Genomic DNA, 57,166 nt, shown 5'->3' on the forward strand with positions numbered 1-57,166 from the left:
CACCTCACCAGGCTATATTCTGAATTCCTTACCCAGCTAAGCGAAAATGTGACTTGTCTCACTAATTGATTATAACAAATATGCAACATTTTGGTTTTTGCATATCAGTGAGTTAAGGATGCTTACTCCGTACAACCTCACCACGTGCACATTTCATCAATAGCTCGGGCAGGAGTATCATCACAATGGCTGAAAGCAGTATGACAACACGTGAGTCGCTCACCAGTAGCGATACCCGGCGTCGGGTATGGGCGATCATTGGTGCCTCATCAGGTAACCTGGTGGAATGGTTTGACTTCTATGTTTATTCCTTTTGCTCTCTCTACTTCGCACATATTTTTTTCCCCGCCGGAAACACCACCACTCAATTACTGCAAACAGCAGGTGTATTCGCCGCAGGTTTTCTGATGCGGCCTATCGGTGGCTGGCTTTTTGGGCGTATTGCCGACAGACACGGTCGTAAAACATCAATGCTTATTTCAGTATGCATGATGTGCCTGGGATCGTTGGTGATCGCCTGCCTGCCGGGCTATGAAACCATTGGTACCTGGGCTCCGGCATTACTGTTGTTGGCACGCCTGTTTCAGGGATTGTCAGTGGGGGGAGAATACGGAACCAGTGCAACTTACATGAGCGAAGTGGCAGTTGAAGGACGGAAAGGCTTTTACGCCTCGTTTCAGTACGTCACTCTGATTGGCGGGCAGTTACTGGCATTGCTGGTTGTTGTGATATTGCAGCAGGTCCTGGAAGACGAAGCGCTTCGCGCCTGGGGTTGGCGTATTCCCTTTGCTCTCGGGGCTGCTCTGGCTATCGTCGCTCTGTGGTTGCGTCGGCAGTTGGATGAAACCTCGCAGCAGGAAGTGCGCGCGCTGAAAGAAGCGGGTTCGCTAAAAGGGCTATGGCGCAATCGTAAAGCCTTCATTATGGTGCTCGGTTTTACGGCTGGGGGCTCATTAACGTTCTATACCTTCACAACTTATATGCAGAAGTACCTGGTGAACACTGCCGGAATGCATGCCAATGTCGCCAGCGTGATTATGACGGTCGCGCTGTTTGTCTTTATGCTGATCCAGCCGCTTATTGGTGCCCTGTCTGATCGGATTGGTCGCCGCACCTCGATGCTGCTTTTTGGTGGTCTTGCCACGTTGTGCACGGTACCAATCCTCAGTGCACTGCACAGCGTAACGTCCCCGTATGCTGCATTCGCCCTGGTTATGCTGGCTCTGGTGATCGCCAGTTTCTATACCTCGATCAGCGGGATCCTGAAAGCCGAAATGTTCCCTGCACAGGTTCGCGCGCTGGGCGTCGGTTTATCCTATGCGGTGGCGAATGCGCTCTTTGGTGGTTCGGCAGAATATGTTGCGCTGTCACTGAAATCGATCGGTTTTGAAACGGCTTTCTTCTGGTATGTTACCGTGATGGGGGCGTTAGCATTTCTGGTCTCTTTGATGCTACACCGTAAAGGGAAAGGCATTCGTCTTTAATAGCTGGCCAGTTGCCACACGGTGTAACCCGCTGTGGCGCCGGCGACATCCCAGGCAAAATCTTTCCAGCTCCAGCCGCTTCCTGCCGGGCGGCTGTCCCACAACTCTTTTGATGCCCCCAGGCTAACAGAAAACATCAGCCCAAGCATTGCGCTTCGATCGCGGCTAATCCCCTGATGCTGTGCGACTTCATTCCCCGCAGCAGAGAGCATAGCGGAGCCGAGGAAATGCTGTGCTTTATCCTGCCCGCTCCAGTTGTCGTTCGCCATATGGCTACATCCTGTCAACAACAGCGCACCGATCAGCACAGTATATTTCATTCGCGAAGCCTGAAAAAAAGCCCCGTGCAATGACGGGGCCTCGGTTTAAAGAATACGACTGATTAACTTGTCGATACGGATACGGCGTAACCGGCGAATCAGCTTACGCACTTTTACCGGATAGTCGGCAATGCTTTGCAGATCGCGATAGTGGTTAACAACCGTGGTATGCGTGCGAATAAGCTCCAGCTCTTTATCACGCTGTGCTGCCAGCTCGTGTTTTGGATCGTGGATCAGCACCGCGTTTTCGAGATCGAGTCGCCATGCGCGCGGGTTCAGGTTATTACCCGTCAGCAGGATCCACTCATCATCAACCCACATGCCTTTCAGGTGGTAACTGTTATCGTCATCTTTCCACAGACGTACCACCAACTGCTCGGTATTCACATAGTACTGCAGTCGGCTCAGGAAACGGCGCAGGTTAATCTCATAAAGGTAGGGCAGCGCACCGATGATTTTAAACGGCTGATCTTCGGGGATGAAAAAGTCGTTGGCAGTTTTGTCGCCAACAATAATCTCGACTTTTTTGCCTTCACGCAGCAGTTGAATGATATTGCGCACCAGTACCGCAGGCAGATTGAAGTACGGCGTACAAATGGTCAGTTTGTGTTCTGCACACGGCATCAGGTGAAAGATCGTTTTATTCAGCAGGCTGGATTTTCCCAGCCCGACCAACGGTGTTACCGAGAGCTGCTCGTTATCGGCATCGCCCTGAAAATGAAACGTGGCATCCCGCAGTTCCTGGCGAAACTGGCGGATATCGTTTTTGATTTCCGGGCTTTTCGGGCGTTGAGGATTGTCCAGACGATTCACGCCGCGCCCCTGCACCAGGTTCTGAACTACCCAGTTTTGCATGACATCGGCCATCTGCGGATTGCGGATAAGCTGATAGCGATCGTAACGGTATTTATCGTGCTGATGCAGGTAAACATCATTGAGGCTGGCGCCACTGTAGAGCACGCAGTCATCAATAATAAACCCTTTAAAGTGGAGCACGCCTAGCGCTTCACGGGTATTTACCGGTACACCGTAAACGGGAATCGAAACGCCGGCGTTTTCTTGCGCCATGCGACAATACCAGTCGGCATTCGTGTTTGACGCTGCGGCACCGATGCGACCGCGTTGGGCGCGATGCCAGTCGACGAGCACGCACACATCCAGTTCCGGACGTTGGCGTTTTGCTTCATACAGTGCGTTCAGAATTCCTTTCCCACCATCATCCTGTTCAAGATACAGGGCAATGATATAGATTCGGTGCGTTGCGCTGGCTATCCTGGCAAGCAGCGTTTCTCTGAAATCCGCAGGTGAGTAGAAAAAGGCTACATCATCCGCTGACTGAGAAATCTTGGGTAATTGGGCAAGGTGTTGTTGATGTTTATTACGCTTAAATTTTGACAACATCACAGTGCGTTTCTTCTCTGTTTATTGAAGGGTCTTCTGTACCATGCAGACGACATAAGCGGACAATAATAACACCGAGCCCGCTAAAGTGGTCAACATTTCCAGTACCTTACTCAGGATTCTTCCGTCTGCGTCAGAGGGAGCGACAAGCCCACAATCCCATCTTCCAGCTGAACATCGACATCAAATCCCAGTTTTCGCGCCAGCGTTACCATGCCGCGATTATTCGGCATAGTAATACCATTCAAGCGCTTAAGTCCGTGATCTCGCGTATAACTGATCAGCTTTTCCAGCAGACGCCGCCCAAGACCCAGCCCCTTCAAATCAGAGCGTACCAGCACGGCGAATTCCGCATCGATGTTATCCGGATCGGAGATTGCACGCGTAACGCCAAGGATCTCTTCACCTTCATTCGTACGACGCACTGCAACAAATGCCATTTCCCGATCGTAGTCGATTTGCGTCATATTCGCTAAATCATCATGGGTAAATTCGTTTATCTCGCTGAAATAGCGGTAATAGAGATCCTCTTTGGTGACCTGCGCGATAAATTGCTGTAAGTGTGGCTCATCTTCAGGAAGAATCGGGCGGAACAGGCACTGTTCGCCGTTTTTCATTTCCACCTGCTCTTCCAGATGTTGCGGATAAGGGCGAATGGCAAGACGTGTTTCACCGTTGCCCTCAAAAGGGGCGACAGTCATGGTGACATCCAGCGCGATAAACTCGCTGCCGGATGCCAGCAAAGGATGGATATCAAGGCGCTCAATCTCCGGGCAATCAACAATCAGGTTCGAAACCTGCACTAAAAACTGGCTCAGACCCGCGATGTCGAGTGTGCGTAATGCGCTTCGCCCGCGGATCTTCTTGTTCTTGATTGCCTGAATCACCAGATACCGCGCCAGATTCATATTCAAAGGAGGCAGCGCGACAGCCGCCTGATCTTCCGCCCGCCATTCCACACCGCCTTCGCCCAACATGATTAACGGACCAAACACCGGATCCTGCTCAACCACCACGCGGAGCTCCTGCGCTCCCGCACGGTTTGCCATGCTCTGCACCTGCAAACCGTGAATGCGGGCCTGTGGCCAGCTCATTTTCACACGATCGATAATGGCATCGGCAGCCTGTTGCACCTCTTTGGCGGTACGCAAATAGAGCATCACCCCCTGAACTTCCGATTTATGCGGAATATCCGGAGAGCGGAGTTTTAAGGCCACCGGGTAACCGATTTTCTCGGCAATATGCACCGCTTCCGCGCTGTCACCTGCAATCCAGGTCGGTAAAGTCTGTAAACCCCAGGCGCGCAAAATAGGTTGTACTTCATGGGTGTCGAGCGTTGTGGCCCCATCAGCGATAGCCTGACGCAACAACTGATAGGCCTCGGCGGTATCGGCCGTCTGGCTGAGCGAGATGGCGGGCGTTTCACGTAACTGCTTCTGGTTCCGGCGGTACTCCACCATATGCATAAACGCCGTGATAGCGCCCTCTGGCGTGCGGTAGGTCGGCAGCCCGGCTTCGCTGAACAGACGCCGCGCATCCTGCGATGAGAACTCACCGCACCAGTTGGTCAGGACGGTGACATACTTCCCGCGTGGGTGCTTTTTCAGGGCGTCGATCAGCGCCTGCGCGCTTTCGCTGCCGGGCGCTGTCGCACTGGGTGAGTGGATCACCATCAGGGCATCGTAATCCTGGCTCTCCAGCAAAACCGTCAGCGCGGAGACATAGCGTTCGTTACTGGCGTCGTCACGCAAATCCAGCGGGTTGCCCACATTGACATATTCCGGCAATACCGCGCGAAGCTGCGCCAGTGTTTCCTCGCTCAGTGTTGCCAGCTTGCCGTTACGTGACCATAGCTCATCGAGCGCCAGCGCCGCCGGGGCCGCGCCATTACTGATAATCATCAAACGCTCACCACGCAGCGGGCGCATATGGCTGAGCGTCTCGACAGCGGAAAACAACTCATGCGTATCTTGTACCCGCAACAACCCCGCACGCTGGATAGCCGCATCCCAGGCCGGATCAAGCCCTGCATGTGCGTGCAGTAAGCGTTGTGCAGCCGGGCTGCGCCCGCTTTTAATCACCAGAATAGGCTTATTACGGGATGCGCTACGCGCAGCGGAGACAAAACGCCGGGCATCGCTAAGATGCTCCAGATAGAGCAGGATCGCACTGGTTTTACTGTCCCGTGCGAGGAAATCCAGCAGCTCATCGACATCGATATCCAGGCTATCGCCGAGGGCAATAAAGTAGGAGAACCCCATTTCCCGCTGCTGCGCCCAGTCCAGAATGGTATTAGAAACCGCGGCGGACTGGGAAATAAATGCCAGTTTGCCGCGCGTAATTGGCACCGGAGAAAAACTGGCGTTCAGCCCTTGCCATGGAGCCAGCAGACCCAGGCTATTTGGACCCAGTAGCCGCATCTGATAGCGGCTGGCGCAGGCGAGTAAGTCGGCATGCTGCTCAGGTGGCGCAGAAAGAATAATGCAGGTTTTACACCCTTTTTGCCCGAGCGCGTCGAGCAGATCGAGGTTACGCCGGGCATGAGTACACAGCACCGCGAGGTCAGGCGTAAAAGGCAGGCTGGCGACATCCGGCCAGGCCAGAACACCAAGCACCGCTTTATATGCAGGGGTAACCGGCAACACCGGCCCGGCAAAACCGCCGGCCAACAGATTGCGCATCATCAGAAAACCGGCGCGATCCGGTTTCATGGATGCGCCCACCACGGCGATCGATTTGGGACGCAATAACGCTTCCAGCCCTCGTTGGCTCATACCGGCCTCCTGAAAAGAGTGACCTGATGATATTAAACGCTTTCTGCTTCGTTTGCTGTGATGGCGGATGGATGATGCGGTTTACCCGCGAGGTAACGTTCGCGGAACAGGCTGAAATGGTCCCCCAGCGCTTGCGCGGCGACATTGTCATTCGCCAGATCCAATAACGCGATCGCCACTTCTGCGGTGCAATATTGATCGTCAGCATGTGCTTCACGCAAGCGATAGGCAGAAACCCGCGACAGATCCACTGAAATGACCGGTAGTGCATCCAGATAAGGGCTTTTGCGGAACATTTTACGCGCTTCTGTCCAGGTGCCGTCCAGCATAATAAACAGCGGAGGTTTACCTGCAGGCGGCGCGCTCAGCACCTGGCGTTCACTGCCTGCATAAGAGGAAGGAAAGACCACCATGGGCTGATATTCGTCGCTGGCGCAGAGATCGATCAGCGCTTGCGGCGGCTCGGTACGCGACCACTGAAACGCCAGGGTATCAGGCAGAATATCGGCAATCAGACGCCCGGTATTACTGGGTTTCATCGGTTCGGTATCAAACATTACCAGGCAAAAACGGCTACGGGCAGCCGCTGGTTTGAGGGTATCGCACAGGCATTGTCGCAGTGGCAACAGGCAGCGCTGACAGCGTCGGATGCGGTTACCACGCGCCAGAAATGGGCGAGTGGCGCGGGCAAGGCGCTCAGCGCGAAGTTGAAGAACGGCGTTATCAGTCATCAGGATTGCACAGGAAAAACGCCATTGTCGCAGAGGTCAAAACGGGGCACAAGATGCGCCCCGACAGGATCAGAGTGATTCGTTGAGCCAGTTATCAAACGGTGCTTTTGGCATTGCGCCGCTCAGCATGTCGACCACTTCACCTTTTTTGAACAACATGATGGTAGGAATACTACGAATGCGGAAACGTGCGCTCAGTTCACGTTCGGCTTCGGTATTCACTTTGACAAAACGCACTTTACCGCTGCGCTCTTCCGCGACATCTTCAAAAATAGGCGCAAAGTTACGGCACGGGCCGCACCAGGGCGCCCAGAAATCCACCACCACGGGCAGATCGTCTTTCAGCAGTTTATCCAGCGTTTCGCCAGTGGCATTAATGACATCGCCATCGAACAGCTCATGTCCACAGCGCCCGCATTTCGCGCCGTCGTTCATTCTGTCCTCAGGAATGCGGTTCAATGCCTGGCAGCTTGCACATACGGTATTCATAACTAACCTCAGGGAAGCGGTGGTACAAAGCGGCTTTTCGCCGGTATGTTTCTTCAATGTTACATATTATCAATAAGAAGGTTTCAAACGACAATGCGATTTATTCAATGAGTACAATAGTCGATAGCTTTTGTACGAAGTAATGGCTAAGCGCAAGGACATCAGGTAATCTGCGCGCTTCGCGCAGCGCTGGTGGAGAAAAGCATGAACGACGAAAGTAACAACAAAAGCGGCAAGGTCAAAGTGATGTATGTCCGCAGTGATGATGATTCCGATAAACGTGGCTATAACCCGCGCACCGGGAAAGGGCCAGCGCGTTCGGGATCGTCTCGTGCAGACGGAGGCCGTCGCCCCGCCCGTGATGACAGAAGCCGTTCTCAACGTGATGACCGTGGTGGTCGCCCACAGCGTGACGACAGAAGCCGTCCACCGCGCGAAGATTTTAGCCGTCAGAGTGATTCACCCTGGCGCACTGTTTCCCGCGCACCGGGTGATGAAACGCCGGAAAAACCGGATCACGGCGGGATCAGCGGTAAAAGCTTTATCGATCCGGAAGTACTGCGTCGCCAGCGTGCGGAAGAGACGCGCGTATATGGCGAGAATGCCTGCCAGGCGCTGTTCAGCAGTCGTCCGGATTCCATCGTTCGCGCCTGGTTTGTGCAGAGCGTAACGCCGCGCTTTAAAGAAGCGCTGCGCTGGATGGCGGCAAACCGCAAAGCTTATCACGTGGTTGATGATGCAGAGCTGGCGAAAGCCTCCGGTACTGAACACCATGGCGGCGTGTGCTTCCTGATCAAAAAACGCAATGGTTTGAGCGTAGAGAAATGGGTCGCCAGCGCAGGTGCAGAAGATTGCGTACTGGCGCTGGAAGATGTGGGTAACCCGCATAACCTCGGCGCGATTATGCGTAGCTGCGCGCACTTTGGTGTGAAAGGCGTGGTGCTGCAGGATGCGGCGGTGATCGAATCCGGCGCGGCTGTGCGTACGGCGGAAGGCGGTGCGGAGCACGTTCAGGCGATCACGGGCGACAGTTTTGTTGATGCGCTGGAAGCGTTCCGCCAGGCCGGTTATGCGCTGGTGACCACCTCCAGCCATAACGGTACGCCGCTGTTTAAGGCTGAACTGCCGAAGAAAATGGTGCTGGTGTTAGGGCAGGAGCGTGACGGGTTGTCTGATGCGACATTGTCCCGTGCCGATCTCAGCGTATCCATTGACGGTACTGGCAACGTTGAAAGCCTCAATGTTTCTGTGGCAACCGGTGTGTTGCTGGCCGAATGGTGGCGTCAGAACAAAGCGTAATCACGCAAACAGCAGTCCGGGTAAGCGTACCCGGCAAAAAGGCCCGGTGGCGTCTGCGCTTACCGGGCCTGCTACATTCTGGTTTACTCACTTTCTGCCGGGAGTTTAGGCATCCAGTCTATCTGCGCTTCCCCATGTTGTTCCAGCCACTGATTCGCCAGTACAAAATGATTGCAGCCAAAAAAGCCGCGATGCGCGGAGAGCGGTGAGGGATGCGGCGCTTTCAACACATGGTGACGCTTTGTGTCGATAATCGCGCCTTTCTTCTGCGCATGTGAACCCCAGAGTAAAAAGACGACGCCTTCACGATGTTCGTTAATCAGGCTGATGACTTTATCGGTAAAGGTTTCCCAGCCCAGGCTGGCGTGAGAGTGCGCTTGTCCCGCACGCACGGTTAGCACCGTGTTGAGTAGCAACACGCCCTGGCGCGCCCAGCTTTCAAGGTAGCCGTGTTCCGGGCGGACAAAACCCGGCAGCGTTTTTTCCAGTTCTTTATACATATTCAGCAGAGAGGGCGGGATCGCGATGCCAGGCAGTACCGAGAAGGCAAGTCCGTGTGCTTGTCCCGGGCCATGGTACGGGTCCTGGCCAAGGATCACCACTTTGACATCGCCAAGCTCGGTAAAGCGAAAAGCATTGAACACATCTTTTTGCGGTGGGTAGATGGTCATCCCGGAATGACGCTCAGTTGCGACGGTGCTCAGGGTATTAATAAAGTACGGCTGCTGTTTTTCATCGGCCAGCACGTCATGCCATGTTAAAGAAGTGGTCATCCCGCTCTCCTGCGAAGTTCGTTCCCTTTAGCTTAACTGCTTCTTTCCCCGGAACAAAATTCCCCGCCGCTTTCTGTGTCCTGTCTGTAAAATTTTTTTTAAAATTTACAAAAATTTTAAGATGGTGCGAATGGCGTAACTTGATATAAAACAAGAATATCCGGCTATCACCATTTTTACAGTGTGGTTTTTATTGATTTTAATCAAAGAATACGGGTTTACGGACTGGTATATAAACAATCAGACAACAATGGTTTTACCAATTGGCCGGAAAACGTTCCGGTGAAATCAAATATTGCGCCCATGGGAGGCTATTCATGATTACTGGTATCCAGATTACTAAAGCTGCAAATGACAACCTGCTGAACTCGTTCTGGCTGCTCGATAACGAAAAAGGTGAAGCTCGCTGCGTATGTGCAAAAGCTGGCTATGCTGAAGATGAAGTGGTTGCCGTTAGCAAGCTCGGCAATATCGAATACCGTGAAATTCCGATGGAAGTGAAACCTGAAGTTCGTGTGGAAGGTGGTCAGCACCTGAACGTGAACGTACTGCGTCGTGAAACGCTGCTCGACGCCGTTGAAAACCCGGATAAATACCCGCAGCTCACCATTCGTGTATCAGGTTACGCAGTGCGTTTTAACTCTTTGACTCCAGAACAGCAGCGCGACGTTATTGCTCGTACTTTTACTGAAAGCCTGTAATTTCAGGCAGTGATAAAAACGCCGGGAAACCCCGGCGTTTTTTTATTCTTCTGTATTCTTCTGTTCAGTCGCTGTGGCGCTTGGCTTGCGGCGCTTACCGATGTTTTTGGTATCGCGATGGCGTTGCTTCACGCGCGGCTTCTCTTTTTCTTTCTCTTTTTTCTTCTCTTCACGCTTCGCCAGCGCTTTTTTCGACGGCTTGCCTTTCAGCTTCTCGCTCGGCGTGCGGGTTTTCGCCCGCAGCTCATCAATCACACGCGCTTTCAGCGGCTCTTCAATGTAGCGGCCAATTTTACCCAGCAACAGGTGATCGTGCGCTTCTACCAGTGAAATCGCGGTACCCTTACGGCCCGCGCGACCGGTACGACCGATGCGGTGCAAATAGGTGTCGCCGCTGCGCGGCATATCGAAGTTAAAGACGTGGCTGACATCCGGAATATCAATCCCGCGTGCTGCAACATCGGTGGCAACCAGCACATTGACGCGACCATCGGTCAAACGCTTGATGGCTTCGTTACGCTTAACCTGAACCATCTCGCCTTCGAGATAACAGTTATTGATGCCTGCTTCACGCAGCCAGTTTGCCAGCTCATGCACTCGTTCACGTTTGCGGACAAACACAATAGAGCGACTTACTTCAGGCTGGTTTAACAGGTGTACCAGCAGTGCGGTTTTATGCGCCACATCGTCGGCGCGATAGTACCACTGGTGAATTTTCTTGCGCTCGCGGGTGGACGGCGTCGCGGAGACTTCCACCGGGTCTTCCAGCAAGCGTTCGGCGAAATCTTTGATCGCGTCGCCTTCCAGCGTGGCGGAGAACAGCATGGTTTGCTTACGCCAGCGCGTTTCGCCAGCGATATGTTCGATATCCTGCGCGAACCCCATGTCCAGCATGCGGTCTGCTTCATCAAGGATCAGCGTTTCGACTGCCCGACAGTCAAAGTTCTCTTCTTTAATGTATTGCAGCAGGCGACCGGTGGTGGCGACCACGATATCCTGGTTTTCGCTGAAGACTTCAGCGTGGTTCATATACGCCACGCCACCGGTGATGGTGGCGATATCCAGGTGCGTATTTGCCGCCAGCTCACGGGCGTGATCGGCAACCTGCATCGCCAGCTCACGGGTTGGCGTCAGGATCAGAATACGCGGCGGGCCGGATTTCTTACGCGGAAAGTCCAGAAGGTGCTGCAACGCAGGCAGCAGATATGCCGCCGTTTTACCGGTGCCGGTAGGCGCGGAACCGAGGACATCACGCCCTTCAAGCGCAGGCGGAATAGCGGCAGCCTGGATGGCGGTCGGGCGTGTAAAGCCTTTACTCTGGAGCGCGTCCAGCAGGCTGTCGTCAAGTTCGAGTTCGGAAAAAGTCGTTACAGTCATGATCTACCTCTGTGTGGGGCGCTGATTATAGACGTTACGGCTGCAATCTTCATCTGTTGTCTGCTTATCGCTTTTCCGGGGCTTCGCTTTCCCCTATGCTACACCTGTTTTCCGTATTGAGGTTGTAGAGATGTCCCAGCCAAAGGCTCAGTTTCGCCGTGATGGCTTCACGTTCAAAGAATTCTTTGTTGCACATGACCGTTGCGCCATGAAAGTCGGCACCGATGGCGTGATGTTAGGTGCATGGTCTCCGGTATCGAATGCCCGGCATATGCTGGATATCGGCACAGGCAGCGGCTTATTGGCGCTGATGTTGGCTCAGCGTACGCCACCGACTGTGATGATCGATGCGGTTGAGCTGGACGAGCCGGCGGCTGCGCAGGCGCAAGAAAACGTGCAAGCCTCGCCGTGGTCCGGACGTATAACTGTGCACACTGCCGACATTCGCCAGTGGAGCAACGAGAATACCGTTCGCTACGATCTGATCGTCAGCAATCCCCCCTATTTTGAGGAAGGCGTAAAATGCGCAACGCCTGAGCGCGATCGTGCACGCTACACCACCACGCTTGATCACCAGACTCTGCTGGAGATTGCCGCGACGCTGATTACCGAAGAGGGCTATTTCTGCGTAGTGTTGCCGGTGGACGCAGGCGATGCGTTCACCGGCAAAGCGCAGAGCATTGGCTGGCATCTGCGTTTGCGTACGGATGTCGCCGAGACGGAAGGGCGTCTGCCGCATCGCGTGTTACTGGCATTCTCTCCGCGTCCGGGGGAGTTTTTTGCCGACCGTCTGGTGATCCGCGGGCCGGATCAGCGCTACTCCGAGAGCTATACTGCGCTGACGCAGGCTTTCTACATGTTTATGTAACCGCGCGGCGAGAGTACCGTTGGGCCGGAATCGGGCAGTAAATCCGGGTAGTCCAGCGTGTAATGCAGTCCACGGCTCTCTTTGCGTTCCATTGCGCAGCGCACAATCAGCTCTGCCACCTGCACCAGATTGCGCAGTTCCAGCAGATTATTGGAAACGCGGAAATTGGCGTAGTACTCGTCAATTTCCTGTTGCAGTAATGTAATGCGGCGCAGAGCGCGTTCCAGGCGCTTGGTGGTACGGACGATGCCAACATAATCCCACATAAACAGGCGTAGCTCGTGCCAGTTATGTTGCAGGATCACGCGCTCGTCAGCGTCGTCAACGCGGCTCTCATCCCATGCCGGTAATTCAGGCGCAGCGTGAATATCCGGCATCCTGTGGGAAATATCTTCCGCTGCTGACCAGCCATAGACCAGACATTCAAGCAGTGAGTTTGATGCCATGCGGTTTGCACCGTGCAGCCCGGAATAACTCACTTCCCCGACGGCGTATAACCCGTCCACATCGGTACGCCCGCGATCGTCGATCATCACCCCGCCGCAGGTATAATGCGCCGCAGGGACGATCGGTATCGGCTCTTTCGTCAGGTCGAGACCCAGACCAAGCAGCTTTTCATAAATCATCGGAAAATGCTGACGGACAAACGCTTCCGGCTTATGACTGATATCGAGATACATGCAGTCCACACCAAGACGCTTCATTTCATGATCGATGGCGCGCGCTACGATATCACGCGGTGCCAGCTCGCCTCGCGCATCAAAATCCGGCATAAAGCGGGAGCCATCCGGGCGTTTCAGATACGCACCTTCGCCGCGCAGCGCTTCCGTTAGCAGGAAATTGCGCGCTTGCGGGTGGAACAGCGCCGTGGGGTGGAACTGGTTAAACTCCAGGTTCGCGACCCGGCAACCGGCGCGCCAGGCCATGGCGATGCCATCACCGGAAGCAATATCCGGATTGGTGGTGTACTGGTACACCTTGGATGCGCCGCCGGTCGCCAGTACGACGGCTTTAGCCTGACAGGTTTCGACTTGTTCTTTATTCCGGTTCCACACCCATGCCCCGGCGACGCGGCGGGCGCCAGGCAGACCGATTTTGTCCGAAATAATCAGGTCTACCGCGTTACAACGTTCCAGTATGCGAATATTGGGGTGATTGATGGCCTGACTGACCAGTGTGTTTTCGACTTCTTTTCCGGTGGCGTCGGCGGCGTGAAGGATCCTGCGGTGACTATGCCCGCCTTCGCGGGTCAGGTGATAACCCGGCTCGCCGTTGGCCGTCATCTCGGTATCAAATAACACACCCTGATCGATAAGCCACTGTACACACTGGCGCGCATTCCCGGCGACAAACTCTGCCGCATGGCGATCGACAATGCCGGCACCGGCAATCAACGTGTCTTCGACATGGGATTCAATGCTGTCCGTTTCATCGAAGACTGCGGCAATGCCCCCTTGCGCATAGAAGGTGGAGCCTTCGCTGATCGGTCCTTTGCTGAGGACGATAACGCGATGCTGCGCGGCAAGACGCAATGCCACAGAGAGACCTGCCGCACCGCTGCCAATGACCAGTACATCACAAGAGAATTCAGGCGTCGTTTTCATAGCTTGTGTTTAATTTACTAAACAATGTCCGGTCAGCATAGCACTATGAGAGGCGAGCAGGCACTGTTTTTTTGGTTTTTGTATTAAGCACTAAACAATGTATCACGAGGCACGATGAGAGGCTGGGAAGGGCAAACCTGGATCTGATTGTTAGTAAGCGCTTATTAGTGATGAAAAAAAAGCGATTTTGCGATACTCTCTGGCGATCTTAGGGTCTTTTCTTTGAGAAAATACAGTGTGCAGGGTTTGTAGACTTATAATGAGTGATAATGAAAAGTCTGTAGAACGATGCACAAAAACAAAGGCGTAACGGAACTTTATCACGAACCTGCTCTCTAATTGGCTGCTTGCTCATAGATTGCAGTATTGGAGTGGCGTTTCTGGATACGCGTGGAAATTGGTTTTGGGGAGATTTTACCTCGGATGAGCGAGCAGTTAACGGATCAGGTCCTTGTCGAAAGGGTACAGAAAGGAGATCAGAAAGCGTTCAACTTACTGGTGGTGCGCTACCAGCATAAAGTGGCGAGTCTGGTTTCCCGTTATGTTCCTTCCGGAGATGTGCCTGATGTCGTACAAGAGTCATTTATAAAAGCCTATCGCGCGCTTGATTCGTTCAGGGGAGATAGTGCTTTTTATACCTGGCTGTACCGTATTGCCGTTAACACGGCCAAAAACTACCTGGTTGCCCAAGGGCGCAGGCCGCCATCCAGCGACGTGGATGCCATTGATGCAGAAAACTTCGAAAGTGGCGGTGCACTGAAAGAAATTTCGAACCCTGAGAACTTAATGTTGTCAGAAGAACTGAGACAAATAGTTTTCCGTACTATTGAGTCGCTCCCGGAAGATTTACGCATGGCAATTACGTTGCGGGAGCTGGATGGCATGAGCTATGAAGAAATTGCGGCCATCATGGATTGCCCGGTAGGTACCGTTCGTTCACGTATCTTCCGTGCGCGGGAAGCTATTGATAATAAAGTTCAACCGCTTATCAGGCGTTGACGATAGCGGGATACTGAAAAAGGTATTAGGCATGCAGAAAGAAAAACTTTCCGCTTTAATGGATGGTGAAACGCTGGATAATGAGCTGCTCGCGGAGCTGTCTCAGGATCCGCAAATGCAGCAAACATGGGCAAGCTATCACCTTATCCGCGATGCAATGCGCGGTGATACCGCCGATGTCATCCATTTCGATATCTCAGCCCGAGTCATGGCCGCGATTGAGAATGACGCCGTTCAAGCGACTGCGCCATTGATTCCCGAAGCGCAACCCGCCCCGCACCAGTGGCAGAAAATGCCGTTCTGGCATAAGGTTCGCCCGTGGGCAAGCCAGCTTACCCAAATGGGCGTGGCTGCATGCGTATCGCTTGCTGTAATTGTTGGCGTTCAGCACTATAATGGTTCGGCTGAATCAACCCAGCAGCCCGAAGGCCCGGTGTTTAACACACTGCCGATGATGGGCAAAGCCAGTCCGGTCAGTCTGGGTGTTCCGTCTGATGCGACCGCAACCGCCGGTCAGCAACAGCAAGCGCAGGAGCAGCGCCGTCGTATCAATGCAATGCTGCAGGACTACGAACTGCAACGCCGCCTGCATGCAGAACAACTTCAGTTTGAGCAGGCGCAAACGCAGCAGGCTGCTGTGCAGGTGCCAGGAAATCAAACTTTAGGAACGCAATCGCAGTAATGAAGCAACTTTGGTGTGCCATGTCTTTTGTGGCTGCTGGTCTGTTCTTCTCTGCTAACGCCTCGGCTGATGTTTCGTCCGGGGCGTTGTTGCAGCAAATGAACGTGGCGAGTCAGTCGCTCAACTACGAACTGTCTTTTATCAGCATTAATAAGCAGGGAGTGGAGTCGTTACGCTACCGCCATGCGCGTCTGAACGACCAGCCTCTGGCTCAAATGCTGCAAATGGACGGCCCACGCCGCGAAGTGGTGCAGCGCGGTAATGAGATCAGCTACTTTGAGCCGGGTCTTGAGCCGTTTACGCTGAACGGCAACTACATTGTCGATTCACTACCCACGCTGGTTTATACCGATTTTAAACGTCTCTCTTCCTACTATGATTTCATTTCCGTAGGACGTACGCGCATTGCCGACAGACTGTGTGAGGTCATCCGCGTCGTGGCGCGTGATGGCACCCGCTACAGTTACATCGTCTGGATGGATTCGGAAACGCGCCTGCCAATGCGCGTCGACTTGCTCGATCGCGATGGCGAAACCCTCGAACAGTTCCGTGTGATCGCGTTTTCCGTGAATGCTCAGGTTGCAAACAACATGCAAACGCTGGCGAAAGCCAGTTTACCGCCTCTGCTTTCGGTCCCTGCGGGAGATAAAGTCGACTTTAACTGGGCGCCGTCCTGGTTACCAGAAGGGTTTAACGAGGTGGCCAGCAGCCGTCGTCAGTTACCAACGGTGGATGTTCCCGTTGAGTCGCGCCTTTATTCCGACGGCTTATTTAGCTTCTCGATTAACGTGAACCGCGCAAACCAGAACAGTACCGATCAGGTTCTACGCACCGGTCGCCGCACGGTTAGCACCACGGTTCGCGACAATGCCGAAATTACCATCGTAGGCGAACTCCCTCCACAAACCGCAAAACGTATTGCGGATAGCCTCAAATTCAAGGCTGCACAATGATCAAAGAGTGGGCCACCGTCGTTTCATGGCGTAACGGTGAAGCATTAGTCGAATGCGACGTCAAAGCCTCCTGCAGCAGCTGCGCCTCCCGCGCGGGCTGCGGTAGCCGCGTGTTGAATAAGTTAGGCCCACAGACCAGCCATACCATCGCCGTTCCCAGCGCAGAGCCGCTGGTGGCCGGGCAAAAAGTCGAACTTGGCATTGCTGAAGCCAGTTTGCTGGGATCGGCAGTGTTGGTGTATATGTCGCCGCTGGTTGGGTTGTTTGTCATGGGCGCTATTTTCCAGGCGCTGTTTGGCCACGATCTTGCGGCGCTGTGCGGCGCGGTGCTCGGCGGGGTGGGCGGCTTTTTACTGGCGCGAGGACTTTCACCCAAACTGGCTTCCCGCAGCGAATGGCAACCCATCATCATTAGCGTAGGTTTACCTCCGAACCTCGTTCGCGTCGACGATGCTTCCACGGAAAGTCGCCCGTAATTTCACTGTTGCAACGGTGAAAAAAGCGGCTTTTTTCTTGCTGGTATGAGCATTTCCCCGCATTGCGGTTGTAGTGTAGAATGCGGCGTTTAAGTACATTTGACGTCAGGCGCGAACAGGCCTCTTAGTTACTCGTAAGGCATAAAATCTCACTATATGAAGAATATTCGTAACTTTTCGATCATCGCTCACATCGACCACGGTAAGTCGACGCTGTCTGACCGTATTATCCAGATTTGCGGTGGTCTTTCCGATCGCGAAATGGAAGCCCAGGTACTGGACTCCATGGACCTTGAGCGCGAACGCGGTATTACCATCAAAGCCCAGAGCGTAACGCTGGACTACAAAGCCCTTAACGGCGAAACCTACCAACTGAACTTTATCGACACCCCTGGGCACGTTGACTTCTCCTATGAGGTCTCCCGCTCGCTGGCCGCGTGTGAAGGCGCGCTGCTGGTGGTGGATGCGGGTCAGGGCGTGGAAGCGCAGACGCTGGCGAACTGCTATACCGCCATCGAAATGGATCTGGAAGTGGTGCCGGTACTGAACAAAATCGACCTGCCAGCCGCCGATCCTGAGCGCGTCGCAGAAGAGATTGAAGATATCGTCGGCATCGACGCGACAGACGCAGTGCGCTGTTCGGCGAAAACCGGTGTTGGCGTGCCGGATGTGCTGGAGCGTCTGGTGCGGGACATTCCGCCGCCGGAAGGCGATCCGGACGCGCCGCTGCAGGCGCTGATCATCGACTCCTGGTTCGATAACTACCTGGGCGTGGTATCACTGGTGCGTATCAAAAACGGCACCATGCGCAAAGGCGACAAAATTAAGGTTATGAGCACCGGCCAGGTATACAACGCTGACCGTCTCGGCATCTTTACGCCGAAACAGGTTGATCGTACTGAGCTTAAGTGTGGCGAAGTGGGCTGGCTGGTCTGTGCGATTAAAGACATTCTCGGCGCACCGGTCGGGGATACGCTGACCTCTGCACGTAACCCGGCGGACAAAGCTCTGCCTGGGTTCAAAAAGGTGAAACCGCAGGTGTATGCGGGTCTGTTCCCGGTCAGCTCTGACGACTACGAAAACTTCCGTGATGCGCTCGGCAAACTGAGCCTGAACGATGCATCCCTGTTCTACGAACCGGAAAGCTCTACTGCGCTGGGCTTCGGCTTCCGCTGCGGCTTCCTCGGTCTGCTGCATATGGAGATCATTCAGGAACGCCTGGAGCGTGAATACGATCTGGATCTGATCACCACTGCGCCGACCGTCGTGTATGAAGTGCAAACCACGAACAAAGACGTGGTGTACGTCGACAGTCCGTCCAAGCTGCCGCCGCTGAACAATATTGAAGAGCTGCGCGAACCGATTGCCGAATGCCATATGCTGCTGCCGCAGGAGTATCTGGGTAACGTTATTACGCTGTGCGTGGAAAAACGCGGTGTGCAAACCAACATGGTTTATCACGGCAACCAGGTGGCGCTGACTTATGAAATTCCGATGGCGGAAGTGGTGCTCGACTTCTTCGACCGTCTGAAATCAACCTCGCGTGGCTATGCATCGCTGGATTACAACTTCAAACGTTTCCAGGCGTCTAACATGGTGCGCGTGGATGTGCTGATCAACGGCGAGCGTGTCGATGCGCTGGCGTTAATCACCCATAACGAAAATGCACCGTACCGTGGCCGTGAGCTGGTGGAGAAGATGAAAGATCTGATCCCTCGCCAGCAGTTTGATATCGCGATTCAGGCGGCTATCGGCAACCACATTATTGCCCGCTCGACGGTAAAACAGCTGCGTAAAAACGTACTGGCGAAATGCTATGGCGGCGACGTCAGCCGTAAGAAAAAGCTGCTGCAGAAACAGAAAGAAGGTAAGAAACGCATGAAGCAGGTCGGTAACGTCGAACTGCCGCAGGAAGCGTTCCTCGCCATTCTGCACGTAGGCAAAGAGAGCAAATAACCTTAAGGAGTTGGCATGGCGAACATGTTTGCCCTGATCCTGGTGATCGCGACGCTGGTGACGGGACTTTTATGGTGCCTGGATAAGTTTATTTTTGCACCAAAACGCCGGGAACGTCAGGCCACCGCGCAAATTGCGACAGGTGATGCCCTTGATAAAAAAACGCTGAAGAAAATCGGTCCGAAGCCAGGCTGGCTGGAGACCGGTGCTTCTGTTTTCCCTGTGCTGGCGATTGTACTGATCGTGCGTTCGTTTATTTTTGAGCCGTTCCAGATCCCCTCCGGTTCAATGATGCCGACGCTGCTGATTGGCGATTTTATCCTTGTGGAGAAATTCGCTTACGGTATTAAAGATCCGATCTACCAGAAAACGCTGATCGCGACCGGTCATCCGAAACGCGGTGATATTGCGGTATTTAAATACCCGGACGATCCGCGCCTGGATTACATCAAGCGTGTGGTTGGCGTACCTGGCGACAAAGTCAGTTACGATCCGGTCAGCAAGCAGGTTACCGTGCAGCCAAATTGCAGCTCCGGCCAGGCGTGCGACAACGCGCTGCCGATCACCTACAGCAATGTGGAAGCCAGTGACTTTGTGCAGACCTTTGGTCGCCGCTCCGGTGGTGAAGCAAGCAGCGGGTTCTTCCAGTTGCCTAAAAGCGAAACCATGGCGGACGGCATTCGTCTGACGGAGCGCAAAGAGACCCTGGGTGAGGTGACGCACCGTATTCTGACTGTGCCGATCGCCCAGGATCAGCTTGGCATTTATTACCGTCAGCCGGGGCAGCAACTGGCGACGTGGATTGTGCCGCCTGGTCACTATTTCATGATGGGCGATAACCGCGATAACAGTGCTGACAGCCGTTATTGGGGCTTCGTACCGGAAGCGAATCTCGTTGGCCGTGCGACGGCAATCTGGATGAGTTTCGAAAAACAAGAAGGTGAATGGCCGACAGGCGTACGACTGAATCGTATCGGCGGAATTCATTAATTAACCAGGGCGCAATTATTCCCGTTGCGCCCTGAATTATTTCCGTGATTATTCCCCTCAGACTAACGACAACCCCCCTCGTTGCGTATAGAATATTCCCCCGAAGTTTAAGGCTGGCTCCTCCGGGCGCCACAGCACACGAAACCGCGTTGGTTTTTCTCAGGTCGGTTTCGTGTGCTGCATTGTTGACGCATTTATTTATTGGTATCGCATGAATCCCATCGTAATTAATCGGCTTCAACGGAAGCTGGGCTACACTTTTCATCATCAGGATCTGTTGCAGCAGGCATTAACCCACCGCAGTGCCAGTAGCAAACACAATGAGCGTCTGGAGTTTCTTGGCGACTCGATTTTAAGCTTTGTGATTGCTAACGCGCTCTATCACCGTTTTCCCCGCGTGGATGAAGGTGATATGAGCCGTATGCGCGCTACGCTGGTTCGCGGTAATACGCTGGCGGAAATTGCCCGCGAATTCGAATTAGGCGAATGTCTGCGTTTAGGACCGGGTGAATTGAAGAGCGGCGGTTTTCGCCGTGAATCCATTCTCGCGGACACCGTTGAAGCATTAATTGGCGGGGTATTTCTCGATAGCGATATCCAGACCGTCGAACAATTAATCCTGAGCTGGTATCAAACGCGCCTGGACGAAATCAGCCCGGGCGATAAGCAAAAAGATCCGAAAACGCGCCTGCAGGAGTTTTTGCAGGGTCGCCATTTGCCGCTGCCGTCTTATCTGGTGGTGCAGGTGCGCGGCGAAGCGCACGATCAGGAATTTACTATCCACTGCCAGGTCAGCGGCCTGAGCGAACCGGTGGTCGGCACAGGTTCCAGCCGCCGTAAGGCGGAGCAGGCTGCCGCCGAACAGGCGCTGAAAAAACTGGAGCTGGAATGAGCACTGAAACTGAAAAAAGCTATTGCGGGTTTATCGCTATCGTTGGGCGTCCTAACGTCGGCAAATCCACGCTACTGAACAAACTGCTTGGGCAGAAGATTTCGATTACTTCCCGTAAAGCACAGACCACGCGCCACCGTATTGTCGGCATCCATACCGAAGGGGAGTATCAGGCGATTTACGTCGACACCCCGGGCCTGCATATGGAAGAGAAGCGCGCCATTAACCGTCTGATGAACAAAGCGGCCAGCAGTTCAATCGGCGACGTTGAGCTGGTGATTTTCGTGGTGGAAGGCACGCGCTGGACGCCAGACGACGAAATGGTGCTTAACAAACTGCGCGACGGTAAAACGCCGGTGATCCTCGCGGTCAATAAAGTGGACAACGTGCAGGAAAAAGCCGATCTGCTGCCGCACTTGCAGTTCCTGGCCAGCCAGATGAACTTCCTCGACATCGTACCGCTCTCTGCGGAAACCGGCACCAATGTCGATACCATCGCCAGCATCGTGCGCAAACACCTGCCGGAAGCCATTCATCACTTCCCGGAAGATTACGTGACCGACCGTTCTCAGCGCTTTATGGCTTCTGAGATCATTCGTGAAAAACTGATGCGTTTCCTCGGCGCAGAGCTGCCGTATTCGGTGACGGTGGAAATCGAACGTTTCATCACTAACGATCGCGGCGGTTATGACATCAACGGCTTGATCCTCGTTGAGCGCGAAGGGCAGAAGAAGATGGTGATTGGCAACAAAGGCGCCAAAATCAAAACCATCGGCATTGAAGCCCGTAAAGATATGGAAGAGATGTTTGAAGCCAAAGTTCACCTTGAACTGTGGGTGAAAGTGAAATCCGGCTGGGCCGATGACGAACGCGCGCTGCGTAGTCTCGGTTATGTCGACGATCTTTAAGCGCTGATGGCCTGACAGACGGCGAGAACACGATGGAAGGATGGCAGCGCGCATTCGTCCTCCATTCCCGTCCGTGGAGCGAAACCAGCCTGATGCTGGACGTCTTCACGGAAGAGTCGGGCCGCGTGCGCCTTGTTGCGAAAGGCGCACGTTCCAAACGCTCAAACCTTAAAGGCGCATTACAGCCTTTTACCCCTCTGCTGGTGCGCTTTGGCGGGCGTGGCGAAGTCAAAACGCTGCGCAGTGCTGAAGCGGTTTCTCTGGCGCTGCCGCTCAGCGGCATCACGCTCTACAGCGGCCTCTATGTTAATGAACTTATTGCCCGCGTGCTGGAGCATGAAACCCGCTTCTCCGAACTCTTCTTCGACTATTTACACTGTATCCAGGCGCTGGCGGGCGTAAGCGGAACGCCGGAACCTGTGCTGCGTCGCTTTGAGCTGGCGCTGCTCGGGCATCTGGGTTATGGCGTTGATTTCCTGCACTGCGCGGGCAGCGGAGAACCGGTGGATGACCTGATGACCTATCGCTACCGGGAAGAGAAAGGGTTTATTGCCAGCGTAGTGATGGATAACAGCACCTTCACCGGCCGGCACCTGCGTGCGCTGGCCGAGCGTGAATTCCCGGATGCTGATACGTTGCGTGCTGCAAAGCGCTTTACCCGTATTGCGTTAAAGCCGTATCTTGGAGGCAAGCCGTTAAAAAGCCGGGAACTGTTCCGGCAGTTTATGCCGAAGCGATAACGGAAAAAGATCAGGCCAGGCGAGGCGAAGACCGCGCCGGAACCAATGAAAACACTGAGGATTGTCATGGCTGAATTACTGTTGGGCGTCAATATCGATCATATCGCAACACTGCGTAACGCACGCGGCACGGCTTACCCGGATCCGGTGCAGGCGGCATTTATTGCTGAACAGGCGGGAGCCGACGGCATTACCGTGCATTTGCGTGAAGATCGCCGCCATATCACCGACAGAGACGTGCGTATTTTGCGCCAGACGCTGGATACGCGCATGAACCTGGAAATGGCGGTCACTGAAGAGATGCTGGCCATCGCCTGTGAAACCAAACCGCATTTCTGCTGCCTGGTGCCGGAAAAACGCCAGGAAGTCACCACCGAAGGCGGCCTCGATGTGGCCGGTCAGCGCGAGAAAATGCGTGACGCCTGCCAGCGCCTGGCGGCTGCCGGTATTCTGGTCTCGCTGTTTATCGACGCTGATGCGGAGCAAATCAAAGCCGCTGCGGACGTTGGCGCGCCGTACATCGAAATCCACACCGGTTGCTACGCTGATGCAGAAAACGATGCCGCGCAGGCGAAAGAGCTGGAGCGTATTGCCAAAGCCGCGACCTACGCCGCCAGCCTTGGCCTGAAAGTGAATGCGGGTCACGGGTTGACCTATCACAATGTGAAGGCGATTGCCGCACTGCCGGAAATGCACGAGCTGAACATTGGTCACGCCATTATTGGTCGTGCGGTGATGAGCGGTCTGAAAGAGGCCGTTGCCGAGATGAAACGCCTGATGCAGGAAGCGCGCGCGTAATGGCAATCCTCGGGCTGGGTACGGATATCGTTGAGATAGACCGCATCGCAGCGGTGATCGCCCGTAGCGGCGATCGCCTGGCGAAGCGGGTGCTGAGCGCTAACGAATGGGCGCTATACCAGGCGCATCAGCAACCGGTGCGCTTCCTGGCAAAACGTTTTGCGGTAAAAGAAGCGGCGGCGAAGGCGTTTGGCACCGGTATTCGTAACGGTCTGGCATTTAATCAGTTCGAAGTGTTCAACGACGAACTGGGTAAGCCATGTTTGCGTTTGTGGGATGAGGCGCTGCGGCTGGCGGAGCAGATGGGCGTGAAATCCACTCACGTGACGCTGGCGGATGAGCGGCACTACGCCTGCGCGACGGTGATTATTGAGCGTTAAATCTTGTCGGCGTGGTGCATCCGGACGAATTTGTCCCAGAGCTGCTCTTCTGTTTCTACGTGCGCCGGATCTTTCAGGATGGTATTGGGGATCGGGCACACTTTCTGGCAGGTCGGCGTTTCGTAGTGCCCGATGCACTCGGTGCAACGATCGCTGTTAATCTCATAGATGCTGTCACCCATCGAAATCGCCTCGTTCGGGCATTCCGGTTCGCACATATCGCAATTGATGCATTTTTTGGTGATTAACAGCGCCATCAGGAAAATCTCAGAAACATCACTAACAGGGCGGGCATTATACGATGATTCCCTGCTCAAACCAGTTTTTTTACCAGCTCCTCACTGTGGCGAATGCGTTCCGGCGCATGCTCCAGATCCTGCTGCACCAGCGCCATAAACAGTAAGTCTGTCAGCATCATTTGCGCGCTGGTGGAGGAGATGGCCGCGCTGCGTGTCGCCTGCTCTTCGGCGATGGTGTAAAGGCAATGCGTCGCCCGTTGTTGCAGGGCGTTGGGGGTAAAGCCGGTGATGGCGAGGATTTTACCGCCCACGCGCAGGGTTTCATCGGCTGCCATATTGATTTCACGCCGTTCGCCGGAATAAGAAACCGGTAACAGCAGATCGCCAGGATCCATTGCCTGCACGGTCGCCAGCAGGGCGTGCATGTCCTGTTCCACCACGGCGTTAAGACCAATTTTCATCAACTTCCAGCCGAAATTACGGGCAACCAACCCGGAAGCGCCAATACCGGTCAGGATAATGCGCCGCGCCTCGCGCAGCAGCCGCACGCTTTCCAGCAGCTTCTCTTCACTGTTGACATCCAGTGAGGCGTGCATGGCGCTCTGGTACTCTTTGATCAGTTTTTCACCCACCACACGCAGCGGATCGTCGCCACGTATCTGGTTATGCACGGGCACAGACCAGGGATTGGTGTTGCTGGCCAGCGCTTCGCTGATGGCCAGTTTCATCGCCGGAAATCCTTTGAAATCCATTTTCTGGGCGAATTTCACGACGCTCGACTGGCTAACGCCCGCTTCGGCAGCCAACTGTTGCGAACTTAAATGGCGCGCGCGATCGGGGTTTTCCAGCAGAAATTCCGCCAGCTTTTTATCGCTCTGCGCCAGGCCAGAATAGCGCTGACGGATGCGAATTAAACAGTTCATAGGATCTCCGGAGGCAATCACAACTCATACAAAAGACAGAATTTAATATTCCATTCATTGATTATTATTATGAATTAAAAATTCTTTCACGACAAAGTATCACAACCCGGCATTTGATAGCGATCAAGTGGATCCTTCGGCGCCGTGTCTTTTCACCTTGGCCGAATTATCGAGCTGACGAATGGCCGGGATCAGGCTGGCAGCAAACGTCGCGATGGCCACCGCCCCCGCTGACGCCATTAATACATTACTGCTGCCGTAATGCATGGCCAGCGGCCCGGCGGCCAGTTCACCAACCGGAATCGCAATAAACGATCCCATTGCGTCGTACGCATAGACGCGCGCCAGTTTTTCTGGCGGTATATGGGTTTGCAGCGACTGCGCCCAGGCCACGCCGAACAGACCGAAAGTGACGCCCGCGATAAAAAATGCCGCGATAAGCCACGGTGTGGGCGCAATCTGCCCTAGCAGGAAAATAGGCAGCGCGCACAACGACACCAGCATCACGCCAATAAACAGGTCGCGACGCGGACGCCAGCGCAATGCCAGGAATGAACCCGCAATCAACCCGACGCTTTGTGCCGCCACCATGATCCCCCACTGGGTACGACCAAATGAAGCATCGGCAATGATCGGGCCGAGAACCATCACCACGCCACTAAATGCGGCATTGATAATGGTGAACTGAACGACAATGGACCAGACCCACGTGCGGCTGGCGAACTCTTTCCAGCCGTCGCGCAGATCCTGCAAAATGTTAGTTTGCGCAGCGGCGATTTGCGTGACGCCGGTACGGATCCAGTAATAGAGCGGTGCCGAAGCGGCGAAGCCCAGCGCATCAATCGCCAGCCCCCAGCCAGGCCCGACGGCACTGGTCAGGATCCCGCCCAGCGAAGCGCCAACCACTGTCCCACTGTAAATACCTAATTGGATTAACGCATTGGCTTCGCGCAGGTTATGGGCAGGCACCGTCTGGGGCACTAACGCGGAGGAAGCCGGTAGCGCAATACCTGCGGCAGCGCCATTCAGGGTACCTAACAAGGCAAGGCTGATGACCGATGCGCTGCCGTCCAGCACGGACCAGGCGACAACCGCTTGCGATATCGCCGCAACAACCGAGGACGAAACCAGCACCAGGCTGCGAGAATAGCGATCCGCCAGCACACCGCCGACCAACAAGAAGGCGACATTAAAAACAGATCGCGCCGCCACGACGATGCCCAAATCGGCGGCGGAACCGCCGATGTCCAGTACCGCAAAGGCCAGTGCAATCGGTGCGATACCGTTACCCAGTACGGTGAACAGGCGGGCAAAGAACAGATGTCGAAAAGGGGCAGAGCTAAAGGCGCGCATCGTTTTGGTATGCGAATTCATGGTCACAACGGTTCCTGGAAAGATAAAGCAGTGTAGAGCATCTGTGGCGTAACGAAATAGCTGCTTTTTATTGCAGGTGCCTTGTTAACGGAAAAGTCAGGTTCTATCTGTTAGGCTATCTCTAATAGCGATCGCCAGAAGAGGAGAAATGGCGGTCGGCGTTTAACCAGGCAGAGGGACAACATTTGGCTACCAGCGAGCGCCGCGTCGTATTTTTTGATCTTGACGGAACACTGCACCAGCAGGATATGTTCGGTACGTTTTTACGTTATCTGTTGCGCCACCAGCCGTTGAATGCCTTGCTGGTGCTGCCACTGTTGCCGGTGATTGCTGGCGCGTTATTGATTAAAGGGCGCGCAGCCCGCTGGCCAATGAGCCTGCTGTTGTGGGGCTGCACCTTTGGTCACAGCGAGCGCCAACTGAAAAAGCGTGAGCAGCAGTTTGTCCGCTGGTTTCGCGAGCACGTGACGGCGTTTCCGGTGGTGCAGTCGCGGCTGACCCAGTACCTTACCGCTTCTGATGCAGATATCTGGCTGATCACGGGCTCGCCGCAACCGTTGGTGGAGCAAGTCTATTTCGATACACCCTGGTTGCCGCAGGTGAATGTGATTGCCAGTCAAATCAACCGTCGTTATGGCGGATGGGTGCTAACGATGCGCTGTCTGGGGCACGAGAAAGTGGCGCAACTGGAGCGAAAAATCGGTACGCCGCTGCGTCTGTATAGCGGTTACAGCGACAGCAAGCAGGACAACCCGTTGCTCTATTTTTGCCAGCACCGCTGGCGCGTGACGCCGCGCGGTGAGTTACAGCAACTGGAATAAACAGCGAAGGGCTGTATAATGCGCCCGCCTGAATCACTGGAGTTTTCCCCTTTGTCCAATCCTGAACTGAACCATGACTACTGGATGCGCTATGCGCTGACGCTGGCGAAACGTGCATGGGAAGAAGGCGAAGTGCCCGTTGGCGCGGTACTGGTGCATAACGACCGGGTGATTGGCGAAGGCTGGAACCGGCCGATTGGCCGTCACGATCCCACGGCGCATGCGGAGATCATGGCATTGCGTCAGGGGGGGCTGGTGCTGCAAAACTACCGCCTGATCGACACCACGCTCTATGTCACGCTGGAGCCCTGCGTGATGTGCGCCGGAGCAATGGTGCATAGCCGCATTGGTCATCTGGTATTTGGTGCGCGGGATGCGAAAACCGGCGCGGCAGGTTCGCTGATGGATGTGCTGCATCACCCGGGAATGAACCACCGGGTGGAGATCACCGAAGGGGTGCTGCGCGATGAGTGTGCGGCAATGCTGAGCGACTTTTTCCGCCAGCGTCGGCAGGAGAAAAAAGCGCTGAAAAAAACGCCCTCTGATTCACCCGAACAGTAGGGCAAGTAAAGTGCTTTACCGGTTCACTTTCAGCGGGTTTTTTACCAGCGTATCCGGCGTCAGCAGTGGGTTGCGCGGGAAAGGATCGCTGGTGGTAAAGGCGCTAAAGGGCAGTATGCCGTAGGAAGGGCGGTTCAGTTCATCCGTTGAAACCGCCGGGTAACTCTGCGCCAGCTTTAGCGCTTTGGCCGCTTCTTTCTCTTTCTCAAGCAGGTAGCCCACCAGGCTGATTTCATACTTACGGATGTTCTCCACATAAGCATACGCTTCATGCCCGCGGGCGTAGCCGTAGGTCAGTTTGCTGTACCAGGGTTTCTGGCTCAGTAGCGGCAGACGCTGTTTGACATCGGCCCAGCTATCGGGGTTGCCTTTGGTTTTCGCCGTCAGCGCGCGGGCATCCAGCATATGCGCATAACCCATATTGTAGGCCGCCAGCGCAAACCAGATTTTCTCATCCTGCGGTACGCTGTCCGGCACTTTGCTCATCATATCCAGCAAGTAGCGCGCGCCGCCGCTAATGCTCTGTTCCGCATCGGTACGATCGCTTAAGCCTAAGCTCTGCGCCGTATTTTTTGTCAGCATCATCAGGCCGCGCACCCCGGTTGGCGAGGTGGCCTGAGAGTCCCAGTGTGACTCCTGGTAGGAGATGGCCGCCAGCAGACGCCAGTCGATCTGCTGGGCATATTTCTCAAACATCGGTTGCAGGTCGGGCAGTACGCTATCGACGGCGCGCAGGAAGGTGCGTGTATCCACGTAGTCAAAGTCTTCGCCGTGCCCAAGATATTTCTCTTCCAGCCGCGCGAGGGTGCCGTCTTCATTCATATTATTGAAGAAATCCAGTATGGCGGCTGACAGAGTGTTGTCGTCATCGCGCTTGCTGAACCAGGTGACCGGCTGTTCATCGGTCACATCCAGTGCGACAGCCAGCTCCGGGTGCACCCGCTGGAACAGGCTTATCGCCACCGAGTCGGCAATGGTGTAACTCACTTTGCCTTCCAGCACCTGTTCCATCAACGCATTGGTGCCGAGCTTCTCATCCACCGTCCAGCTTAAATCCGGGTATTTTTTCTCTTTTAAGGCGCGGAGATCGTCGATCACCACATGCCCTGGTGCGACGGTCAATTGGCTGGCGTTAACGGATTGCAGTGTGCGCGGGCGAGGGCTGCCAACCCGGTAAACCAGTTGCTGAGAAACGGAGTAGTAAACCGGGCCGGTCTGGTAGTTTTTGATGCGTTCGCTGTTGTACACCAGCCCCGCTGCGAGCATATCTGCATCATCATGGTCGAGATCGTCAAATAACTGGCTGATATTCTGGCGGACGGTGACTTTGAGCTTCACGCCCAGATAGTCGGCGAAATGCTGCGCCAGGTCGTAATCCAGGCCGTAGGATTTACCGTCCACGCGGGAATAGGTGAGCGGCGAGGCAATGGTACTGACGCGCAACTCCCCGCGGGCTTTGATCGCCGCGATGCGGTTATCGGCTTTGCCGAACCAGGGAATAGAGGGCCACAGGGCCGCTGCCAGCAGCAGGGTGACAATGCCGATGAGCAGATAATTAATCTTAAATTTTTTCAATCAGTTAATTCTCTGCGCCGTACTTTGCCTCAGCAGATGGCCGTCATGATAACAACAAGGTTTGTCTGTGATTGAGCGGCATTTTGCGCAACAAAACGCCAGTTGGCAACTAATTAGAGTGGTCGGCGGCAGCTATTGTCAAAAATCCGGGCTGATTTTATTTCGACGCAAACGGTTTCGTAGGCGCTCAGGATTCTCTATAATGACGCCCGTTTTCCCCTGGTGCACACTTAAAGCGTCCCCGACGCTTCGTAATCGAAGACGAGAGACTTATGATGGAAATTCTGCGTGGTTCGCCTGCATTGTCCGCTTTTCGTATCAACAAACTGCTGGCGCGTTTTCAGGCGGCCAACCTCCCGGTCAGTAATATTTACGCCGAGTATGCTCACTTCGCCGATCTGAACGACACACTGACCGAAGAAGAGTACGCCCGGCTCCAGCGCCTGTTGAAATATGGCCCGAGCCTGAGCAGCCATACCCCAACCGGAACCTTACTGCTCGTCACTCCTCGTCCTGGCACCATCTCTCCCTGGTCTTCCAAAGCCACCGATATTGCGCACAACTGTGGTCTTAATAAGATCAACCGCCTTGAACGTGGCGTTGCGTACTATGTTGATGCAGCCGGTCTGACGGACGCCCAGTGGGCTGAGGTCGCGGCAGAACTGCACGACCGCATGATGGAGAGCGTATTCACTTCGCAGGCGGACGCTGAACGCCTGTTTGAACACCATCAGCCAGCGCCGGTACAAAGCGTCGACTTACTGGGTGAAGGCCGCCAGGCGCTGATCGACGCCAACCTGCGTCTTGGCCTGGCATTGGCAGACGATGAAATTGACTATCTGCAAGACGCCTTTACCCGTCTGGGGCGCAACCCGAACGATATCGAACTCTATATGTTCGCCCAGGCGAACTCCGAGCACTGCCGCCACAAAATCTTCAACGCCGACTGGGTGATTGATGGCAAGCAGCAGCCGAAGTCGCTGTTTAAAATGATTAAAAATACCTTCGAGAAAACGCCGGATTTCGTTTTGTCTGCTTATAAAGACAACGCCGCAGTGATGGAAGGTTCCGCTGTTGGCCGTTTCTTCGCCGATCGCGGTGAAGGCCGTTACGATTACCACCAGGAACCGGCACATATTCTGATGAAGGTGGAAACCCATAACCACCCGACGGCGATCTCTCCGTGGCCGGGTGCCGCGACCGGATCTGGCGGTGAAATCCGTGACGAAGGGGCAACCGGTCGCGGCGCGAAGCCGAAAGCGGGCCTGGTGGGTTTCTCCGTTTCCAACCTGCGTATTCCGGGTTTTGAACAGCCCTGGGAAGAAGATTTTGGTAAGCCGGAGCGTATTGTTACCGCGCTGGATATCATGACCGATGGCCCACTGGGCGGCGCGGCGTTTAACAACGAATTTGGTCGCCCGGCGCTGAACGGTTATTTCCGTACCTATGAAGAGAAAGTGAACAGCCACAACGGCGAAGAGCTGCGCGGCTACCACAAACCGATCATGCTGGCGGGCGGGATCGGTAACATTCGTGCCGATCACGTACAAAAAGGTGAGATCACCGTTGGTGCGAAACTGATCGTCCTCGGCGGCCCGGCGATGAATATCGGTCTGGGCGGCGGCGCGGCGTCCTCTATGGCGTCTGGCCAGTCTGATGCGGATCTGGATTTTGCTTCTGTTCAGCGCGACAACCCGGAAATGGAGCGTCGTTGCCAGGAAGTGATTGACCGTTGCTGGCAACTGGGCGATGCCAACCCGATCCTCTTTATTCATGACGTGGGCGCGGGCGGTCTGTCCAATGCCATGCCAGAGCTGGTCAGCGACGGTGGTCGCGGCGGTCGTTTTGAACTGCGTGACATTCTCAGCGATGAGCCGGGTATGAGCCCGCTGGAGATCTGGTGTAACGAATCACAGGAACGCTATGTGCTGGCGGTTGCCGCCGATCAACTGGCGCTGTTTGATGAGCTGTGTCGCCGCGAACGTGCGCCGTATGCGGTGATCGGCGAAGCGACCGAAGCGCAGCACCTGACGCTGAACGACAACCACTTTAACGATCAACCGATCGACATGCCGCTGGATGTGCTGTTGGGCAAAACGCCGAAGATGACCCGCAATGTTGAGACCCGTCAGGCGACCGGCGATGCGTTTACGACACAGGGCATTTCGGTTGCAGACGCAGTGAACCGCGTGCTGCATTTGCCGACCGTGGCGGAAAAAACCTTCCTTGTGACCATTGGTGACCGCACGGTAACCGGTATGGTCGCCCGCGATCAGATGGTCGGGCCGTGGCAGATCCCGGTGGCGAACTGTGCGGTGACCACCGCCAGCCTTGATAGCTACTATGGCGAAGCGATGGCGCTGGGCGAACGTGCGCCGGTTGCGCTGCTGGATTTCGCCGCTTCCGCGCGTCTGGCTGTGGGGGAGGCATTGACCAATATCGCGGCAACGCAGATTGGCAACATCAAACGCATTAAGCTGTCTGCAAACTGGATGGCGGCGGCAGGGCACCCTGGCGAAGACGCGGGCCTGTACGCCGCAGTGAAAGCGGTGGGCGAAGAGCTTTGCCCGGCGCTGGGGCTGACCATTCCGGTGGGCAAAGACTCCATGTCGATGAAAACCCGCTGGCAGGAAGGAAATGAACAGCGTGAGATGACCTCGCCGCTGTCGCTGGTGATCACTGCCTTTGCCCGCGTGGAAGATGTACGTCATACGGTAACGCCGCAGCTCTCCACCGAAGATAACGCCCTGTTGCTTATCGATCTGGGCAACGGCAACAATGCGTTGGGCGCAACGGCGCTGGCGCAGGTTTATCGTCAACTGGGCGACAAGCCAGCCGATGTGCGTAACGTTGAGCAACTGAAAGGCTTCTATGATGCCATTCAGGCACTGGTTGCGGCGGGCAAACTGCTGGCTTACCACGATCGTTCCGACGGTGGTCTGCTGGTGACGCTGGCGGAAATGGCCTTTACGGGTCACTGCGGTGTGAATGTGAACATCGCTTCCCTGGGCGGCGATCGTCTGGCAGCGCTGTTTAATGAAGAACTGGGCGCGGTGATCCAGGTGCGCGCGGGCGACCGCGAAGCGGTGGAAAGCGTGCTGGCGACATACGGTCTGGGCGATTGCGTTCATTACCTGGGCAATGCCGTATCCGGCGATCGCTTTGTCATCGAAGCCGATGGTCAGGCGGTGTTCAGCGAGAGCCGCACGACGCTTCGTATGTGGTGGGCGGAAACCACCTGGCAGATGCAGCGCCTGCGTGATAACCCGGAGTGTGCGGATCAGGAGCATGACGCGAAAGCCAATGACAACGATCCGGGCCTGAATGTAAAACTGTCGTTCGACATTAACGAAGATATCGCTGCGCCGTTTATTGCCACAGGCGCGCGCCCGAAAGTGGCAGTGCTGCGTGAGCAGGGCGTGAACTCGCATGTTGAGATGGCGGCAGCGTTCCACCGCGCGGGTTTTGATGCTATCGATGTGCATATGAGCGACCTGCTGGCCGGGCGCACCGGGCTGGAAAACGTCCATGCGCTGGTCGCGTGTGGCGGCTTCTCTTACGGTGACGTACTGGGCGCGGGCGAAGGCTGGGCGAAATCAATCCTGTTTAACGACCGCGTACGCGACGAGTTCGAAACCTTCTTCCACCGTCCGCAGACGCTGGCACTGGGCGTATGTAACGGTTGCCAGATGATGTCCAACTTGCGCGAGTTAATCCCGGGCAGCGAACTGTGGCCACGCTTTGTGCGTAACCACTCCGATCGTTTCGAAGCGCGTTTCAGCCTGGTGGAAGTGACGCAGAGCCCGTCATTGTTGCTCGGTGGCATGGTGGGATCGCACATGCCCATCGCCGTGTCTCACGGTGAAGGTCGTGTGGAAGTGCGCGACGACGCTCATCTTGCGGCGCTGGAAAGCAAAGGGCTGGTGGCGCTGCGCTACGTCGATAACTTCGGCAAGGTAACGCAGACTTACCCGGCGAACCCGAACGGCTCCCCGAACGGCATTACGGCGGTCACGAATGAAAGCGGTCGCGTGACGATTATGATGCCGCACCCGGAGCGCGTATTCCGTACGGTGTCTAATTCCTGGCATCCGGAAAACTGGGGTGAAGATAGCCCGTGGATGCGTATTTTCCGTAACGCCCGTAAACAGTTGGGCTAAGTTCGCGCGAAGCGTAAAGCCTCCGGCCTTTGTGGCGGAGGCTTTTTTATTGCCTGTTGAAAAGTGTCGGCATTTCCCGACAATGGCTTTTTCTGAGTGTCTCCAAATGGAGACATTTAATTATATGAATAATAAGAAATTATTTTTAATGCTATTCGGGTGTTGTTAAACAGCGACAGTGCGCTGAAAAGATAAACATCTTACCGTCGCGTGCGATAAATATAAAATGATTAAAAATCAATTAGTTAAATTATATGTTTGTGCATTGGCATAATACGTGCATAATATTACGCAGTGGCTCATTCAGCTTCCTTATGTCAGCCCCTTCGGGACGTGCTACATAAACTTCGAATGACGCACTCAAAGGTGCCTGCCGTCCACCTGCTGATAATTGCTTTGCTTTATCAGGCTTCGGGCGAAACGTCGAGTTAGGCACCGCCTAATTTCATAACAGAGCCGGGCTTATGCCCGGCTTTGTTGTTTCTGGCTTTCCCCCGGCGCGTTACTCAGCTAGCATCCCTGTATCTTTTCTTGCGAGAGCATTGCGTTGAAACGTTGGCTTATTTTCCCCCGCTCGCTGCGCCAGTTGGTGATGATGGCGTTTCTGTTGATTTTATTACCGCTGCTGGTGCTGGCCTGGCAGGCGTGGCAAAGCCTGAACGCCCTCAGCGCCCAGGCATTGCAAACCAACCGCACAACACTTATTGACGCGCGTCGCAGCGAAGCCATGACCAACGCGGCGTTGGAAATGGAGCGCAGTTACCGCCAGTATTGCGTGCTCGACGACGCCACGCTGGCGCGGGTGTATCAAAATCAGCGTAAACGTTATAGCGAAATGCTGGATGCCCATGCGGGCGTGCTGCCGGATGATAAGCTCTACCAGGCGCTACGCCAGGATCTGAACGATCTCGCCCAATTGCAGTGTAAAAACAGCGGTCCTTCCGCTTCAGCCTCCGAGCGGCTGGAAGCCTTTGCCGCCGCAAACACCGAAATGGTGCAATCCACCCGCGCGGTGGTGTTCTCCCGGGGTCAGCAATTACAGCTGGAAATCGCCGAACGCGGCCAGTTTTTTGGCTGGCAGGCGCTGGTGTTGTTTATGGTCAGTCTCGGCCTGGTGTTGCTGTTTACCCGTATGATCATCGGCCCGGTGAAGGGGATTGAACGGATGATCAACCGCCTGGGGGAAGGGCGATCGCTTGGTCATACCGTGGTGTTTAAAGGCCCGCGCGAGCTGCGCTATGTGGGTGAACGCATTATCTGGCTCAGTGAAAGGCTGGCGTGGCTGGAGTCTCAGCGTCATCAGTTTTTACGCCATCTGTCGCATGAGCTTAAAACCCCGCTCGCCAGTATGCGCGAAGGCACGGAGCTGCTTGCCGATGAAGTGGTGGGGCCGCTAACGGTGGAACAGAAAGAGGTGGTTGAGATCCTCGATGCCAGCAGCCGCAATCTGCAAAAACTCATTGAGCAATTACTGGACTATAACCGCAAGCTTGCCGACGGTGCGGTTGAGCTGGAAGAGGTGGAGATCGCGCCGCTGGTGGACATGGTTATCTCTGCTCACAGTTTGCCGGCGCGAGCTAAAATGATGCATACCGGGGTCACGCTCGACGTCGCGACCTGCCAGGCTGAACCGATGTTACTGATGAGCGTGCTGGATAATCTCTACTCTAACGCGGTGCACTATGGCGCTGAATCCGGTAACATTTATCTGCACAGCTATACTGCCGGCGCGCGGCTCTTTATTGACGTGGCAAATACCGGTACGCCTATCCCTGAAGCAGAACGCAGCATGATCTTCGAGCCCTTTTTTCAGGGCAGCCATCAACGAAAAGGGGCGGTAAAAGGCAGCGGGTTAGGGCTTAGCATTGCCAGAGATTGTATTCGTCGTATGCAGGGCGAATTGTATCTGGCAACCGATAGCGAAGCCGATGTCTGTTTCCGTATTGAGTTACCGCTCAATGTGCCGGTAAAAATAGATTAAATGAACCTGGACCTGGTAAGTATGTCGCATGTTTTTTCCCGCGTAATGAACGCGGTGTCACCGCACAATAAATGGCTTCGTGCGTTTCCTTGCCTGTTGCTGGCCGGATGCGTGGCGCAAAAGCCACAAAGCGCTATCCAGGATGGCCAGGAAGAACGACTCCCTGAGCACCAACTGGCGGATTTTCTCTCAACAGACTGTGATGACATCTGGCTGTTGTCAGGCCCGCATGTCGACACCAACCCGCTTTACTGGCTGCGCGCGATGGACTGCGCACAGCGTCTGGCACCGGCGGCGGCCCGTGCTGAAGCGCGTTCCTGGACGGACGATAACTGGTCCGCGACATTCCGCCGTGGCATTTTGCTCTCCAGCGCTAAAATCACACCGCTTGAACGGCGTGATTACACCACCCGGCTGGATGCTGTAAGCCCGACCATCCCGGCGCAGGTTCGCCCGCTGTTCCAGCTCTGGCGCGATAGCGAAATGTTGCAGTTACAACTGTCAGAAGAGCGCAGTCGCTACAGCAAACTGCAACAATCCACCGATAGCGAGCTGGATACGTTACGCCAGCAGCAGCAATTTTTACGTGAGCAACTGGAAACCACCACGCGCAAGCTGGAGACGCTGACTGATATCGAACGGCGGCTTTCCACGCGTAAGCCCGCACCAGCCGATCTGCCGGATAGCACGCGCCCGTCGAAAAACGACGGGAATCAGGAGGATGTAAAACCATGACAAGTCGCAAACCTGCCCATTTACTGCTGGTGGATGACGACCCGGGTCTGTTGAAGCTGCTGGGGTTGCGCCTGACCAGCGAGGGGTACAGCATTGTCACCGCCGAGAGCGGGCAGGAAGGATTGCGCATTCTGGCGCGGGAAAAGGTCGATCTGGTGATAAGCGATCTGCGCATGGATGAGATGGATGGCATGCAACTGTTTGCTGAGATCCAGCGCGTTCAGCCTGGCATGCCGGTGATTATCCTGACGGCGCATGGCTCAATACCGGATGCGGTGGCGGCTACGCAGCAGGGCGTCTTTAGCTTTCTCACCAAACCGGTGGATAAAGACGCGTTGTATAAAGCCATTGATGAGGCGCTGGAGCACAGCGGTTCGGCCACAGACGATCAGTGGCGTGAAAGCATTGTTACCCGTAGCCCGGTGATGCTGCGCTTGCTGGAGCAGGCACGAATGGTGGCGCAGTCCGATGTCAGCGTGCTGATCAACGGGCAAAGCGGGACCGGGAAGGAGATCCTCGCGCAGGCGATCCACAACGCCAGTCCTCGCAGTAAACGCGCGTTTATCGCCATCAACTGCGGCGCGTTACCGGAGCAATTGCTGGAGTCGGAACTGTTTGGTCATGCGCGTGGGGCGTTTACCGGCGCGGTCAGTAGCCGCGAAGGGCTGTTTCAGGCGGCGGAAGGCGGCACGCTGTTTCTTGATGAAATTGGCGATATGCCGATTCCGTTGCAGGTGAAATTGCTGCGTGTGCTGCAGGAGCGCAAAGTCCGCCCACTGGGCAGCAATCGCGATATTGATATTAATGTGCGTATTATTTCCGCCACCCACCGCGACCTGCCGAAAGCGATGGAGCGCGGTGAGTTTCGCGAAGACTTGTTCTACCGTCTGAATGTTGTGAACCTCAAAATCCCGGCACTGGCGGAGCGCGCGGAAGATATTCCGCTACTGGCGAACCATCTGCTGCGCCAGTCAGCGGATCGCCACAAACCCTTTGTTCGCGCCTTCTCCACCGATGCCATGAAACGGCTGATGACCGCGAGCTGGCCGGGCAATGTGCGCCAGCTGGTGAACGTGATTGAGCAGTGCGTGGCGCTGACATCCTCACCGGTGATCAGCGATGCGCTGGTTGAACAGGCGCTGGAAGGGGAAAACACGGCGTTGCCCACCTTTGTTGAAGCGCGTAACCAGTTTGAACTTAACTACCTGCGTAAACTGTTGCAAATCACCAAAGGTAATGTCACCCACGCCGCGCGGATGGCGGGGCGCAACCGTACTGAATTTTACAAATTACTCTCGCGACATGAGCTGGACGCCAACGACTTTAAGGAGTAATGGCGCGGTGAGTATGATACTGTGAGCAACCGATTACGATGCAGCAGACTGGCAAGAGCGTTTAAGGACCGACCATGAAAAAGATTGATGCGATTATTAAACCTTTCAAACTGGATGATGTGCGTGAAGCACTGGCGGAAGTCGGCATCACCGGGATGACGGTGACCGAAGTGAAAGGTTTTGGTCGCCAGAAAGGCCACACAGAACTTTACCGCGGCGCGGAATACATGGTGGACTTTCTGCCGAAAGTGAAAATTGAAATTGTGGTCACCGATGACATTGTTGATACCTGCGTGGATACCATTATCCGCACGGCGCAGACTGGCAAGATCGGCGACGGCAAAATCTTTGTCTTTGACGTTGCGCGCGTGGTGCGTATCCGTACCGGCGAAGAAGACGACGCGGCAATCTGATGTTGCTCCCTCACCCTGCCGGGTGAGGGAATGCCCGCTTACAGCACCTTATGCGGCCCAAAGCATTCGTAGTGGATATTCGTTTTGTCAACGCCGAGCGTCAACAGTTGCTGAGCGGCAAACTGCATAAATCCAACCGGTCCGCAGAGGTAAAACTGCATCATCGGGTCGCTGAATTTCCCTTCCAGTTGCGTTAAATCCATTAAACCTTCGCTGTTAAAACGACCCGCACTCCGATCTGCCGCTTCCGGTTGGCGATACCAGACATGCTGACAGAAGCGATCCAGTGATGATCCCAGTTTGCTGACTTCATCGGCGAAAGCGTGAACCAGGCCATTGTCGGCGGCATGGAACCAGTTTACCTGTGCGCTGTGTTGAGAGGCGGCAAGACTGTTCAGCATTGCCAGCATCGGGGTTTGCCCTACACCTGCGGAGATCAACGTGACCGGGGTCTCAGCAGACACATCCATAAAGAAATCCCCCGCTGGCGCGGCCAGGTGCACCACATCACCCGGTTGGGCTTTATCATGCAGCCACTCTGAAACCTGCCCGCCGCTTTCGCGTTTCACGGCAATGCGGTAGCTCTTCCCGTTCGGCTGGCGGGTCAGTGAGTACTGACGGATTTCCTGATGAGCAAAACCTTCCGGCTTCAGCCAGATGCCAAGATATTGCCCCGGCTGGTAAGCCGCGACCGGCTGATCGTCTACCGGTGCGAATTCAAAACTGGTGATTAATGCGCTCTGCGGGGTTTTCTCCAGCAAGCGGAACGCGCGTGTTCCTTGCCAACCGCCCTGTTTTTCCGCGTGCTCATGGTAAATCTGCGCTTCGCGATGAATAAACACCCCAGCCAGTACACCATAGGCTTTACCCCAGGCATCCAGTACCTCTTGTCCCGGGCTGAACATTTCATCCAGCGTTGCCAGCAGGTGCTCGCCGACAATGTTGTACTGCTCCGGCTGGATCTGAAAACTGGTGTGTTTCTGCGCGATCTTTTCGACAGCGGGCAGCAATGCCGCGAGGTTATCGATATTGCTGGCATAAGCGGCAATCGCGTTGAACAGCGCTTCACGCTGGTCGCCATTGCGCTGATTACTCATATTAAAGATCTCTTTCAGTTCCGGGTTGTGGCTGAACATCCGGTCGTAAAAATGTGCGGTGAGTTTAGGTCCGGTGGCGGCCAGCAGGGGAAGGGTGGCTTTGACCGTAGCGATGGTTTGAGCGTCGAGCATTATGGCTTCCTTTAGCGATGACTATTTAAAGTTGTATTTTAAATGCATCTTATAGCGCAGCGCACAGCCTTGTAAAGAGCGGGCCATGTAAAGGGATTTGCATCGTGAATAAGTTGCATCACAAACCTGAAAAGAAATCCGCTTAAATGGTGAAGTCCGTTATCGCTCAAACCCTTGCCTGGCGCGGAGCCAATCGTTTGCGTAAAAACCTTTGTCAAGACCTGTTATCAGGATATTAATCAGTTATACTGTGAGCCGTTCCCCAAATTGGGCCCTCATTTAGAGTTGTTTTTGTTAGCTGAGTCAGGAGATGCGGATGTTAAAGCGTGAAATGAACATTGCCGATTATGATGCCGAACTGTGGCAGGCTATGGAGCAGGAAAAAGTACGTCAGGAAGAACACATTGAACTGATCGCCTCCGAAAACTACACCAGCCCGCGTGTAATGCAGGCTCAGGGTTCTCAGCTGACGAACAAATACGCCGAAGGTTACCCGGGTAAACGCTACTACGGCGGTTGTGAATATGTCGACATCGTTGAGCAACTGGCGATCGACCGTGCAAAAGAGCTGTTCGGCGCTGATTATGCCAACGTCCAGCCGCATTCAGGTTCACAGGCGAACTTCGCGGTGTACACCTCTCTGCTGGAGCCGGGCGATACCGTACTGGGTATGAACCTGGCGCACGGTGGTCACCTGACTCACGGTTCCCCGGTTAACTTCTCCGGTAAACTGTATAACATCGTGCCTTACGGCATCGATGAAACCGGTCATATTGATTACAACGACCTGAACGCGCAGGCGCAGAAACACAAACCGAAAATGATCATCGGTGGTTTCTCGGCTTATTCCGGCGTGGTTGACTGGGCAAAAATGCGTGAAATCGCTGACAGCATCGGTGCATACCTGTTTGTGGATATGGCGCACGTCGCTGGTCTGGTTGCCGCAGGCGTTTACCCGAACCCGGTTCCGCATGCGCACGTGGTGACCACCACGACCCACAAAACGCTGGCTGGCCCGCGCGGTGGTTTGATCCTGGCGAAAGGCGGCAGCGAAGAGCTGTACAAAAAACTGAACTCTGCTGTGTTCCCTGGCGGCCAGGGCGGCCCGCTGATGCACGTGATTGCCGGTAAAGCGGTGGCGCTGAAAGAAGCGATGGAGCCGGAGTTCAAAACCTACCAGCAGCAGGTCGCGAAAAACGCCAAAGCGATGGTGGAAGTGTTCCTGAGCCGGGGTTACAAAGTGGTGTCCGGCGGTACGGATAATCACCTGTTCCTGCTGGATCTGGTGGATAAAAACCTGACCGGTAAAGAAGCGGATGCCGCGCTGGGCCGCGCTAACATCACCGTTAACAAAAACAGCGTACCGAACGATCCTAAAAGCCCGTTTGTCACCTCCGGTATCCGTATCGGTAGCCCGGCGGTAACCCGTCGCGGCTTCAAAGAAGCGGAAGTGAAAGAGCTGGCTGGCTGGATGTGCGACGTGCTGGATAGCATCAATGACGAAGCGGTGATTGAACGCACCAAACAGAAAGTGCTGGATATCTGCGCTCGCTTCCCGGTTTACGCATAAGTTTCAGTTGAGTCAAACGAAAGCCCCGAAAGGGGCTTTTTTACGTCTTATTGCAGCCCGGCGTAACCGTGGATGCCCATATAAATCCCTACGGCTGCGATCAATGCACTGGAAAAGTAGGGGGCTTTACGCGCCAGCGTATTAAAGCCGGACCAGCGTTTTGCCGCCTGCTGTACGCTGACTGCCGCGCCCACGCCGACGGCGACCAGCGTCAATGCCAGGCCAATACTGAAACAGACCACCATCGTGGCGCCTAACGTCAGCGCTTTAAGCTGAATACAGATAAGCAGAATGGTGATGGCCGCCGGGCACGGGATCAAACCTCCGGTCAGGCCGAACAGCAGAATCTGTCCGTTGGTGACTTCTCCACCGTTGAAACGACGCTCAATATCCCGGGCGTGCGCCCGTTCATGCGCATCCTGGTACTCCTCTTCCTGTTTTGCTGCGCTTCGCATGGCGAGGATCGTTGGCTGTGCACGCACCGCAGACAGTTGTGGCTGAAAGATTAACCCACGCGGCTGAGGAGCGTGGTCGTCATGATGATGATGATGATCGTCATGATGATCGTGGTGGTGATGCCCCGCGCGTCGGGCGTTTTCCCCTTGCCATGTCCGCCAGAACATCCACGTTGCAGTACCGAGGATCACCACGGCGGAGATCATTTGCAGCCAAGGTTCCACCGACTGCGCGGTAAATTTCTGGCTGATAAACATCCCACCCAATGCGATCAGCCAGACTACCGCGGTATGAGAGACCGTGGCCGCCAGCCCTAACATGATGGCCTGTTTAACCGTGCCTTTGATAGCGATAATAAACGCTGCCATCATGGTCTTTGAATGCCCTGGCTCCAGGCCATGCAGGGCGCCGAGCAGAATAGCGCTGGGAATAAAAAACCAGGCGTTCCCTTGCTGTAAAAGTATGGTGAAGTCATTCATGAGAATAATTTTCGGTAACATTTTGTGCGTTTAAATCTACTCCCCCCCAGTAAAAAATACTACCCCCCAGTAGAAATAAACTCCCCCCCAGTTGATGCATGGTATGCTATCGTCAGTTACGCACGATGAAACTGAGGTCGGTATGTCGCACACCATTCGGGATAAACGAAAGCTAAAAGCGCGGGCGAGCAAAATAGAAGGGCAGGTGGTTGCGCTGAAAAAAATGCTCGACGAACCGCATGAATGCGCGCAGGTTTTGCAGCAAATCGCGGCTATCCGCGGTGCGGTCAATGGCTTAATGCGCGAAGTGATCAAAGGGCACCTGACCGATCATATCGTCCATGAAAGCGATGAAATTAAGCGCGAAGCAGACCTGGATGTCGTGTTAAGCGTGCTGGATTCTTACATCCGCTAGTCCGCCACGCCTTGTTATCTGATTGTTACTTGCCAGCCCGGCTATTTGCCGCCAGACTATCGCCTCCATTCAGGAGGAAATCATGGTTCTGCAGTCCACGCGCTGGCTGGCGCTCGCTTATTTCACCTACTTTTTCAGCTACGGCATTTTCTTACCTTTCTGGAGCGTCTGGCTCAAAGGCGTGGGGTTAACCCCGGAAATCATCGGTATGTTGCTGGGCGCAGGCCTGGTGGCGCGTTTCCTGGGTAGTCTGCTTATTGCGCCACGCGTTAGCGATCCGTCCCGTCTGATTACTGCGTTGCGTGTGCTGGCGCTGGTGACATGTCTGTTTGCGCTTGCCTTTTATGCGGGCAGCCACGTGGCCTGGCTGACGGTGGTGATTGTGGGCTTTAACCTCTTCTTCTCGCCGCTGGTGCCGCTGACCGACGCACTGGCCGGTACCTGGCAAAAACAATTCCCCATGGACTATGGCCGCGTCAGGGTCTGGGGATCGATTGCTTTTGTGATTGGCTCTGCGCTGACCGGTAAGCTGGTGAGTCTGTATGACTATCGGGCGGTTCTGGCGATGCTGACGCTTGGCGTGGCATCCATGCTGCTGGGCATGCTGCTGCGGCCCTCCGTCTTACCGCAGGGTGAACAGCGCCATCAGGAAGGTGCTGGCTGGCAGGCATGGCGTCAATTGATTGTCCAGAACTGGCGTTTTCTCGCCTGCGTCTCCTTGCTGCAAGGCGCTCATGCCGCCTATTACGGTTTTAGCGCGATCTACTGGCAATCTGCCGGGTATTCCGCTTCGACAGTGGGTTACCTCTGGTCGTTGGGCGTGGTCGCGGAAGTGATCATCTTCACGCTCAGCAATCGTCTGTTCCGTCGCTTCAGCGCGCGCGACTTGTTGCTGCTTTCCGCATTTTCCGGGCTGGTGCGTTGGAGCCTGATGGGCTGGACCACCGACTTACCCTGGTTGATTGTCGCGCAAATCCTGCACTGTGGAACTTTCACCGTGTGCCACCTGGCGGGCATGCGTTATATCTCGGCGCGCAAGGGCAGCGAAGTGATCCGTTTGCAGGCGGTCTACTCCGCCGTTGCGATGGGGGGCAGCATTGCATTGATGACCATGATTGCCGGGTTCTTGTTTGAGCATCTGCATCAGGGGCTGTTCTGGGTGATGGCGCTGCTGGCGATCCCGGCCATCTTCTTGCGACCGAGAGTCTCCGCGCAGCAGTCCGTCGCCAGTTAGGTTAGCACTCCAGCATGGCGCGAATATGCTGCTGTTGCTGAGCGCTTAATGGACCATCGGTGTGGATCAGCGGTGGCGAAAAGAGCGGTAGCGGCGTGGTGTACGGCGTGATAATCAATGTGACATCGCGCGGTGCGCCTTGCTGGCGAAACTCAGCCAGTGGCAGATAGTTAATCGTGAGCGGCAGCAGCGTTAATTCACGTAGCTGTTGCTCTATTTCCTGTTCCCGCGCACTGTCTTCGCCGGTAATTAACACCACCTGCTTTTCATGTAAATCGCTCTCCTGCATCAGCCAGGCACCGAAAATCACCGCTACCAGACCGGCTTCTTCATCGCTGAAACGCAGACTGTACTCCTCTTCCAACTCTTGCAACGCGCTGCGGGTCGTGCGCATCAAGCGCGGGTAGAGTTGATGGATCTCCTCCGGCAGACTGTTATCAATGCCGATGCCAAACAGGCTGCGATCCAGCGCCTGCGCCAGATGGATATAGAGCTGTGCGGTGAGTCCTTGCTCATCACTAAAGCGCAGGCCCGCCAGATCGCGAAAACGGACAATCATCCGGTTGATAGCCTGTTGTAGCCGCCGATCCTGGTGATGGCTGTCGCGCAGAGGGTCGGGGATCCGCACCATCATAAATAACAGCGACAGGAACAGATGCTCACTCTCCTGCGGATGCGCGATCACACGCCGCCGCCAGTGGCGGACAATATCTTGCGCTACCTGATACTCCTCGCGCATCTGCGTCCAGCTTTGTTGCACCGGGTTGAACTCCGGCGTGTGTCCATGGTGGTTTTGCAATAAGCAATATTGCAGATAGAGACGCAAAAATTGTATATCCCGGCACTCAAAGGAGCGTTGCAGGCGGCGGGCACACAGATTAATTAACGCGCGTAAATTGGTATCGTCATACAGGGTTCTGGCGATCCCTTGCTGCCTGAGCGCGGTTTTTAACGCCGGGGTAAAATGCTGCGTGATAAATTGCGGGCAGAGCCGGAGTGCGCGCCGCAGCCAGTGCAGCAGGCATAAACGCTGATCCAGCGTTGCACCTTCAATCCGGTAGCCGCCGTTATGCTGCGACACGATGGAAAGCCGATGGTAGCGGTGGATCTCGTTTTCGGTCTCGGCAAGATCCTGGCGTGCTACATGGTCATCCACGCCATTCATGGCACTGATATGTTCCATGGTGACATGCTGCCCCGGCAGCGCCAGCATCAGCAGTACCTGGCAGCGTCGCTGCGGACTGGAGAGCGCAGATGGGGGCGTCATTACAATTGTCATCTGTCAGATTCCAGTTAGGGGTGTTTGATAAGCGTAGTTAAAGCTATGCTGTGCGATAGCGCAGCCGCTGCTCTTTCCTTCAGGATTGCCGGAGAGCATCACAGAATTTTTCACGTGAGGAATACATGCAAGTAGTTAAACAGTGCGCCTGGGGTGTTTTTCTCGCGCTTTTATCATTCTCAGTGGCGGCGCACCCCCATAGCTTTATCCGCCTGAAAACAGAAGTGTTAGCCGACAACGGGCAGTTTACCGGCCTGAAAATGCGCTGGACGATGGATGAGATCACCTCGGCGGATTTGTTGTACGACGCGGGGAATGCGAAACCCGGTGAGGAAATCTGGAAAAAACTGGCGGCGGAAGTCATGGCTAACGTATTAGGTCAGCACTATTTTACCGAAGTGTGGCACGGTGGGCAGAAGGTGAAGTTTCTCAACCGACCCACGGAATACGGTATGGAGCGGGAGGGGCATCAGGCGGTGTTGACATTTATTCTGCCTCTCGCACAACCGCAACCTCTTCACGGTCAGACATACACGTTTGCTACCTTCGATCCCACCTATTATGTGGACATGAGTTACGAGCACGATAGCGATGCTTCGCTGCCCGGCGCGCTGCAAACGTCATGCAACGTGGCGGTGCATACCCCGAAACCTGGCGAAGAGGTGTTGAATTATGCCCAGTCGCTGGACAAAGAAGATGCCCCGGAGGAAGACATGCAACTGGGTAAACAATTCGCGCAGACGGTGACGCTGGCATGTCAGTAATCCCGGCAAGCACGCTGCGCAAACGGCGCTTGCTGCACTGGTGGCCGTTGGCGCTCTTTGTATTGTGCGCCGTGGCTGGCGCGTTCTGGCTGTGGCAAGCCTGGCCGCAGGTGATGGTAAAAAGCGTGGTCTGGCAGCGCGATGTGAATATGCAGATGAGCGGCCTGCTAAAAAGCGTGGCGGAAAACCCCGGCAAAACGGGCGGCTCGCTGCTGCTGTTCAGTTTTGTCTATGGCGTGCTGCATGCGCTGGGGCCAGGGCATGGCAAAGTGGTGATCACTACCTGGCTGGCGACCCATCCATCGAAACTGAAATCGGGTATTGCGCTGACGCTGGCGTCTTCTTTATTACAGGGACTGGTGGCGATTGTGCTGGTGGTCGTCGTGTTAAGCATACTGGCGCTGCCTGCACGTCAGTTGCATTTGAGCGGCTACTGGCTGGAAAAGGGCAGTTATCTGCTGGTTGGCGCACTGGGTGTGCTGCTGTGCTGGCGGGCCGTAAAGCAACTGCGTACGCTGCTGAAAAAGCCGGTGTTCCGGTCTTTTACCCCGCATCATGTGCATCATGAAAGCTGTGGCTGCGGGCATCACCATCTCCCTTCGCCGTCGCAACTGCAACGTGGCGAGGACTGGCGTGCACGGCTGGTCATCGTCTTGTCGATGGGCATGCGGCCCTGTTCCGGGGCGATTATGGTGCTGCTGTTCAGTAAGGTGATTGGCGTGTTTGCCTGGGGGGTTGCTTCTGCGCTGGCAATGGCGGCGGGTACGTCGCTGACCATCAGTTCGCTGGCGTTGTTGGTGCATGGCTTTCGCCAGTTGGCGGTAAAACTCAGCGGCAATCAGGCTCCATCGCTGTGGCGGCAGGTTGGCTGGACGACACTGGCGCTGGCCGGGGGCGTGCTATTGGTTTGTGCGGCGGGAGTGATGTGGGTCAGTGCATTACCACCGGGCGGCGGTTTACGCCCCTTTTGAGGTTGATAGCCCGATACGCGTAGCGCCGTCGGGCTATCAATCAATGCGTTAGCGTTTCAGCGCGTCGCTCAGTTCTTCGCGCATATTCGCCAGCATGGATTTCACCACACGCGGGTTACCGGCGACGATGTTGCCGGTCATCATATAGTTATGACCGCCAGTGAAATCACACACCAGACCGCCCGCTTCACGCACCAGCAGTTCGCCGGCAGCAAAATCCCACGGCTTCAGCGCGATCTCAAAGAAACCATCAACGCGACCTGCGGCAACGTAGGCCAGATCCAGCGCAGCGGAACCGGTGCGGCGGAAATCGGCGCATTCGGTGAACAGTTTGCCAACGATATTCATATAGGTAGTGGCGTGCTGTTTGGCTTTGAACGGGAAGCCGGTCGCCAGGATGGTGCCATCCAGATCGCGGGCAGTGCTGCCACGCAGACGGTAACCGTTGAGCTGTGCGCCCTGGCCGCGAGTGGCGGTGAACAGTTCGTTGCGCATCGGATCGTAAACCACCGCGACTTCAGTGCGGCCTTTAATACGAACAGCGATAGATACCGCGAAGTGCGGCAGACGTTTGATGAAGTTGGTGGTGCCATCCAGTGGATCGATAACCCATTGTACATCCTGGTCAGCGCCTTCGTGCTCACCACTCTCTTCAGTGATGATGGTGTGTTGCGGGTAAGATTTGCGGATGGTGTCAATAATCACCGCTTCGGCGGCTTTATCAACGTTAGTCACGAAATCATTGCTGCCTTTCTGGCTGGTTTCTACGGTGTCAGGGGTTTCGTAGTTTTTGGCAATTAAATTACCCGCCTTGCGCGCAGCACGCACGGCGATGTTCAGCATCGGATGCATCGGTCTCTCTCACTGGATGTTAAAGAACGGAAAACGGCGCGTATGATAGCAGCGAATTCGGATTATGTCTTCGCTTTATGGTAATATGCGCAAATATTCTTTAGCCGTTGAAAATCTATGCTGCAAAATATTCGAATTGTGCTGGTGGAGACCTCTCACACTGGCAATATGGGCTCCGTTGCCCGCGCGATGAAAACAATGGGGTTAACCAATCTGTGGCTGGTTAATCCGCTGGTTAAACCGGACTCTCAGGCTATTGCGCTCGCCGCAGGCGCCAGCGATGTGATTGGCAATGCAAACATTGTCGATACGCTGGATGAAGCACTGGCCGGTTGCAGCCTGGTGGTTGGCACCAGCGCACGCTCGCGTACGTTGCCGTGGCCGATGCTGGATCCGCGTGAATGTGGTCTGAAAAGCGTTGCCGAGGCGGAGCATGCGCCGGTTGCGCTGGTCTTTGGCCGTGAACGCGTAGGTCTGACCAACGATGAACTGCAAAAATGCCACTACCACGTCGCCATCGCCGCTAATCCGGAATACAGTTCGCTGAACCTGGCGATGGCGGTGCAGGTGATTGCTTATGAAGTGCGCATGGCCTGGCTGGCAACGCAGGAAAGCGATGCCCCGACCACTGATCATGAAGAGACGCCGTACCCGCTGGTGGACGATCTTGAGCGCTTTTATGGGCACCTGGAACAAACGCTGCTGGCAACCGGTTTTATTCGCGAAAGCCATCCTGGCCAGGTGATGAATAAACTGCGACGTCTGTTCACGCGCGCACGTCCGGAAAGCCAGGAACTGAATATCCTGCGCGGCATTCTGGCGTCCATTGAGCAGAACCAAAAGCAATAGCGCTGGACGGCGGCTTTGCTTTATCTGACTCGTAGACCAGAAAAGCAGGCGCGCCATCGGGTCATAAACACCACAGCACGAAACGACAAATACCTGACTAAAACAGTCAACTAAATAGTTGACCAATTTAGTCAGGAATGTCAGACTTGCGACTGCTATGCAACATTAACATTTTAATAATAATCCCCGGGCAGGGGCGAGTCTGAGGCTAGTAAGACATGAGACTGACATCTAAAGGGCGTTATGCCGTGACCGCAATGCTGGACGTTGCACTCAACTCTGAATCAGGCCCGGTTCCGTTGGCCGATATTTCAGAGCGTCAGGGAATTTCACTCTCCTATCTGGAGCAGTTGTTCTCCCGTCTGCGTAAGAATGGCCTGGTGGCCAGCGTACGTGGCCCGGGCGGCGGTTACCTGCTGGGTAAAGAAGCGGGCAGCATTGCCGTCGGCGAAGTGATTAGCGCCGTTGACGAATCCGTGGACGCGACCCGTTGCCAGGGTAAAAGCGGCTGCCAGGGCGGCGATAAGTGCCTGACCCACGCGCTGTGGCGCGATCTGAGTGACCGTCTGACCGACTTTTTAAATAACATCACGCTGGGCGAACTGGTGAATAACCAGGAAATCCTCGACGTCTCCGGCAGACAGCACTCCCACGAATCTCATCGCACGACCCGCGCACAAGACGCTATCGACGTTAAACTGCGCGCATAATAAAAAAACAGTATTCAGAATCGGGCCAGGGCACAGTTATGTGCCCTGTTAACACGGTCGTACATCCAGCCGGTTGCCTGATTCCTTGCATTTGAGCGATGTACGGAGTTTAAAGAGCAATGAAATTACCGATTTATCTCGACTACTCCGCAACCACGCCGGTGGATCCGCGTGTTGCCGAGAAAATGATGCAGTTTCTGACCCTGGACGGGACCTTTGGTAACCCTGCTTCCCGTTCACACCGTTTTGGCTGGCAAGCTGAAGAGGCAGTCGACATTGCCCGTAATCAGATTGCTGAGCTGGTTGGCGCCGATCCGCGTGAGATCGTCTTCACTTCCGGTGCAACCGAATCCGACAACCTGGCGATTAAAGGTGCGGCCAACTTTTATCAGAAAAAAGGCAAGCACATTATCACCAGCAAAACCGAACATAAAGCCGTGCTGGATACCTGTCGCCAGTTAGAGCGCGAAGGTTTTGAAGTAACTTACCTGGCGCCGCAGAGCAACGGCATTATCGACCTGAAAGAGCTGGAAGCGGCGATGCGTGAAGACACCATCCTCGTATCCATCATGCATGTGAACAACGAAATCGGCGTCGTGCAGGACATCGCAACCATCGGCGAAATGTGCCGTGCGCGCGGTATTATCTACCACGTTGATGCGACGCAGAGCGTCGGTAAACTGCCTATCGACCTGAGCCAGTTGAAAGTGGATTTGATGTCCTTCTCCGGCCATAAAATCTACGGACCAAAAGGTATTGGCGCGCTGTACGTACAACGTAAACCGCGTGTACGCATTGAAGCGCAAATGCACGGCGGCGGTCATGAGCGCGGTATGCGTTCCGGTACCCTGCCTGTTCACCAGATCGTCGGTATGGGTGAAGCCTACCGCATCGCCAAAGAAGAGATGGCGACGGAAATGGAGCGTCTGCGCGGGCTGCGTAGCCGTCTGTGGAACGGCATCAACGATATCGAAGAAGTTTACCTGAACGGTGACCTGGAGCACGGCGCGCCGAACATTCTCAACGTCAGCTTTAACTACGTTGAAGGCGAGTCGCTGATCATGGCGCTGAAAGACCTGGCTGTTTCTTCTGGTTCTGCCTGTACGTCTGCAAGCCTGGAACCGTCCTACGTGCTGCGCGCGCTGGGCATGAATGATGAGCTGGCGCACAGCTCCATCCGTTTCTCTTTAGGGCGTTTTACCACCGAAGAAGAGATCGACTACACCATCGCTCTGGTGCGTAAATCCATTGGTCGTCTGCGCGAACTCTCCCCGCTGTGGGACATGTTCAAACAGGGCGTGGATTTAACCACTATCGAATGGGCTCATCATTAATAACGGTTGCGCAAACAGGAGAATTTAGAATGGCTTATAGCGAAAAAGTAATCGATCACTACGAAAATCCGCGCAACGTGGGCTCTTTTGACAATGGCGACGATAGCGTCGGCAGCGGTATGGTTGGCGCACCGGCGTGCGGCGACGTGATGAAACTGCAGATCAAAGTGAACGATAAAGGCATTATCGAAGACGCACGTTTCAAAACCTACGGTTGCGGTTCCGCCATCGCCTCCAGCTCGCTGGTGACCGAATGGGTGAAGGGCAAATCTCTGGACGAAGCACAGGCGATCAAAAACACCGATATCGCCGAAGAGCTGGAACTGCCGCCAGTGAAAATTCACTGCTCCATTCTGGCGGAAGATGCGATTAAAGCCGCCATCGCGGATTACAAAAGCAAACAAGAAGCGAAATAAGGCAGGAGGTTGTTGTCATGTCCATTAGCCTGAGCGACAGTGCTGCCGCGCGAGTCAATACCTTCCTGGCCAACCGCGGTAAAGGGTTTGGTCTGCGTCTGGGGGTCAGAACCTCCGGTTGTTCTGGTATGGCCTATGTACTGGAATTTGTTGATGCGCCGAATGAAGAAGATACGGTGTTTGAAGACAAAGGCGTGAAGGTCGTGGTCGACGGCAAAAGCCTGCAATTCCTCGACGGTACTCAACTGGACTTCGTCAAAGAAGGCCTGAACGAAGGGTTCAAATTTACCAACCCGAACGTGAAAGATGAGTGCGGTTGCGGCGAAAGCTTCAACGTTTAATCGCCATCACTGATGACCCCACCGCAGGCCTCTGTGCGTGGGGTTTGTTTCGATTGCACACCCGGAACTGTTATGGATTACTTCACCCTCTTTGGGTTGCCAGCCCATTACCCACTCGATACGCAGGCGCTGGCGACACGTTTCCAGGATCTACAGCGTCAGTTTCATCCTGACCGCTTTGCCAGCCAGCCGCAGGCTGAGCAACTTGCCGCCGTGCAGCAATCTGCCACCATTAATCAGGCCTGGCAAACATTACGCAACCCGCTGACGCGCGCCGAATACCTGTTGTCCTTACATGGGTTTGATTTAGCCTCCGAGCAGCACACGGTGCGGGATACCGCCTTTTTGATGGAGCAACTGGAGCTGCGCGAAGAGCTGGACGAGATTGAGCGTGCGGAAGATGCAACGCGACTGGAAGCTTTCCAGACGCGCGTGAAAGGGATGTACGACGCGCGCCATAAGTTAATGGTAGAACAGTTAGATACTCAAACGTGGGACGCAGCGGCGGATACCGTGCGTAAACTGCGTTTTCTCGATAAACTGCGCAGCGCAACAGAACAACTCGAAGAAAAACTGCTCGGTTTTTAATTTTTGGAAGCAAACAATGGCCTTATTACAAATCAGTGAGCCCGGCCTGAGCGCCGCACCGCATCAGCGTCGCCTGGGGGCGGGCATCGACCTTGGCACCACCAATTCGCTGGTTGCCACCGTGCGCAGCGGTCAGGCGGAAACGCTGGCCGACAGCGAAGGTCGCCATTTACTCCCTTCCGTGGTGAACTACCAGGCGGACAGCCACAGTGTGGGTTATGACGCCCGCCGCAACGCCGCGCTGGATCCGCTCAACACCATCAGCTCGGTAAAACGCCTGATGGGCCGTAGCCTCGCGGACATCCAGGCGCGCTACCCGCATTTGCCATGGCAGTTCCAGCCCAGCGAAAACGGCCTGCCGATGATTGTCACCGAGGCCGGTCTGGTTAACCCGATTCGTGTCTCTGCCGATATCCTCAAAACCCTTGCTGAACGCGCGCAACAGACGCTGTCTGGCGATCTCGACGGCGTGGTGATCACGGTCCCTGCCTATTTTGATGACGCACAACGTCAGGGCACAAAAGACGCCGCACGTCTGGCGGGTCTGCACGTGCTGCGCCTGCTGAACGAACCTACCGCGGCAGCCATTGCTTACGGTCTGGATTCGGGCAAAGAGGGGGTGATCGCCGTGTACGATCTTGGCGGCGGCACCTTTGATATCTCCATCCTGCGTCTTAGTCGTGGGGTGTTTGAAGTACTGGCCACCGGCGGTGATTCAGCTCTGGGTGGCGATGATTTTGACCACCTGTTGGCGGACTTTATTCGCGAGCAGGCGGGGCTTGACGATCGCAGCGATGCACGCCTGCAGCGTGAACTGCTGGATGCGGCCATTGCCGCGAAAATTACGCTGAGCGATGCCGACAGCGCCGCTGTCGATGTGGCGGGCTGGCAGGGCGTGATCACGCGCGCACAGTTCGACGATCTGATCGCAACGCTGGTGAAACGTACGCTGCTCTCTTGCCGCCGCGCGCTGAAAGATGCGGGCGTGGAAGCGCAAGAGGTGCTGGAAGTGGTGATGGTCGGCGGCTCAACCCGCGTGCCGCTGGTGCGCGAACGTGTGGGTGAGTTTTTTGGCCGCACGCCGTTGACGTCGATCGATCCGGATAAAGTTGTCGCCATTGGCGCAGCGATTCAGGCGGACATTCTGGTCGGCAACAAGCCGGACAGCGAAATGCTGCTGCTGGATGTGATCCCGCTGTCGCTCGGGCTTGAAACCATGGGCGGCCTGGTGGAGAAAGTGATCCCGCGTAATACCACTATTCCGGTCGCGCGCGCGCAGGAGTTCACCACCTTTAAAGATGGTCAGACTGCGATGTCCATCCATGTGATGCAGGGTGAGCGTGAACTGGTGCAGGACTGCCGCTCTCTGGCGCGTTTCGCGCTGCGGGGCATTCCGGCGCTTCCCGCTGGCGGCGCGCATATCCGCGTTACCTTCCAGGTGGATGCCGACGGTCTGCTGAGCGTGACCGCCATGGAGAAATCCACCGGGGTGGAAGCCTCTATTCAGGTGAAACCGTCATACGGTCTGACCGATGGCGAAATCGCCGACATGATCAAAGACTCCATGAGTTTTGCCGGGCAGGACGTGAAAGCACGTATGCTGGCAGAACAGAAAGTGGAAGCCGCGCGTGTACTGGAAAGTTTGTCCGGTGCGCTCGCCGCTGACGCCGCGCTGTTAAGCGCCGCAGAGCGTGCGGTTATCGACGAGGCGGTGGCGCAATTGCGCGCCGTTGCCGGGGGCGATGATACCGGCGCGATAGAACAAGCCATTAAAAATGTAGATAAACAAACCCAGGAATTCGCCGCCCGCCGCATGGACCAATCCGTGCGTACCGCGCTGAAAGGCCATTCCGTCGACGAGGTTTAATATGCCTAAAATTGTTTTTCTGCCTCATCAGGACCTCTGTCCGGATGGCGCAGTTCTGGAAGCGAAGAGCGGTGAAACCATTCTTGATGTCGCCCTGCGCGGCGGCATTGAGATTGAACACGCCTGCGAAAAATCCTGCGCCTGCACCACCTGCCACTGTGTTGTGCGCGAGGGCTTCGACTCTCTGCCGGAAAGCAGTGAAGACGAAGACGACATGCTGGATAAAGCCTGGGGTCTGGAGCCGGAAAGCCGTTTAGGCTGCCAGGCGCGCGTCACCGATGAAGATCTGGTGGTTGAGATCCCGCGTTACACCATCAACCACGCGCGGGAGCACTGATATGGGGCTGAAGTGGACCGACAGCCGTGAAATCGGCGAGGCGCTGTATGACAGTCGCCCGGATCTGGATCCGAAGACCGTTCGTTTCACCGATATGCATCAGTGGATCTGCGAACTGGAAGAGTTTGATGATGATCCGAATGCATCGAATGAAAAAATTCTCGAAGCGATTCTGCTAGTCTGGTTAGACGAAGCATCGTAATCATCTAACGGGCTGCCTTCGGGCGGCCCGTTTTCACGAATGCGCTAATAAGGATAAATACAATGACAGAAGCCATGAAAATTACGTTAACCACGCAACCTGCTGATGCGCGCTGGGGTGAAAAAGCGACGTACAGCATCAATAATGACGGCATCGCTCTGCACCTGAACGGGAAAGACGATTTGGGGCTTATCCAGCGTGCGGCGCGTAAAGTCGACGGCCTGGGCATTAAGCACGTTGCACTGAGCGGTGAGGGCTGGAATGCCGATCGTAGCTGGGCGTTCTGGGCGGGTTACAAAGGGCCGAAAGGCACGCGCAAAGTGGAGTGGGCGGCGCTTGATGAGGCTGAGCAGAAAGAGCTGGATAGCCGCCTGAAAGTCATTGACTGGGTACGCGACACCATCAATGCCCCGGCGGAAGAGCTGGGTCCGGAACAACTGGCGCAGCGCGCGGTGGATCTGCTGCACAGTGTCGGTGGCGACCACGTTTCTTACCGCATCACCAAAGGTGAAGATCTGCGTGAGCAGAACTACCTTGGCTTGCATACCGTTGGTCGGGGTTCCGAACGTCCGCCCGTTTTGCTGGCGCTGGACTATAACCCAACCGGTAACCCGGACGCGCCGGTGTTTGCCGCGCTGGTCGGTAAAGGCATTACCTTCGATTCCGGCGGTTACAGCATTAAACAGAGCGCGTTTATGGATTCAATGAAATCCGATATGGGCGGCGCGGCACTGGTCACCGGTGCGCTGGCTTTCGCCATTAATCGCGGCCTGAACAAACGCGTCAAACTGTGGCTCTGCTGCGCCGACAACCTGATCAGCGGCAACGCCTTCAAACTGGGCGATATTATCCACTACCGTAACGGTAAAACCGTTGAGATCATGAATACCGATGCGGAAGGGCGCCTGGTACTGGCCGATGGCCTGATCGACGCTTCCGCGCAGAAACCGGAACTGATCATTGATGCGGCAACGCTGACAGGCGCGGCGAAAACCGCACTGGGCAACGATTACCACGCGTTGTTCAGCTTTGACGATGCGCTGGCGGGCCGCTTGCTGAACAGTGCTACCGCCGAGAATGAACCGTTCTGGCGTTTGCCGCTGGCGGAGTTCCACCGCAGCCAGCTGCCGTCGAACTTTGCCGAGCTGAACAATACCGCCAGCGCGGCCTTCCCGGCTGGCGCGAGCACCGCTGCCGGTTTCCTGTCGCACTTTGTGGAAAACTATCAGCAGGGTTGGTTGCATATCGACTGTTCCGCCACCTACCGGAAAGCAGCGGTAGAACAGTGGGCGGCAGGGGCAACGGGCCTGGGTGTGCGCACGCTCGCGAATCTGTTAACGGCTGAGTAATATTTTACTTTTACCCTCGCCCTGATTCTCTCCCTTCCTGGGAGAGGGCCGGGGTGAGGGTTAATTTTTCGGAACTTGTATGTCGGAAACCAAAAACGAATTAGAAACCCTGCTGGAGCAGGCGGCGACCGAGCCGGCGTATCGTCCGGCGTTTTTCCGCACGCTGCTGGACTCCACCGTATGGGTGCCGGGAACCGCGGCGGAAGGTGAAGCGATTGTTGAAGATAGCGCGCTGGATTTGCAGCACTGGGAAAAAGATGACGGAACATCGGTGATCCCGTTCTTTACCTCACTGGAAGCGCTGCAACAGGCCGTTGAAGATGAACAAGCGTTTGTGGTGATGCCCGCCCGCACGCTGTTTGAGATGACGCTGGGGGAAACGTTGTTTCTCAACGCCAAACTGCCGACAGGCAAAGAGTTTACCCCACGCGAAATCAGTCACCTGGTCGGTGAAGAGGGTAGCCCGTTAAGCCAGCAGGAAGTGCTGGAGGGCGGTAGCGCGTTGCTGCTGTCTGAAGTGGCGGAACCGCCAGCGCAGATGGTGGACTCCCTGACCACGCTGTTTAAAAGCATCAAAACCGTGAAACGCGCTTTTCTCTGTTCAATAAAAGAGAAAGCTGATGAGCAGGCGAACCTGTTGATCGGTATTGAAGCGGAAGGGGATATCGAAGAGATTATTCACGCGGCGGGCAGCGTAGCGACGGATACCTTGCCGGGCGATGAACCTATCGATATTTGCCAGGTGGTCGAAGGTGAAAAGGGGATTAGTCACTTTATGCTGGCGCACATTACCCCTTTCTATGAACGCCGCTGGGGCAGCTTCCTGCGCGATTTTAAAACCAACCGCATTCTTTAATGATCAGGTGGCGCCGCGTGCGCCGCTTATTCTCTTTGCTGGCTAAGGGTTATTGTTACTCTCCATTATGCACCCTGACTTCTTTTTATTGATAAACACATTTATGGCCGGAAAGCGGGTGCTATCGTTTACGCTACGTTGATTTGTGGTTCATTTTTATGGATAAAAAAAGCCTGCTGTATTGTTTCGGCATTCCGCTGCTGTTATTCATCTGGTCCTGTTGGCAATATTCCAGAATCAGCGACAGCGATGCCTGGGTTGTTATTGAGTGGGGCACTGCTTCGCACAATATTCTGATGCCGCTGTCACGCCGCTACGTTGCGGGCGTATCCGCCACTCTCTCCGCCATCGCACTGTTTGCAAGCGCTTGCGCTGTGGTATTAAGTCTTTATAGCGTACGCAAAGCCAGAATATCGACCGGACAGTTAATTCGCGCCTTTACCCTCTGCCGGAAAATGTTGCCGCTGATTATGGCTGCGCTGATGACGGCAATGGGTTTCGCGGTAGTGTCTGTTTTGCTGTATGAATTATTGTGGCTGTTAACGATTAAACAAACCACCCCGCTGAATATTAAGCTGTTCGGCGTGTTGTTACTGGTTACCGGCTGGTTGATTTTTATGGTGCTCAGTAGTCTGTTTCTGCTGAAAAGATGCTATGCGAAAATTCAACCGCAAGACCGGAACGTTTTTGGCATTGCCATGACGGAGCAGGATGCACCCGCACTCTGGCGGTGGGTCAGAGAGCTGGCACAGCGTGGCCAGGCAATCATGCCGGATAATATTGTTGTGGGATTGTTTCAGGGATTTTATGTCACGACGTTGCCAGTACAACTGGAAAAGGGCGAACGCCTGACAGGTAACACACTCTATTTTCCCGTGACGCTTGCCGCCTTTCTGGATAAAGACGAAATTGCGGCTGTTATTGGTCACGAGTTGGGGCATTTTTCCGGCCAGGACACCGCATACACACTGCATTTTGCCGGGCTTTATTCCGGCATGAAAAGTAGCCTCGACCATTTTTATCAAAACCTGAAATTCTGTGGCTGGTTCGAGCGGATTGCGCTGTCTCCCCCGGTGCATATTGGCGTCTGGTTTTATCGCCGGTTTGATGAAACGGTCAGTGGCTGGAGTCGGATGCGAGAGCTGGCGGCGGATGCCGCTGGCGCACGCACCAGCACGCCTCAGGCGCTGGCCTCATCGCTGCTACGCTGCACTACGCTGGATATTGAGTTGGCGGTGCCCATGCAGCGTTTTTTAGATCGCAAACTGAGTACCACCAATCTGGTTAACACGCTTTACTCGGGGCTTTATAAGCTTGGGGCGTTGAACGCCGAGGTGGCGTTGGGACGGAAGTTATC

At 55.1% G+C, this 57,166-nt stretch carries 55 protein-coding genes (1 of these 55 cut by a window edge); 39 read left to right on the forward strand and 16 right to left on the reverse strand.

From position 1 onward, the window contains the following. Positions 1-185 precede the first annotated feature (185 nt). A complete protein-coding gene (locus tag ACQ3G7_RS00005) occupies positions 186-1,484 on the forward strand; it encodes an MFS transporter (RefSeq protein WP_430888397.1) in 1,299 nt (432 codons plus the stop codon). On the opposite strand, the gene ACQ3G7_RS00010 is transcribed toward ACQ3G7_RS00005, so the two are convergent. From ACQ3G7_RS00010 to trxC, 5 genes are all read right to left on the reverse strand, one after another. Further along, positions 1,481-1,804 carry a YfiM family lipoprotein gene (locus ACQ3G7_RS00010; RefSeq protein WP_430888398.1) on the reverse strand — a complete coding sequence of 108 codons (324 nt, stop codon included), beginning with the start codon at positions 1,802-1,804 and terminating at the stop codon, positions 1,481-1,483. The two genes, ACQ3G7_RS00005 and ACQ3G7_RS00010, sit on opposite strands and share 4 nt — an antisense overlap. Positions 1,805-1,849: 45 nt before the next feature. Then, positions 1,850-3,205 carry a CDP-diacylglycerol--serine O-phosphatidyltransferase gene (gene pssA / locus ACQ3G7_RS00015; RefSeq protein ID WP_263099749.1) on the reverse strand — a complete coding sequence of 452 codons (1,356 nt, stop codon included), beginning with the start codon at positions 3,203-3,205 and terminating at the stop codon, positions 1,850-1,852. Positions 3,206-3,318: 113 nt separating this feature from the next. Next, positions 3,319-5,979 (reverse strand): bifunctional acetate--CoA ligase family protein/GNAT family N-acetyltransferase, encoded by a 2,661-nt coding sequence (locus tag ACQ3G7_RS00020; protein ID WP_430888399.1) that lies wholly within the window; start codon positions 5,977-5,979, stop codon positions 3,319-3,321. Between the two features lie 32 nt (positions 5,980-6,011). Continuing rightward, on the reverse strand, positions 6,012-6,710 hold the full coding sequence (locus ACQ3G7_RS00025; protein ID WP_430888400.1) for a tRNA-uridine aminocarboxypropyltransferase: 699 nt from the start codon (positions 6,708-6,710) through the stop codon (positions 6,012-6,014). A 69-nt stretch (positions 6,711-6,779) separates the two neighbouring features. Further along, entirely contained in the window at positions 6,780-7,199 is a 420-nt protein-coding gene (gene trxC, locus ACQ3G7_RS00030; RefSeq protein ID WP_061493632.1) for a thioredoxin TrxC, read from the reverse strand. Positions 7,200-7,403: 204 nt separating this feature from the next. On the opposite strand from trxC, the gene ACQ3G7_RS00035 reads away from it, so the two are divergent. Continuing rightward, positions 7,404-8,498 (forward strand): tRNA/rRNA methyltransferase, encoded by a 1,095-nt coding sequence (locus ACQ3G7_RS00035; RefSeq protein ID WP_430888401.1) that lies wholly within the window; start codon positions 7,404-7,406, stop codon positions 8,496-8,498. 83 nt (positions 8,499-8,581) lie between these two features. Here ACQ3G7_RS00035 and ung read toward each other — a convergent pair whose 3' ends face one another. Beyond that, complete coding sequence (gene ung / locus ACQ3G7_RS00040) at positions 8,582-9,271, reverse strand: uracil-DNA glycosylase (RefSeq protein WP_430888402.1); 690 nt, start codon at positions 9,269-9,271, stop codon at positions 8,582-8,584. Positions 9,272-9,588: 317 nt separating this feature from the next. On the opposite strand from ung, the gene grcA reads away from it, so the two are divergent. Further along, positions 9,589-9,972 carry an autonomous glycyl radical cofactor GrcA gene (grcA, locus tag ACQ3G7_RS00045; protein WP_061493639.1) on the forward strand — a complete coding sequence of 128 codons (384 nt, stop codon included), beginning with the start codon at positions 9,589-9,591 and terminating at the stop codon, positions 9,970-9,972. A gap of 42 nt (positions 9,973-10,014) precedes the next feature. Here grcA and srmB read toward each other — a convergent pair whose 3' ends face one another. Beyond that, positions 10,015-11,349 (reverse strand): ATP-dependent RNA helicase SrmB, encoded by a 1,335-nt coding sequence (gene srmB / locus ACQ3G7_RS00050; protein ID WP_263099754.1) that lies wholly within the window; start codon positions 11,347-11,349, stop codon positions 10,015-10,017. A 130-nt stretch (positions 11,350-11,479) separates the two neighbouring features. Between srmB and trmN the strand changes: the two genes are divergently transcribed. Further along, complete coding sequence (gene trmN, locus ACQ3G7_RS00055) at positions 11,480-12,217, forward strand: tRNA(1)(Val) (adenine(37)-N(6))-methyltransferase TrmN (protein WP_430888403.1); 738 nt, start codon at positions 11,480-11,482, stop codon at positions 12,215-12,217. Here the strand turns inward: trmN and nadB are convergent. Further along, complete coding sequence (gene nadB, locus ACQ3G7_RS00060; RefSeq protein WP_430888404.1) at positions 12,202-13,821, reverse strand: L-aspartate oxidase; 1,620 nt, start codon at positions 13,819-13,821, stop codon at positions 12,202-12,204. The genes trmN and nadB overlap by 16 nt on opposite strands. Positions 13,822-14,244: 423 nt before the next feature. Between nadB and rpoE the strand changes: the two genes are divergently transcribed. The 11 genes from rpoE (at position 14,245) to acpS (ending at position 23,595) form a co-directional block, all read left to right on the forward strand. Further along, the gene (gene rpoE / locus ACQ3G7_RS00065; RefSeq protein ID WP_061493647.1) at positions 14,245-14,820 is read left to right on the forward strand and encodes an RNA polymerase sigma factor RpoE; all 576 of its coding nucleotides are present in this window, start codon (positions 14,245-14,247) and stop codon (positions 14,818-14,820) included. A gap of 31 nt (positions 14,821-14,851) precedes the next feature. Continuing rightward, positions 14,852-15,502: an anti-sigma-E factor RseA gene (gene rseA, locus ACQ3G7_RS00070; protein WP_430888405.1), complete on the forward strand. Its 651-nt coding sequence runs from the start codon at positions 14,852-14,854 to the stop codon at positions 15,500-15,502. Continuing rightward, a complete protein-coding gene (gene rseB / locus ACQ3G7_RS00075) occupies positions 15,502-16,455 on the forward strand; it encodes a sigma-E factor regulatory protein RseB (RefSeq protein WP_263099758.1) in 954 nt (317 codons plus the stop codon). The genes rseA and rseB overlap by 1 nt, the downstream gene beginning before the upstream one ends. Further along, positions 16,452-16,931 carry a SoxR-reducing system protein RseC gene (gene rseC, locus ACQ3G7_RS00080; protein ID WP_263099759.1) on the forward strand — a complete coding sequence of 160 codons (480 nt, stop codon included), beginning with the start codon at positions 16,452-16,454 and terminating at the stop codon, positions 16,929-16,931. The genes rseB and rseC overlap by 4 nt, the downstream gene beginning before the upstream one ends. Before the next feature lie 156 nt (positions 16,932-17,087). Continuing rightward, positions 17,088-18,887, forward strand: coding sequence for a translation elongation factor 4 (gene lepA, locus ACQ3G7_RS00085; protein WP_430888406.1), 1,800 nt, complete (start codon positions 17,088-17,090; stop codon positions 18,885-18,887). A gap of 15 nt (positions 18,888-18,902) precedes the next feature. After that, positions 18,903-19,877, forward strand: coding sequence for a signal peptidase I (gene lepB / locus ACQ3G7_RS00090; protein WP_263099760.1), 975 nt, complete (start codon positions 18,903-18,905; stop codon positions 19,875-19,877). A gap of 211 nt (positions 19,878-20,088) precedes the next feature. Continuing rightward, positions 20,089-20,769, forward strand: coding sequence for a ribonuclease III (rnc, locus tag ACQ3G7_RS00095; RefSeq protein WP_061499814.1), 681 nt, complete (start codon positions 20,089-20,091; stop codon positions 20,767-20,769). Continuing rightward, positions 20,766-21,677 carry a GTPase Era gene (gene era, locus ACQ3G7_RS00100; protein WP_263099761.1) on the forward strand — a complete coding sequence of 304 codons (912 nt, stop codon included), beginning with the start codon at positions 20,766-20,768 and terminating at the stop codon, positions 21,675-21,677. The genes rnc and era overlap by 4 nt, the downstream gene beginning before the upstream one ends. 32 nt (positions 21,678-21,709) lie before the next feature. Further along, positions 21,710-22,417: a DNA repair protein RecO gene (gene recO, locus ACQ3G7_RS00105; RefSeq protein WP_430888407.1), complete on the forward strand. Its 708-nt coding sequence runs from the start codon at positions 21,710-21,712 to the stop codon at positions 22,415-22,417. Between the two features lie 66 nt (positions 22,418-22,483). Next, entirely contained in the window at positions 22,484-23,215 is a 732-nt protein-coding gene (gene pdxJ, locus ACQ3G7_RS00110) for a pyridoxine 5'-phosphate synthase (RefSeq protein ID WP_263099762.1), read from the forward strand. Continuing rightward, positions 23,215-23,595, forward strand: coding sequence for a holo-ACP synthase (acpS, locus tag ACQ3G7_RS00115; protein ID WP_263099763.1), 381 nt, complete (start codon positions 23,215-23,217; stop codon positions 23,593-23,595). Before pdxJ ends, acpS begins: the two co-directional genes overlap by 1 nt. Here the strand turns inward: acpS and ACQ3G7_RS00120 are convergent. The 3 genes from ACQ3G7_RS00120 to ACQ3G7_RS00130 form a co-directional block, all read right to left on the reverse strand. Then, positions 23,592-23,852, reverse strand: a complete 261-nt coding sequence (locus tag ACQ3G7_RS00120; RefSeq protein ID WP_430888408.1) for a YfhL family 4Fe-4S dicluster ferredoxin — start codon at positions 23,850-23,852, stop codon at positions 23,592-23,594. The two genes, acpS and ACQ3G7_RS00120, sit on opposite strands and share 4 nt — an antisense overlap. 56 nt (positions 23,853-23,908) lie before the next feature. Beyond that, positions 23,909-24,757 (reverse strand): MurR/RpiR family transcriptional regulator, encoded by an 849-nt coding sequence (locus ACQ3G7_RS00125; RefSeq protein ID WP_263099765.1) that lies wholly within the window; start codon positions 24,755-24,757, stop codon positions 23,909-23,911. A gap of 123 nt (positions 24,758-24,880) precedes the next feature. Then, positions 24,881-26,131 carry an MFS transporter gene (locus ACQ3G7_RS00130; protein ID WP_430888879.1) on the reverse strand — a complete coding sequence of 417 codons (1,251 nt, stop codon included), beginning with the start codon at positions 26,129-26,131 and terminating at the stop codon, positions 24,881-24,883. A 185-nt stretch (positions 26,132-26,316) separates the two neighbouring features. Here ACQ3G7_RS00130 and yfhb point away from each other — a divergent pair, with 185 nt between their 5' ends. Beyond that, positions 26,317-26,952 (forward strand): phosphatidylglycerophosphatase C, encoded by a 636-nt coding sequence (gene yfhb, locus ACQ3G7_RS00135; RefSeq protein ID WP_263099766.1) that lies wholly within the window; start codon positions 26,317-26,319, stop codon positions 26,950-26,952. A 51-nt stretch (positions 26,953-27,003) separates the two neighbouring features. Continuing rightward, a complete protein-coding gene (tadA, locus tag ACQ3G7_RS00140) occupies positions 27,004-27,513 on the forward strand; it encodes a tRNA adenosine(34) deaminase TadA (protein WP_263099767.1) in 510 nt (169 codons plus the stop codon). Between the two features lie 15 nt (positions 27,514-27,528). Here the strand turns inward: tadA and mltF are convergent, their stop codons facing one another. Further along, positions 27,529-29,088 carry a membrane-bound lytic murein transglycosylase MltF gene (mltF, locus tag ACQ3G7_RS00145; protein ID WP_430888409.1) on the reverse strand — a complete coding sequence of 520 codons (1,560 nt, stop codon included), beginning with the start codon at positions 29,086-29,088 and terminating at the stop codon, positions 27,529-27,531. Between the two features lie 272 nt (positions 29,089-29,360). Here mltF and purL point away from each other — a divergent pair, with 272 nt between their 5' ends. From purL to glnB, 5 genes are all read left to right on the forward strand, one after another. After that, the gene (purL, locus tag ACQ3G7_RS00150; RefSeq protein WP_263099769.1) at positions 29,361-33,248 is read left to right on the forward strand and encodes a phosphoribosylformylglycinamidine synthase; all 3,888 of its coding nucleotides are present in this window, start codon (positions 29,361-29,363) and stop codon (positions 33,246-33,248) included. Positions 33,249-33,795: 547 nt separating this feature from the next. Next, positions 33,796-35,229 (forward strand): two component system sensor histidine kinase QseE/GlrK, encoded by a 1,434-nt coding sequence (qseE, locus tag ACQ3G7_RS00155; protein WP_430888410.1) that lies wholly within the window; start codon positions 33,796-33,798, stop codon positions 35,227-35,229. After that, entirely contained in the window at positions 35,230-35,964 is a 735-nt protein-coding gene (gene qseG / locus ACQ3G7_RS00160) for a two-component system QseEF-associated lipoprotein QseG (protein ID WP_430888411.1), read from the forward strand. Then, positions 35,961-37,298 (forward strand): two-component system response regulator GlrR, encoded by a 1,338-nt coding sequence (glrR, locus tag ACQ3G7_RS00165; protein ID WP_430888412.1) that lies wholly within the window; start codon positions 35,961-35,963, stop codon positions 37,296-37,298. Before qseG ends, glrR begins: the two co-directional genes overlap by 4 nt. A 74-nt stretch (positions 37,299-37,372) precedes the next feature. Beyond that, the gene (gene glnB / locus ACQ3G7_RS00170; RefSeq protein WP_002438074.1) at positions 37,373-37,711 is read left to right on the forward strand and encodes a nitrogen regulatory protein P-II; all 339 of its coding nucleotides are present in this window, start codon (positions 37,373-37,375) and stop codon (positions 37,709-37,711) included. Between the two features lie 38 nt (positions 37,712-37,749). Here glnB and hmpA read toward each other — a convergent pair whose 3' ends face one another. Continuing rightward, complete coding sequence (hmpA, locus tag ACQ3G7_RS00175; protein WP_430888880.1) at positions 37,750-38,943, reverse strand: NO-inducible flavohemoprotein; 1,194 nt, start codon at positions 38,941-38,943, stop codon at positions 37,750-37,752. 313 nt (positions 38,944-39,256) lie between these two features. On the opposite strand from hmpA, the gene glyA reads away from it, so the two are divergent. Further along, on the forward strand, positions 39,257-40,510 hold the full coding sequence (gene glyA, locus ACQ3G7_RS00180; protein ID WP_074778700.1) for a serine hydroxymethyltransferase: 1,254 nt from the start codon (positions 39,257-39,259) through the stop codon (positions 40,508-40,510). Positions 40,511-40,557: 47 nt separating this feature from the next. Here the strand turns inward: glyA and ACQ3G7_RS00185 are convergent, their stop codons facing one another. Continuing rightward, positions 40,558-41,445, reverse strand: a complete 888-nt coding sequence (locus tag ACQ3G7_RS00185) for a nickel/cobalt efflux protein RcnA (RefSeq protein ID WP_430888413.1) — start codon at positions 41,443-41,445, stop codon at positions 40,558-40,560. A gap of 142 nt (positions 41,446-41,587) precedes the next feature. Here ACQ3G7_RS00185 and rcnR point away from each other — a divergent pair, with 142 nt between their 5' ends. Together rcnR and ACQ3G7_RS00195 are read left to right on the forward strand one after the other, a co-directional pair. Then, on the forward strand, positions 41,588-41,860 hold the full coding sequence (gene rcnR, locus ACQ3G7_RS00190; RefSeq protein WP_061493691.1) for a Ni(II)/Co(II)-binding transcriptional repressor RcnR: 273 nt from the start codon (positions 41,588-41,590) through the stop codon (positions 41,858-41,860). 82 nt (positions 41,861-41,942) lie between these two features. After that, positions 41,943-43,094 carry a 3-phenylpropionate MFS transporter gene (locus tag ACQ3G7_RS00195; protein ID WP_430888414.1) on the forward strand — a complete coding sequence of 384 codons (1,152 nt, stop codon included), beginning with the start codon at positions 41,943-41,945 and terminating at the stop codon, positions 43,092-43,094. 1 nt (position 43,095) lies between these two features. Here ACQ3G7_RS00195 and csiE read toward each other — a convergent pair whose 3' ends face one another. After that, positions 43,096-44,373 carry a stationary phase inducible protein CsiE gene (csiE, locus tag ACQ3G7_RS00200; protein ID WP_430888415.1) on the reverse strand — a complete coding sequence of 426 codons (1,278 nt, stop codon included), beginning with the start codon at positions 44,371-44,373 and terminating at the stop codon, positions 43,096-43,098. Positions 44,374-44,498: 125 nt separating this feature from the next. Here csiE and ACQ3G7_RS00205 point away from each other — a divergent pair, with 125 nt between their 5' ends. Further along, a complete protein-coding gene (locus tag ACQ3G7_RS00205; protein ID WP_430888416.1) occupies positions 44,499-45,137 on the forward strand; it encodes a DUF1007 family protein in 639 nt (212 codons plus the stop codon). After that, positions 45,128-46,108, forward strand: a complete 981-nt coding sequence (locus ACQ3G7_RS00210; RefSeq protein WP_430888417.1) for a nickel/cobalt transporter — start codon at positions 45,128-45,130, stop codon at positions 46,106-46,108. Before ACQ3G7_RS00205 ends, ACQ3G7_RS00210 begins: the two co-directional genes overlap by 10 nt. Before the next feature lie 48 nt (positions 46,109-46,156). Here the strand turns inward: ACQ3G7_RS00210 and suhB are convergent, their stop codons facing one another. Continuing rightward, entirely contained in the window at positions 46,157-46,960 is an 804-nt protein-coding gene (gene suhB / locus ACQ3G7_RS00215) for an inositol-1-monophosphatase (protein WP_430888418.1), read from the reverse strand. 117 nt (positions 46,961-47,077) lie between these two features. Here suhB and trmJ point away from each other — a divergent pair, with 117 nt between their 5' ends. The 12 genes from trmJ to ACQ3G7_RS00275 all read left to right on the forward strand — a co-directional run. Continuing rightward, on the forward strand, positions 47,078-47,809 hold the full coding sequence (gene trmJ, locus ACQ3G7_RS00220) for a tRNA (cytosine(32)/uridine(32)-2'-O)-methyltransferase TrmJ (protein ID WP_430888419.1): 732 nt from the start codon (positions 47,078-47,080) through the stop codon (positions 47,807-47,809). A gap of 218 nt (positions 47,810-48,027) precedes the next feature. Next, positions 48,028-48,519: a Fe-S cluster assembly transcriptional regulator IscR gene (gene iscR, locus ACQ3G7_RS00225; protein ID WP_061493703.1), complete on the forward strand. Its 492-nt coding sequence runs from the start codon at positions 48,028-48,030 to the stop codon at positions 48,517-48,519. A gap of 119 nt (positions 48,520-48,638) precedes the next feature. Next, complete coding sequence (iscS, locus tag ACQ3G7_RS00230) at positions 48,639-49,853, forward strand: cysteine desulfurase (RefSeq protein ID WP_430888420.1); 1,215 nt, start codon at positions 48,639-48,641, stop codon at positions 49,851-49,853. A 29-nt stretch (positions 49,854-49,882) separates the two neighbouring features. Further along, positions 49,883-50,269, forward strand: coding sequence for a Fe-S cluster assembly scaffold IscU (iscU, locus tag ACQ3G7_RS00235; protein WP_007370804.1), 387 nt, complete (start codon positions 49,883-49,885; stop codon positions 50,267-50,269). Positions 50,270-50,286: 17 nt separating this feature from the next. Further along, positions 50,287-50,610, forward strand: coding sequence for an iron-sulfur cluster assembly protein IscA (gene iscA / locus ACQ3G7_RS00240; protein WP_017459009.1), 324 nt, complete (start codon positions 50,287-50,289; stop codon positions 50,608-50,610). A gap of 72 nt (positions 50,611-50,682) precedes the next feature. Next, entirely contained in the window at positions 50,683-51,198 is a 516-nt protein-coding gene (gene hscB, locus ACQ3G7_RS00245; protein WP_430888421.1) for a co-chaperone HscB, read from the forward strand. A 16-nt stretch (positions 51,199-51,214) separates the two neighbouring features. Further along, a complete protein-coding gene (gene hscA / locus ACQ3G7_RS00250; protein WP_430888422.1) occupies positions 51,215-53,065 on the forward strand; it encodes a Fe-S protein assembly chaperone HscA in 1,851 nt (616 codons plus the stop codon). Position 53,066: 1 nt separating this feature from the next. After that, positions 53,067-53,402, forward strand: a complete 336-nt coding sequence (gene fdx / locus ACQ3G7_RS00255) for an ISC system 2Fe-2S type ferredoxin (RefSeq protein WP_039079657.1) — start codon at positions 53,067-53,069, stop codon at positions 53,400-53,402. Between the two features lies 1 nt (position 53,403). Then, the gene (iscX, locus tag ACQ3G7_RS00260; protein WP_061493707.1) at positions 53,404-53,604 is read left to right on the forward strand and encodes a Fe-S cluster assembly protein IscX; all 201 of its coding nucleotides are present in this window, start codon (positions 53,404-53,406) and stop codon (positions 53,602-53,604) included. 62 nt (positions 53,605-53,666) lie between these two features. Then, a complete protein-coding gene (gene pepB / locus ACQ3G7_RS00265; protein WP_263099783.1) occupies positions 53,667-54,953 on the forward strand; it encodes an aminopeptidase PepB in 1,287 nt (428 codons plus the stop codon). 79 nt (positions 54,954-55,032) lie between these two features. After that, entirely contained in the window at positions 55,033-55,809 is a 777-nt protein-coding gene (gene sseB / locus ACQ3G7_RS00270) for an enhanced serine sensitivity protein SseB (protein ID WP_430888423.1), read from the forward strand. A 158-nt stretch (positions 55,810-55,967) separates the two neighbouring features. Continuing rightward, on the forward strand, positions 55,968-57,166 hold the 5' portion of the coding sequence (locus ACQ3G7_RS00275; protein ID WP_430888424.1) for a M48 family metalloprotease. It continues 790 nt past the right edge of the window; only the first 1,199 of its 1,989 coding nucleotides appear in the window; the start codon lies at positions 55,968-55,970; its stop codon lies off the right edge, out of view.

It is taken from the genome of Kosakonia sp. N21 (assembly GCF_050587465.1).
Lineage (GTDB): Bacteria > Pseudomonadota > Gammaproteobacteria > Enterobacterales > Enterobacteriaceae.

Coding starts and splice junctions, on each gene's coding strand:
- ACQ3G7_RS00005 (WP_430888397.1), top strand. CDS start 186: ATGGCTGAAAGCAGTATGACAACACGTGAGTCGCTCACCAGTAGCGAT.
- ACQ3G7_RS00010 (WP_430888398.1), bottom strand. CDS start 1,804: ATGAAATATACTGTGCTGATCGGTGCGCTGTTGTTGACAGGATGTAGC.
- pssA (WP_263099749.1), bottom strand. CDS start 3,205: ATGTTGTCAAAATTTAAGCGTAATAAACATCAACAACACCTTGCCCAA.
- ACQ3G7_RS00020 (WP_430888399.1), bottom strand. CDS start 5,979: ATGAGCCAACGAGGGCTGGAAGCGTTATTGCGTCCCAAATCGATCGCC.
- ACQ3G7_RS00025 (WP_430888400.1), bottom strand. CDS start 6,710: ATGACTGATAACGCCGTTCTTCAACTTCGCGCTGAGCGCCTTGCCCGC.
- trxC (WP_061493632.1), bottom strand. CDS start 7,199: ATGAATACCGTATGTGCAAGCTGCCAGGCATTGAACCGCATTCCTGAG.
- ACQ3G7_RS00035 (WP_430888401.1), top strand. CDS start 7,404: ATGAACGACGAAAGTAACAACAAAAGCGGCAAGGTCAAAGTGATGTAT.
- ung (WP_430888402.1), bottom strand. CDS start 9,271: ATGACCACTTCTTTAACATGGCATGACGTGCTGGCCGATGAAAAACAG.
- grcA (WP_061493639.1), top strand. CDS start 9,589: ATGATTACTGGTATCCAGATTACTAAAGCTGCAAATGACAACCTGCTG.
- srmB (WP_263099754.1), bottom strand. CDS start 11,349: ATGACTGTAACGACTTTTTCCGAACTCGAACTTGACGACAGCCTGCTG.
- trmN (WP_430888403.1), top strand. CDS start 11,480: ATGTCCCAGCCAAAGGCTCAGTTTCGCCGTGATGGCTTCACGTTCAAA.
- nadB (WP_430888404.1), bottom strand. CDS start 13,821: ATGAAAACGACGCCTGAATTCTCTTGTGATGTACTGGTCATTGGCAGC.
- rpoE (WP_061493647.1), top strand. CDS start 14,245: ATGAGCGAGCAGTTAACGGATCAGGTCCTTGTCGAAAGGGTACAGAAA.
- rseA (WP_430888405.1), top strand. CDS start 14,852: ATGCAGAAAGAAAAACTTTCCGCTTTAATGGATGGTGAAACGCTGGAT.
- rseB (WP_263099758.1), top strand. CDS start 15,502: ATGAAGCAACTTTGGTGTGCCATGTCTTTTGTGGCTGCTGGTCTGTTC.
- rseC (WP_263099759.1), top strand. CDS start 16,452: ATGATCAAAGAGTGGGCCACCGTCGTTTCATGGCGTAACGGTGAAGCA.
- lepA (WP_430888406.1), top strand. CDS start 17,088: ATGAAGAATATTCGTAACTTTTCGATCATCGCTCACATCGACCACGGT.
- lepB (WP_263099760.1), top strand. CDS start 18,903: ATGGCGAACATGTTTGCCCTGATCCTGGTGATCGCGACGCTGGTGACG.
- rnc (WP_061499814.1), top strand. CDS start 20,089: ATGAATCCCATCGTAATTAATCGGCTTCAACGGAAGCTGGGCTACACT.
- era (WP_263099761.1), top strand. CDS start 20,766: ATGAGCACTGAAACTGAAAAAAGCTATTGCGGGTTTATCGCTATCGTT.
- recO (WP_430888407.1), top strand. CDS start 21,710: ATGGAAGGATGGCAGCGCGCATTCGTCCTCCATTCCCGTCCGTGGAGC.
- pdxJ (WP_263099762.1), top strand. CDS start 22,484: ATGGCTGAATTACTGTTGGGCGTCAATATCGATCATATCGCAACACTG.
- acpS (WP_263099763.1), top strand. CDS start 23,215: ATGGCAATCCTCGGGCTGGGTACGGATATCGTTGAGATAGACCGCATC.
- ACQ3G7_RS00120 (WP_430888408.1), bottom strand. CDS start 23,852: ATGGCGCTGTTAATCACCAAAAAATGCATCAATTGCGATATGTGCGAA.
- ACQ3G7_RS00125 (WP_263099765.1), bottom strand. CDS start 24,757: ATGAACTGTTTAATTCGCATCCGTCAGCGCTATTCTGGCCTGGCGCAG.
- ACQ3G7_RS00130 (WP_430888879.1), bottom strand. CDS start 26,131: ATGAATTCGCATACCAAAACGATGCGCGCCTTTAGCTCTGCCCCTTTT.
- purL (WP_263099769.1), top strand. CDS start 29,361: ATGATGGAAATTCTGCGTGGTTCGCCTGCATTGTCCGCTTTTCGTATC.
- qseG (WP_430888411.1), top strand. CDS start 35,230: ATGAACCTGGACCTGGTAAGTATGTCGCATGTTTTTTCCCGCGTAATG.
- glrR (WP_430888412.1), top strand. CDS start 35,961: ATGACAAGTCGCAAACCTGCCCATTTACTGCTGGTGGATGACGACCCG.
- glnB (WP_002438074.1), top strand. CDS start 37,373: ATGAAAAAGATTGATGCGATTATTAAACCTTTCAAACTGGATGATGTG.
- glyA (WP_074778700.1), top strand. CDS start 39,257: ATGTTAAAGCGTGAAATGAACATTGCCGATTATGATGCCGAACTGTGG.
- ACQ3G7_RS00185 (WP_430888413.1), bottom strand. CDS start 41,445: ATGAATGACTTCACCATACTTTTACAGCAAGGGAACGCCTGGTTTTTT.
- rcnR (WP_061493691.1), top strand. CDS start 41,588: ATGTCGCACACCATTCGGGATAAACGAAAGCTAAAAGCGCGGGCGAGC.
- ACQ3G7_RS00195 (WP_430888414.1), top strand. CDS start 41,943: ATGGTTCTGCAGTCCACGCGCTGGCTGGCGCTCGCTTATTTCACCTAC.
- csiE (WP_430888415.1), bottom strand. CDS start 44,373: ATGACAATTGTAATGACGCCCCCATCTGCGCTCTCCAGTCCGCAGCGA.
- ACQ3G7_RS00205 (WP_430888416.1), top strand. CDS start 44,499: ATGCAAGTAGTTAAACAGTGCGCCTGGGGTGTTTTTCTCGCGCTTTTA.
- ACQ3G7_RS00210 (WP_430888417.1), top strand. CDS start 45,128: ATGTCAGTAATCCCGGCAAGCACGCTGCGCAAACGGCGCTTGCTGCAC.
- suhB (WP_430888418.1), bottom strand. CDS start 46,960: ATGCATCCGATGCTGAACATCGCCGTGCGTGCTGCGCGCAAGGCGGGT.
- trmJ (WP_430888419.1), top strand. CDS start 47,078: ATGCTGCAAAATATTCGAATTGTGCTGGTGGAGACCTCTCACACTGGC.
- iscR (WP_061493703.1), top strand. CDS start 48,028: ATGAGACTGACATCTAAAGGGCGTTATGCCGTGACCGCAATGCTGGAC.
- iscS (WP_430888420.1), top strand. CDS start 48,639: ATGAAATTACCGATTTATCTCGACTACTCCGCAACCACGCCGGTGGAT.
- iscU (WP_007370804.1), top strand. CDS start 49,883: ATGGCTTATAGCGAAAAAGTAATCGATCACTACGAAAATCCGCGCAAC.
- iscA (WP_017459009.1), top strand. CDS start 50,287: ATGTCCATTAGCCTGAGCGACAGTGCTGCCGCGCGAGTCAATACCTTC.
- hscB (WP_430888421.1), top strand. CDS start 50,683: ATGGATTACTTCACCCTCTTTGGGTTGCCAGCCCATTACCCACTCGAT.
- hscA (WP_430888422.1), top strand. CDS start 51,215: ATGGCCTTATTACAAATCAGTGAGCCCGGCCTGAGCGCCGCACCGCAT.
- fdx (WP_039079657.1), top strand. CDS start 53,067: ATGCCTAAAATTGTTTTTCTGCCTCATCAGGACCTCTGTCCGGATGGC.
- iscX (WP_061493707.1), top strand. CDS start 53,404: ATGGGGCTGAAGTGGACCGACAGCCGTGAAATCGGCGAGGCGCTGTAT.
- pepB (WP_263099783.1), top strand. CDS start 53,667: ATGACAGAAGCCATGAAAATTACGTTAACCACGCAACCTGCTGATGCG.
- sseB (WP_430888423.1), top strand. CDS start 55,033: ATGTCGGAAACCAAAAACGAATTAGAAACCCTGCTGGAGCAGGCGGCG.